This is a genomic window from Aliivibrio sp. A6 (genome assembly GCF_028765505.1).
GTDB classification, from domain to species: domain Bacteria; phylum Pseudomonadota; class Gammaproteobacteria; order Enterobacterales; family Vibrionaceae; genus Aliivibrio; species Aliivibrio finisterrensis_A.
In genome coordinates, this window is the sequence record NZ_JARACR010000020.1 from 1 (window position 1) to 57671 (window position 57671).

53 protein-coding genes, 1 tRNA gene, 1 pseudogene and 2 riboswitches (1 of these 57 running past the window's edge) are annotated in these 57671 nt (G+C 40.7%); of the genes and pseudogenes, 23 read left to right on the plus strand and 32 right to left on the minus strand.

Annotated features, from left to right (window positions below):
- Positions 1 to 54 precede the first annotated feature (54 nt).
- Genes tatC through rmuC form a run of 7 tightly spaced genes read right to left on the minus strand, consistent with a single transcriptional unit; the run spans position 55 to position 6106 of the window.
- Positions 55 to 810 (minus strand): Sec-independent protein translocase subunit TatC, encoded by a 756-nt coding sequence (gene tatC, locus PVK70_RS12410; protein ID WP_130048508.1) that lies wholly within the window; start codon positions 808 to 810, stop codon positions 55 to 57.
- 2 nt (positions 811 to 812) lie between these two features.
- Complete coding sequence (gene tatB, locus PVK70_RS12415) at positions 813 to 1190, minus strand: Sec-independent protein translocase protein TatB (protein WP_130045803.1); 378 nt, start codon at positions 1188 to 1190, stop codon at positions 813 to 815.
- Positions 1191 to 1193: 3 nt separating this feature from the next.
- The gene (gene tatA, locus PVK70_RS12420) at positions 1194 to 1445 is read right to left on the minus strand and encodes a Sec-independent protein translocase subunit TatA (RefSeq protein WP_130048507.1); all 252 of its coding nucleotides are present in this window, start codon (positions 1443 to 1445) and stop codon (positions 1194 to 1196) included.
- A 52-nt stretch (positions 1446 to 1497) separates the two neighbouring features.
- Positions 1498 to 3132, minus strand: a complete 1635-nt coding sequence (ubiB, locus tag PVK70_RS12425; RefSeq protein ID WP_130045801.1) for a ubiquinone biosynthesis regulatory protein kinase UbiB — start codon at positions 3130 to 3132, stop codon at positions 1498 to 1500.
- Positions 3129 to 3752: a ubiquinone biosynthesis accessory factor UbiJ gene (locus PVK70_RS12430; protein ID WP_130048506.1), complete on the minus strand. Its 624-nt coding sequence runs from the start codon at positions 3750 to 3752 to the stop codon at positions 3129 to 3131. Before PVK70_RS12430 ends, ubiB begins: the two co-directional genes overlap by 4 nt.
- Before the next feature lie 12 nt (positions 3753 to 3764).
- Positions 3765 to 4529 carry a bifunctional demethylmenaquinone methyltransferase/2-methoxy-6-polyprenyl-1,4-benzoquinol methylase UbiE gene (gene ubiE, locus PVK70_RS12435; protein ID WP_130045799.1) on the minus strand — a complete coding sequence of 255 codons (765 nt, stop codon included), beginning with the start codon at positions 4527 to 4529 and terminating at the stop codon, positions 3765 to 3767.
- Between the two features lie 56 nt (positions 4530 to 4585).
- Positions 4586 to 6106 carry a DNA recombination protein RmuC gene (gene rmuC / locus PVK70_RS12440; RefSeq protein WP_130048505.1) on the minus strand — a complete coding sequence of 507 codons (1521 nt, stop codon included), beginning with the start codon at positions 6104 to 6106 and terminating at the stop codon, positions 4586 to 4588.
- Positions 6107 to 6233: 127 nt separating this feature from the next.
- On the opposite strand from rmuC, the gene PVK70_RS12445 reads away from it, so the two are divergent.
- Positions 6234 to 7145 (plus strand): DMT family transporter, encoded by a 912-nt coding sequence (locus tag PVK70_RS12445; RefSeq protein ID WP_130048504.1) that lies wholly within the window; start codon positions 6234 to 6236, stop codon positions 7143 to 7145.
- 79 nt (positions 7146 to 7224) lie between these two features.
- On the opposite strand, the gene tsrA is transcribed toward PVK70_RS12445, so the two are convergent.
- Positions 7225 to 7509, minus strand: coding sequence for an H-NS-like global regulator TsrA (gene tsrA, locus PVK70_RS12450; RefSeq protein WP_130045796.1), 285 nt, complete (start codon positions 7507 to 7509; stop codon positions 7225 to 7227).
- Positions 7510 to 7657: 148 nt separating this feature from the next.
- A complete protein-coding gene (locus tag PVK70_RS12455) occupies positions 7658 to 8875 on the minus strand; it encodes a multidrug effflux MFS transporter (RefSeq protein WP_130048503.1) in 1218 nt (405 codons plus the stop codon).
- 97 nt (positions 8876 to 8972) lie between these two features.
- Between PVK70_RS12455 and PVK70_RS12460 the strand changes: the two genes are divergently transcribed.
- Both PVK70_RS12460 and PVK70_RS12465 read left to right on the plus strand, forming a co-directional pair.
- Positions 8973 to 9938, plus strand: coding sequence for a LysR family transcriptional regulator (locus PVK70_RS12460; protein WP_130048502.1), 966 nt, complete (start codon positions 8973 to 8975; stop codon positions 9936 to 9938).
- Positions 9939 to 10020: 82 nt separating this feature from the next.
- A complete protein-coding gene (locus PVK70_RS12465) occupies positions 10021 to 11814 on the plus strand; it encodes an aminopeptidase P family protein (RefSeq protein WP_130048501.1) in 1794 nt (597 codons plus the stop codon).
- 142 nt (positions 11815 to 11956) lie between these two features.
- Here the strand turns inward: PVK70_RS12465 and thiH are convergent, their stop codons facing one another.
- From thiH to PVK70_RS12505, 8 genes and pseudogenes are all read right to left on the minus strand, one after another.
- Complete coding sequence (thiH, locus tag PVK70_RS12470) at positions 11957 to 13069, minus strand: 2-iminoacetate synthase ThiH (protein ID WP_130048500.1); 1113 nt, start codon at positions 13067 to 13069, stop codon at positions 11957 to 11959.
- A 10-nt stretch (positions 13070 to 13079) separates the two neighbouring features.
- Positions 13080 to 13850: a thiazole synthase gene (locus PVK70_RS12475; protein WP_130048499.1), complete on the minus strand. Its 771-nt coding sequence runs from the start codon at positions 13848 to 13850 to the stop codon at positions 13080 to 13082.
- A gap of 1 nt (position 13851) precedes the next feature.
- Positions 13852 to 14064 (minus strand): sulfur carrier protein ThiS, encoded by a 213-nt coding sequence (gene thiS / locus PVK70_RS12480; RefSeq protein ID WP_130048498.1) that lies wholly within the window; start codon positions 14062 to 14064, stop codon positions 13852 to 13854.
- On the minus strand, positions 14057 to 14890 hold the full coding sequence (locus PVK70_RS12485; RefSeq protein ID WP_130048497.1) for a HesA/MoeB/ThiF family protein: 834 nt from the start codon (positions 14888 to 14890) through the stop codon (positions 14057 to 14059). The genes thiS and PVK70_RS12485 overlap by 8 nt, the downstream gene beginning before the upstream one ends.
- A pseudogene (thiE, locus tag PVK70_RS12490) lies at positions 14883 to 15545 on the minus strand (thiamine phosphate synthase); the annotation flags it as partial. The pseudogene thiE and the gene PVK70_RS12485, both read right to left, overlap by 8 nt.
- A gap of 67 nt (positions 15546 to 15612) precedes the next feature.
- On the minus strand, positions 15613 to 17547 hold the full coding sequence (thiC, locus tag PVK70_RS12495) for a phosphomethylpyrimidine synthase ThiC (protein ID WP_130048495.1): 1935 nt from the start codon (positions 17545 to 17547) through the stop codon (positions 15613 to 15615).
- 189 nt (positions 17548 to 17736) lie between these two features.
- A riboswitch (TPP riboswitch) is annotated at positions 17737 to 17849 on the minus strand.
- Positions 17850 to 18262: 413 nt separating this feature from the next.
- Positions 18263 to 19642: a voltage-gated chloride channel family protein gene (locus PVK70_RS12500; protein WP_130048494.1), complete on the minus strand. Its 1380-nt coding sequence runs from the start codon at positions 19640 to 19642 to the stop codon at positions 18263 to 18265.
- 126 nt (positions 19643 to 19768) lie between these two features.
- Positions 19769 to 19835: riboswitch (Fluoride riboswitch) on the minus strand.
- Positions 19836 to 19943: 108 nt separating this feature from the next.
- Positions 19944 to 20138 carry a hypothetical protein gene (locus PVK70_RS12505; RefSeq protein WP_130048493.1) on the minus strand — a complete coding sequence of 65 codons (195 nt, stop codon included), beginning with the start codon at positions 20136 to 20138 and terminating at the stop codon, positions 19944 to 19946.
- A 355-nt stretch (positions 20139 to 20493) separates the two neighbouring features.
- On the opposite strand from PVK70_RS12505, the gene PVK70_RS12510 reads away from it, so the two are divergent.
- On the plus strand, positions 20494 to 20760 hold the full coding sequence (locus tag PVK70_RS12510) for a hypothetical protein (RefSeq protein ID WP_130048492.1): 267 nt from the start codon (positions 20494 to 20496) through the stop codon (positions 20758 to 20760).
- An 819-nt stretch (positions 20761 to 21579) separates the two neighbouring features.
- On the opposite strand, the gene PVK70_RS12515 is transcribed toward PVK70_RS12510, so the two are convergent.
- The 4 genes from PVK70_RS12515 to PVK70_RS12530 form a co-directional block, all read right to left on the minus strand.
- A tRNA-Trp gene (locus tag PVK70_RS12515) sits at positions 21580 to 21656 on the minus strand.
- Between the two features lie 118 nt (positions 21657 to 21774).
- Complete coding sequence (hemG, locus tag PVK70_RS12520; protein WP_130048491.1) at positions 21775 to 22299, minus strand: menaquinone-dependent protoporphyrinogen IX dehydrogenase; 525 nt, start codon at positions 22297 to 22299, stop codon at positions 21775 to 21777.
- Positions 22300 to 22329: 30 nt separating this feature from the next.
- Positions 22330 to 23787, minus strand: a complete 1458-nt coding sequence (locus tag PVK70_RS12525) for a TrkH family potassium uptake protein (RefSeq protein WP_130048490.1) — start codon at positions 23785 to 23787, stop codon at positions 22330 to 22332.
- A 56-nt stretch (positions 23788 to 23843) separates the two neighbouring features.
- A complete protein-coding gene (locus PVK70_RS12530; RefSeq protein ID WP_130045782.1) occupies positions 23844 to 24461 on the minus strand; it encodes a YigZ family protein in 618 nt (205 codons plus the stop codon).
- 243 nt (positions 24462 to 24704) lie between these two features.
- On the opposite strand from PVK70_RS12530, the gene fadB reads away from it, so the two are divergent.
- The 3 genes from fadB to acuI all read left to right on the plus strand — a co-directional run bounded on the left by fadB (position 24705) and on the right by acuI (position 29838).
- A complete protein-coding gene (fadB, locus tag PVK70_RS12535; protein WP_130048489.1) occupies positions 24705 to 26885 on the plus strand; it encodes a fatty acid oxidation complex subunit alpha FadB in 2181 nt (726 codons plus the stop codon).
- A gap of 13 nt (positions 26886 to 26898) precedes the next feature.
- On the plus strand, positions 26899 to 28062 hold the full coding sequence (fadA, locus tag PVK70_RS12540; protein ID WP_130048488.1) for an acetyl-CoA C-acyltransferase FadA: 1164 nt from the start codon (positions 26899 to 26901) through the stop codon (positions 28060 to 28062).
- 795 nt (positions 28063 to 28857) lie between these two features.
- A complete protein-coding gene (acuI, locus tag PVK70_RS12545; protein ID WP_130048487.1) occupies positions 28858 to 29838 on the plus strand; it encodes an acrylyl-CoA reductase (NADPH) in 981 nt (326 codons plus the stop codon).
- Positions 29839 to 29951: 113 nt separating this feature from the next.
- Here the strand turns inward: acuI and PVK70_RS12550 are convergent, their stop codons facing one another.
- Positions 29952 to 30893, minus strand: a complete 942-nt coding sequence (locus PVK70_RS12550) for a LysR family transcriptional regulator (RefSeq protein WP_130045778.1) — start codon at positions 30891 to 30893, stop codon at positions 29952 to 29954.
- A gap of 161 nt (positions 30894 to 31054) precedes the next feature.
- A complete protein-coding gene (locus tag PVK70_RS12555) occupies positions 31055 to 31246 on the minus strand; it encodes a hypothetical protein (protein WP_130045777.1) in 192 nt (63 codons plus the stop codon).
- Between the two features lie 176 nt (positions 31247 to 31422).
- On the opposite strand from PVK70_RS12555, the gene tusA reads away from it, so the two are divergent.
- A complete protein-coding gene (gene tusA, locus PVK70_RS12560) occupies positions 31423 to 31674 on the plus strand; it encodes a sulfurtransferase TusA (protein ID WP_130045776.1) in 252 nt (83 codons plus the stop codon).
- A 50-nt stretch (positions 31675 to 31724) separates the two neighbouring features.
- Here the strand turns inward: tusA and PVK70_RS12565 are convergent, their stop codons facing one another.
- The 4 genes from PVK70_RS12565 to glyQ form a co-directional block, all read right to left on the minus strand.
- A complete protein-coding gene (locus tag PVK70_RS12565; RefSeq protein ID WP_130048486.1) occupies positions 31725 to 31976 on the minus strand; it encodes a hypothetical protein in 252 nt (83 codons plus the stop codon).
- Between the two features lie 148 nt (positions 31977 to 32124).
- The gene (locus PVK70_RS12570; RefSeq protein WP_130048485.1) at positions 32125 to 33753 is read right to left on the minus strand and encodes an alpha-amylase; all 1629 of its coding nucleotides are present in this window, start codon (positions 33751 to 33753) and stop codon (positions 32125 to 32127) included.
- A gap of 143 nt (positions 33754 to 33896) precedes the next feature.
- A complete protein-coding gene (gene glyS / locus PVK70_RS12575; protein WP_130048484.1) occupies positions 33897 to 35978 on the minus strand; it encodes a glycine--tRNA ligase subunit beta in 2082 nt (693 codons plus the stop codon).
- A 2-nt stretch (positions 35979 to 35980) separates the two neighbouring features.
- Complete coding sequence (gene glyQ, locus PVK70_RS12580; RefSeq protein ID WP_130048483.1) at positions 35981 to 36913, minus strand: glycine--tRNA ligase subunit alpha; 933 nt, start codon at positions 36911 to 36913, stop codon at positions 35981 to 35983.
- A gap of 218 nt (positions 36914 to 37131) precedes the next feature.
- Between glyQ and PVK70_RS12585 the strand changes: the two genes are divergently transcribed.
- Positions 37132 to 38379, plus strand: coding sequence for a valine--pyruvate transaminase (locus tag PVK70_RS12585; RefSeq protein WP_130048482.1), 1248 nt, complete (start codon positions 37132 to 37134; stop codon positions 38377 to 38379).
- A 376-nt stretch (positions 38380 to 38755) separates the two neighbouring features.
- Here PVK70_RS12585 and PVK70_RS12590 read toward each other — a convergent pair whose 3' ends face one another.
- The 5 genes from PVK70_RS12590 to dnaA form a co-directional block, all read right to left on the minus strand.
- Positions 38756 to 39190 (minus strand): Hsp20 family protein, encoded by a 435-nt coding sequence (locus PVK70_RS12590; protein WP_130045771.1) that lies wholly within the window; start codon positions 39188 to 39190, stop codon positions 38756 to 38758.
- Positions 39191 to 39616: 426 nt separating this feature from the next.
- Positions 39617 to 42034 carry a DNA topoisomerase (ATP-hydrolyzing) subunit B gene (gene gyrB / locus PVK70_RS12595; protein WP_130048481.1) on the minus strand — a complete coding sequence of 806 codons (2418 nt, stop codon included), beginning with the start codon at positions 42032 to 42034 and terminating at the stop codon, positions 39617 to 39619.
- A gap of 17 nt (positions 42035 to 42051) precedes the next feature.
- The gene (gene recF, locus PVK70_RS12600; protein ID WP_130048480.1) at positions 42052 to 43131 is read right to left on the minus strand and encodes a DNA replication/repair protein RecF; all 1080 of its coding nucleotides are present in this window, start codon (positions 43129 to 43131) and stop codon (positions 42052 to 42054) included.
- 13 nt (positions 43132 to 43144) lie between these two features.
- Entirely contained in the window at positions 43145 to 44245 is a 1101-nt protein-coding gene (gene dnaN / locus PVK70_RS12605) for a DNA polymerase III subunit beta (protein WP_130045768.1), read from the minus strand.
- A gap of 31 nt (positions 44246 to 44276) precedes the next feature.
- Positions 44277 to 45686, minus strand: coding sequence for a chromosomal replication initiator protein DnaA (dnaA, locus tag PVK70_RS12610; RefSeq protein WP_130048479.1), 1410 nt, complete (start codon positions 45684 to 45686; stop codon positions 44277 to 44279).
- A gap of 293 nt (positions 45687 to 45979) precedes the next feature.
- Here dnaA and PVK70_RS12615 point away from each other — a divergent pair, with 293 nt between their 5' ends.
- The 14 genes from PVK70_RS12615 to PVK70_RS12680 all read left to right on the plus strand — a co-directional run.
- On the plus strand, positions 45980 to 46732 hold the full coding sequence (locus PVK70_RS12615) for an amino acid ABC transporter substrate-binding protein (protein WP_130048478.1): 753 nt from the start codon (positions 45980 to 45982) through the stop codon (positions 46730 to 46732).
- Positions 46733 to 46866: 134 nt separating this feature from the next.
- Complete coding sequence (locus tag PVK70_RS12620; protein ID WP_130048477.1) at positions 46867 to 47538, plus strand: amino acid ABC transporter permease; 672 nt, start codon at positions 46867 to 46869, stop codon at positions 47536 to 47538.
- A complete protein-coding gene (locus PVK70_RS12625) occupies positions 47535 to 48272 on the plus strand; it encodes an amino acid ABC transporter ATP-binding protein (protein WP_130048476.1) in 738 nt (245 codons plus the stop codon). Before PVK70_RS12620 ends, PVK70_RS12625 begins: the two co-directional genes overlap by 4 nt.
- A gap of 187 nt (positions 48273 to 48459) precedes the next feature.
- The gene (gene rpmH, locus PVK70_RS12630; RefSeq protein WP_005416778.1) at positions 48460 to 48594 is read left to right on the plus strand and encodes a 50S ribosomal protein L34; all 135 of its coding nucleotides are present in this window, start codon (positions 48460 to 48462) and stop codon (positions 48592 to 48594) included.
- A 15-nt stretch (positions 48595 to 48609) separates the two neighbouring features.
- Entirely contained in the window at positions 48610 to 48963 is a 354-nt protein-coding gene (gene rnpA / locus PVK70_RS12635) for a ribonuclease P protein component (protein WP_130045763.1), read from the plus strand.
- On the plus strand, positions 48930 to 49187 hold the full coding sequence (gene yidD, locus PVK70_RS12640; protein WP_130045762.1) for a membrane protein insertion efficiency factor YidD: 258 nt from the start codon (positions 48930 to 48932) through the stop codon (positions 49185 to 49187). The genes rnpA and yidD overlap by 34 nt, the downstream gene beginning before the upstream one ends.
- Positions 49188 to 49189: 2 nt before the next feature.
- Complete coding sequence (gene yidC / locus PVK70_RS12645; protein WP_130048475.1) at positions 49190 to 50815, plus strand: membrane protein insertase YidC; 1626 nt, start codon at positions 49190 to 49192, stop codon at positions 50813 to 50815.
- A gap of 98 nt (positions 50816 to 50913) precedes the next feature.
- Positions 50914 to 52281, plus strand: coding sequence for a tRNA uridine-5-carboxymethylaminomethyl(34) synthesis GTPase MnmE (gene mnmE, locus PVK70_RS12650; protein ID WP_130048474.1), 1368 nt, complete (start codon positions 50914 to 50916; stop codon positions 52279 to 52281).
- Between the two features lie 59 nt (positions 52282 to 52340).
- The gene (mioC, locus tag PVK70_RS12655) at positions 52341 to 52775 is read left to right on the plus strand and encodes an FMN-binding protein MioC (protein WP_130048473.1); all 435 of its coding nucleotides are present in this window, start codon (positions 52341 to 52343) and stop codon (positions 52773 to 52775) included.
- A 423-nt stretch (positions 52776 to 53198) separates the two neighbouring features.
- Complete coding sequence (mnmG, locus tag PVK70_RS12660; protein ID WP_130048472.1) at positions 53199 to 55088, plus strand: tRNA uridine-5-carboxymethylaminomethyl(34) synthesis enzyme MnmG; 1890 nt, start codon at positions 53199 to 53201, stop codon at positions 55086 to 55088.
- Position 55089: 1 nt separating this feature from the next.
- Positions 55090 to 55722, plus strand: a complete 633-nt coding sequence (gene rsmG, locus PVK70_RS12665; RefSeq protein ID WP_130048471.1) for a 16S rRNA (guanine(527)-N(7))-methyltransferase RsmG — start codon at positions 55090 to 55092, stop codon at positions 55720 to 55722.
- Positions 55723 to 55737: 15 nt separating this feature from the next.
- On the plus strand, positions 55738 to 56535 hold the full coding sequence (locus PVK70_RS12670) for a ParA family protein (protein ID WP_130048470.1): 798 nt from the start codon (positions 55738 to 55740) through the stop codon (positions 56533 to 56535).
- Positions 56528 to 57412, plus strand: coding sequence for a ParB/RepB/Spo0J family partition protein (locus PVK70_RS12675; protein ID WP_130048469.1), 885 nt, complete (start codon positions 56528 to 56530; stop codon positions 57410 to 57412). Before PVK70_RS12670 ends, PVK70_RS12675 begins: the two co-directional genes overlap by 8 nt.
- Before the next feature lie 188 nt (positions 57413 to 57600).
- Positions 57601 to 57671, plus strand: the beginning of a protein-coding gene (locus PVK70_RS12680; RefSeq protein ID WP_130045754.1) for a F0F1 ATP synthase subunit I. 319 nt of this gene lie beyond the right edge of the window; only the first 71 of its 390 coding nucleotides appear in the window; its start codon is at positions 57601 to 57603; its stop codon lies off the right edge, out of view.

The window sequence follows — 57671 nt, forward strand, 5'->3', positions numbered from 1 at the left end:
TAAAAAAAGCGCTGACTTCATATCAGCGCTTTAATATAGATTCTTAATCAAGCATTACGCTTCATCTTTTTCCATATCATCTTCATTCTCTTCTCTTACGTAAAAACGTGAGAAGAACAAACCAATTTCAAACAGAATACACATAGGTACTGCAAGCAAAGTTTGAGAGATAATATCTGGTGGTGTCAGCATCATACCAACAACAAAAGCACCCACTACAATGTATGGTCGCTTTTCTCTGAGTGTTTCAGGCGTTGTTGCTCCTGTCCAGCACAGTAAGATAATGGCAACAGGTACTTCAAATGCAATACCAAAAGCCATAAATAGCGCTAAGACAAAATCAAGATAACTGGCAATATCCGTTGCTACTTGAACCCCTTCAGGTGCAATTGTGGTAAAGAAACCAAACACCAAAGGAAAGACAACAAAGTAAGCAAAAGAAACACCGGCGTAAAACAATAAAGAGCTTGAGAACAGTAATGGCATGACAAGTTTTTTCTCATGCTTATACAGTCCTGGAGCCACAAATGCCCACACCTGATAAAGAATCATAGGTACAGCAACAAATACCGATGCCACCAAAGTCAGCTTTATGGGCGTGAAAAAAGGTGACGCGACATCAGTTGCTATCATCGTTGCGCCCGCTGGTAATCTTTCTACCAAGGGTGCAGATAAGAACTCATAAATGTCGTTAGCAAACCAAACCAGACCTAAAAATACTACTATTACAGCAATTAATGCCTTTAATAGACGATTTCTTAGCTCTAGCAGATGAGTTAACAACGGTTGAGAGTGTTCAGCTGATGACATAATTACTCTGCTTTTGTTTTAGAAGTTGAATCAGATGTCACAGGAGCTGCTGTATCTACCTTTTGAGTATCTACGCTTTCTTCTGGTTTTGCATATGGACGAGTGACATCAGCTGCCGCTTGTTTTAACTCTTCCACTGATTTTTTAAGATCAGGGGCTAAGTCTTCCATATTCATCTGTTCTGCTTTACGCAAATTTTCTTGTAGCTCTTGTATTTTCAACTCTTGAGACAGCTCATCTTTGACGTTATTCGCCATGCTTTTTGCTGCACTCACAAATTGAACAACCGAACGAATCGCCTTTGGCAAACGTTCAGGTCCTAATACAACGAGCCCAACAACAGAGATCAGTATCAGTTCCCAAAAACCGATATCAAACACGTGTTATGCCTGCTCTTTGTCGTTTTGCTTTTGTTTTTCTACTGTTTCTGCTTCTTTTTTCTCTAAGTTTTGAGGAGCAACAAAGTCTGCGTCTTTTTTCGCATCTTTTGCTGTGTCTTCATCGCTTATTGCTTTTTTAAAGCCTTTAACTGCAGAACCCAAATCACTGCCTACACCGCGTAATTTCTTCGTACCAAATAGTAGAATAATGATTACTGCAATAATAAGAAGTTGCCAAATACTAATACCACCCATGCTTATTTCCTCAGCGTGTTAGGGGTTAAAAAATTGCTAAATAGAGTAACGTTTATTGACGATATGCTCGCCAGCTTAATAGCCAAAACGTGACTCCTGTAGCAGCACTAATTGATGCTAACGCAGTAATGTTACTGGTTAATAACACCGCAGAACAAATCAGCAGAGTTGCGCCAACATTAAATAGGAATTTACCTTTTGCTTGTTGTCGCTTACTTTGACGATACCCTGCGTAGAGTTTATCCATTCGCTGATTGAGAACTTTGCCCTGGCGCAAACTGTCATAAACTAAATCAGGTAGCTCAGGTAGTTTTTCTGCCCAGAATGGCGCTTTCTCAGTCAAAGCAGTCACAAAGGCTGCCGGTCCAATCTGTTTTGCCATCCACGTTTCTAAAAACGGTTTGGCGGTTGCCCATAGATCCAGTTGAGGATAAAGCTGTCGTCCTAACCCTTCTATGTACAATAATGTTTTTTGCAATAATACCAGTTGTGGCTGCACTTCCATATTAAAGCGACGTGCGGTATTAAATAAGTTCAATAGCACATGACCAAAAGAGATTTCCCCTAATGGCTTGGCAAAAATTGGCTCACACACCATGCGGATTGCAAACTCAAACTCTTCGACATTCGTGTCTGCCGGAACCCAACCTGAATCAACGTGCAATTGTGCGACTTTACGATAATCACTATTAAAGAAACCCAATAGATTTTCAGCTAAATAGCGCTTATCTTCTTTATTGAGTGTTCCAACAATACCACAGTCCAATCCAATCCATTGTGGATTATCTGGATTATCTGGATTAACGAAAACATTGCCAGGGTGCATATCGGCATGAAAGAAACTGTCACGGAATACTTGAGTAAAGAAGACCGATACACCACGCTCAGCTAATAGCTTCATGTTAGTGCCATTTCTTTCTAACTGGGCAATGTCTGATACTTGAATACCATAAATACGCTCAGACACCATTAAATGTTCAGAGCTTAAATCTAAAATGACTTCTGGTACATACAGCTCTTCGCTACCTTCGAAGTTTCGGCGTAGCTGCATTGCATTGCTAGCCTCTCTTCTTAAGTCTAGTTCATCCACTAGGGTTTTTTCGTATTCCTCAATGACTTCAACCGGCTTTAAACGGCGCGCTTCAGGAATATGTTGTTCAACTAACCTTGCCATGCGATACATTAAACGAATATCGGCTTCTATCACAGGGCGAATATCAGGACGAATTACTTTCAGAACAATCTCACGACCAGATTCTTTAAGTTTGGCAGTATGAACCTGTGCAATCGAAGCAGAAGCCAATGGGATTATATCGAAATCAGTAAACCAATTTTCTAGTGGTCCACCTAATGATATTTCCATTTGGTCTTTTGCTAATTGACCATCAAATGGAGCGACCTGATCTTGTAATAATGCCAACTGATCTGCTAAATGCGGAGGAAAGAGATCACGACGAGTCGACATCATTTGACCGAACTTAATCCAAACAGGACCCAGTTCTTGCAACGCTAAACGTAAGCGTTCCCCCAGTGGTTTTTCTGGATGCTTATTTTTAATCCAAAAAAGACCACGACGTAAACGCTTTGGTAGTTGAGTTAACGCATGATCAGGCAGCAGTTCATCCAAGCCATACTCAAGTTGAACCTTGGTAATATGATATAGGCGTTTTAACTCTGATGGCGTCATGCGCGCTCCATTGGATTATTGGTTAATAATCGCGTTAAACGTTCATCTAACTTTGCGAGTTGATTTTCAACATCAGACACTTGGTCACAGAAGTGTGCAATTTCTAATGGTGCTGGTGCGATTTTCCACTCTTCCGTTAATACTTCTGCTGCATGACGTGTTTGACGAGTAATTTGTTTTTTTACCCAACACGCACTGCCTTTCACGCCACTTACTAACGTATGAGCAACAATATCTCCTGTGTATTGAGATAACTTCTCTTCTACATCAGGTTTTAACTCTTCAAGTAACCCTGAAAATTGCTGAGCCAGTTTTAAATCACCTTCTAATACCAACTTATCTTGTTTGATAAGTTGAGTAATATTGTTTTGGTTACGCAATTGCGGCAAAACAGAAAGATTTAAAGCAAGATAGCAATCAGCTTGGCCTTCAAATTGAGAAAGAATATCAACTTGTAAATGACTAAAGACAAAGAAAAGCTCCTTGTTCACTTCATTTAAATGAACATGAATAATTTTGCCTTTTAAGCGCAATAAAGCAGCTTTACTATCTGGTGACTCTTTTAACAGTGTATTTAACCCTGTTTCCATCACGCCTGTTACAAACGGTTCTAATGGCATTGGTTTTATCCTTTAAAACTTGTAACCGCGGTGCAGAGCAACAATACCACCCGTTAGGTTGTAGTAGTTTGCTTGTTCAAAGCCCGCTTCTTCCATCATGCCCTTCAATGTTTCTTGATCTGGGTGCATACGAATGGATTCAGCAAGATAACGATAGCTGTCTGCATCATTTGCAATCAACTCACCCATTTTTGGTAATAGGTGAAAAGAGTACGCGTCATAAATTTTTGATAATGGCTCAAGAATTGGTTTTGAAAATTCCAGCACGAGTAGACGACCACCCGGCTTAAGCACGCGGAACATCGAACGTAATGCTTTGTCTTTGTCTGTCACATTGCGAAGACCAAAACTAATGGTAATACAATCAAAGTGATCATCTGGGAATGGCAGTTCTTCCGCATTTGCTTGTACGTAATTCACGTTACCAACAATACCCATATCGCGTAATTTGTCGCGACCAACGTTCAACATTGAGTTATTGATATCCGCTAAAATCACTTGGCCTGTATCACCAACAATACGCGAGAATTTAGCAGTAAGATCACCAGTACCACCGGCTAAATCAAGAACTTTATGACCAGGACGTACGCCACTGCAATCAATCGTGAATCGTTTCCAAACACGGTGAACACCACCAGACATAAGGTCATTCATGATGTCGTATTTTGCTGCTACAGAGTGAAATACCTCTGCAACTTTCGCTACTTTTTCGTCTTTCGCGACTGTGGTGAAGCCGAAGTGCGTTGTTTCTTCAGCCATGTTCATCTTGTCCGTCATTTTTCGTCCTCTAGAGATTGTTCGCTGAATCCCTACTCTCTGAATTCAACAGCGCTCTAGTCTACTTTATCCAAGCCATTATCACCAAGTGTTTGCAGTGTATCTGCTTCAAAAGATTGCTCAATAAATTTACGATTTATATCTCGCTTCACTTCAACGCCTAACTCTTTAAAGCTTTCTGCCTGGCGAATAAGATTGCCTCGTCCACTTGCGAGCTTATTCATTGCACCTTGGTAACTTTGGTTGGCTTTATCTAATGAGCCACCCACCGCTTCCATATCATCAACAAATAAACGCATTTTGTCGTATAACTTACTGGCGCGATCGGCAATGATTTTTGCGTTTTGGTTTTGTCTCTCGTTACGCCATAAGTTACTAATGGTTCTTAGTGCCACAAGTAACGTTGTAGGGCTTACAATTATAATGTTCTGTTCCATGGCATCTGATATCAAAGAAGGGTCAGCTTCAATTGCAACTTGGAATGCTGGCTCTACAGGAATGAACATTAAGACATAATCAAGGCTACGTAAGCCATTTAACTTATGGTAATCCTTTTTACTTAATCCGCGTAAATGAGCGCGGATAGCCATCAAGTGTTCATCCAACGCTTGCTCTTTTTGATTAAAGTCATCACTGTTAAAAAATCGCTCATACGCCACCAAGGTCATTTTTGAATCGACCACGACGTCTTTCTCATCAGGTAAGTGAACAATCACATCAGGGTAAAAACGCTTACCGTCTTCGTCATCCATACTGACTTGAGTGTCGTACTCATGGCCTTCTCGCAAACCGGATTCTTGCAATACACGAGCAAGGACCACTTCACCCCAATTGCCTTGCTGTTTGTTATCACCTTTAAGTGCGTTGGTCAGGTTTACCGCCTCTTGTGTCATTCGTTCGTTCAACTGTTGCAAGCTACGAATTTCATGCACTAAGGTGTGACGTTCTTTAGCTTCAAAACCAAAACTGTCGTTAACCTGTCTTTTAAATCCTTCTAACTGTTCTTTTAATGGTGACAACAAGCCTTCTAAACTGACTTTGTTTTGCTCATCTACTGTTTTGGTTTTTTGTTCAAAAAGTTGGTTGGCTAAGTTTTCAAATTGTTGTTTTAAACGCAACTCTGCACGCTCCAGCATCTCAAGCTTTTCTTGGCTCGATTTACGCTCTTCTTCATGACGAGCTTCTTGCTCTCTCAGCTCTGCTTCAACATTCGAATTTGCTTGGCGTGAAAACTCCAATTGCTGGGTTAAATATTCTTTCTCTTTTTGGATCGAATCAAAATAGCGCAACTTTTCCATTGCTGCCATTAGGCGACCATGAGACTGTTTTTGTTCTTGTGCTAACTGATCTCTTTCGCCATCTAATTCATTCAGCGCTATTTGTTGTTTTTCTAACTGCAGATTGAGTTGGCTTAATTGAGTTGAGGCGAGTTTTTTTTCTGACTCTAATTCATGCTCTAATAAGGCTAATTCTTGCTGATTACGACTTTTTGTTAATACATGTGCAACGGCATAAGCAATGCTTGCCCCTGCAAAACCAAACAATAAATGGCCACCAAATTGATTAAAAAATTCCATAACTCACTCAATACAAAAACTTATTCTTATAGGATATTTTGATACTGGATAAATGTCCAGTTAACACTATTTTTCAAGCACAGGTACACTCCTGATCTAAATGGATTTCTAACTGAGAATAATAACAATGAATGAACGTCGTGCTTTAGGATTTGGAATCGCTGCTGTTCTATTATGGTCAACCGTCGCAACCGCTTTTAAAATCACCCTTGAGCATTTTACCCCCACTCAGATGCTAACTATCGCAAGTGCCGTCTCTATTCTTGCATTAGCGGGGGTGGCCGCTTATCAAAAAAACTTATCGAAATTAGTGGATACCTTTCTAGCCAACCCTTTGTACTACATTTTATTAGGCGCAATTAATCCACTGGCTTACTACTTAGTTCTCTTCAAGTCTTACGATTTACTACCCGCTTCTCAAGCGCAACCAATCAATTACAGCTGGGCAATTACTTTGACGTTAATGGCGGCGGTTTTTCTTGGTCAAAAAATACGTAAGCAAGATTGGATAGCCTGTGTCTTGGGCTACGCTGGGGTTATCGTTATTGCCACCAAAGGTGATGTCTTAGGCTTAGAATTTGACAGCCCTTTAGGTGTCGGTCTGGCTCTCGTTTCAACCTTATTGTGGGCAAGTTACTGGATTTTAAATGCGAAAAATAAGGCCGACCCAATTCTTGGTTTACTGCTTGGTTTTTTAGTCGCTTTGCCTGTGGCGATTGGCTTGAGTATTTATGAAGGTGCGCCTTGGGCACAAATCCCAATGAGTGGTTGGCTAGCGGTGTCTTATGTCGGTTTGTTTGAGATGGGCATAACGTTTGTATTGTGGTTATCAGCACTGCGTTTAACTAAAAATACAGCGCGTATCAGTAACCTAATTTTTGCTTCTCCTTTTATTTCGTTACTGCTGTTGGCAAACATTATTGGTGAAGAGATCCATCCATCAACCTTAATTGGTTTAATTATGATTGTGTGCGGATTATTAGTTCAACAATTTTATGGTAAGAAAAAAGAAGAAGAAATTGCAATTGAGAATGAATAGATAGCAGCTTATCAGACACAAAAAAAGCAGCGATCATTCGCTGCTTTTTTATTGTTGTTACTTATTTAGTCAGCACACATTATTTGCTTGCTAAATAAGCTTGAAAATCTTCTAAAGAGACGCCTTCTTTGGCCATTTCTTCGGCTAATTTTTTTGTTGTTTCGCCTTTGCGCTCTTCAATTACCACTTGGAATTGGTAAATAAGATCACGCAATGTTGGTACAGACACTTGTCGTGCCGCACTTCGTACTCGTTCTTGGCTTTGATTACCAAGTTCTGAAAGAAGTCGACCAAACATGAGTTTCTCTGGCGACTCTTCCATTTGCTCTAGAACACGAGCCATTTCAATAATAGACATCGACATTGCGTGTTTTGCCCTGTTTTTATAATCAATCAATAATAATATAAGTGCTGAATATACACCGAAACGAAAACTAACTGAATATATTAAAAGTCAAAAATGCTTTATTTATGTACAAATTATGCGATTAATGGCGATTACACAAATAAAATTATTCCACGATTTTCTCTGAATGCCATACTTTTCCTTTTTTACTCAATAGAATCAGCAAGCCTGGGATAAGAAGCCACATCATTAGCGTTAAAAGCTGTGCAGAAGGGAGTGCTAATCTTTGCATTGTGCCAACAATGACGCCCGCACCACTCATTTGGAATAACCCTAATAATGCAGCAGCAGTGCCCGCTCTATCACCAAAAGGTGCTAATGCTTTACCTGCCGCCGAACCCAGTACCCATGCGAAGCCTACTGACGAGAAGAAAATCGGGATCATAAACGCCCAAGCTTGCTGAATATGTTGGAACCCTAGCATCAACCCACCTGCAGCGATGAGCACACTCAAGCCAAAAAGAAGTGCTTTTCGAGTTCCGAATCTGATCATAAATTTAGGTGCAGCAAAACACGCCGCGATATTTAATACCGCATTTACCGCAAACCAATTAGTAAATTCTTGCATTGTCAGCCCAAGCTTATCAATCAGGAAAACCGGTGCAGAAGTAACGTAAGCTAAGATAACTCCCATCGCTAACATACATAAGGTTGCGTGGAATAAGAATGTTGGATGCTGTAGTACCGACCAATAGCGAGATGGACTAATTAATCGCCCTGTTTGTACTGTCTCTTTCGGTTTTGTTTCTTTGTAATTAATCGCTATCAACGCAAGAGCGACTAGTGCAAAACCAGCCATAAAACTGAAGTTTGAACGCCAACCAAAATGAATGGTTAAGTAACTGCCCAAAATAGGGGCTAATGCCGGTATAAAACAGATAGCTCCGTTAAGGTAACTGATCATTCGGCCACTTTTTTCTGCTCCAAACGAATCACGAACCGAAGCAAAAGCCGCAACTGACGTCGCACACGCACCAAAACCTTGCAGCAATCGAGCAACTAATAGCATTTCCATCTCTTGAGCGGAATACGCAAGAGCCGCACTCAAGCCATAAATGACAATACCCGTTAAAGCAATTGGACGACGCCCATAACGGTCAGCAAGCGGACCTGCGAACAACTGACCAAGGCCCATACTAAACATAAACCAAGTAATCGTATCTTGACCTAACGTTGGCGCTACTTGAAATTCGCTTACCATCATAGGTAAAGCAGGAAGGTATATATCGATAGCTAATGGACTAAATAAAACCAAAATAACCATTAACGTAATAATTTTTTTATCTGATTGTTGTATTGGTAATGCTGAAACTGGCGTGTGCATGTGTAACTCCTAAAATAGTCCGTGGAGTGTACGTAATTAGAGATATGAACAGAAATGGTTTATATTCAGATCTAACATTCTATTTTGGAATATCTCTATGTTTTTTGAAAAACTGAGTAAAGTCGACCTCAATTTATTGCTTACACTTCATCTATTGTTGGAAGAAAAAAGCGTTACACGTGCAGCGCAGCGTCTTTGTTTAAGCCAGTCTGCGGTCAGTAAAAACTTAGCTAAACTGCGGGAACAATTTAATGACCCTCTGTTTACTCGTACTGCTTATGGCCTACTACCCACAGCCAAAGCTCGTAATCTTCAGCGACAACTGCAAACCTTATTAAGTCATTTGGAAAGCATCACAGAATCCGCCACCTTTGAGCCTCAGCGCAGTCATTATCGTTTTCGTGTCGGTTTAGTGGAGAGTACCTATCCATTGCTTTTACCGCACTTCATGTCTTACATTTTAAATGAAGCGCCTAATGTCATGCTGGATACCCACGCCTGGGATACCAATACTCTAAAGAAACTGCAATCAGGCGAAATGGACATTGGTATTACCGGGAAAGATCTCGATCCAAAATACGCAAACATCACGATGCACATGCCTGCTGATATTCGAGGCCAAGAGATTTATCGAGACAGTCAAATGTGCTTGGTTCGCCAAGATCATCCGGTACTCACTCAAGAGTGGACATTAGATACTTATCTTCAACAACGTCACGTTCAAGTGCGTTGTGATGGTAAAGATCAATGGCTGCTTGATTACAAGCTTGCCGATAAAGGACTTGAGCGAAGCATTGGTATTATCGTCCCTGACTTTAATAGCGCAGCCAGTTTATGCACCCATACCGACTTAGTGTTCACCGCGCCAAGTCATTTTATTAAACTTATCGCCAAGCAACTCAATTTGGTTGTATTACCTCTACCAACAGAGCTGCCCCAAATGGCCTACACGCTCTTTTGGCACCAACAAAAAGACAATGATGCTGCCAATTGTTGGCTACGCAATATCATAATCAGCCACTGTAAAGATTTATCAGCATCAACAATTGCAGATACGCAATAAAAGCGCTAGGTTATAGCTCAATCATATAACTATGCTTCTGCCTCGGAACGATACGGACAGAACAATAATAAGGACAATCCAGATGCATCCTCAAACTTCTCAACGCATAGAGCAACTTCGCTCTTGGCTTGCTCAACAAGATTTCGACGCCCTTATCATTCCACATGAAGATGAATTTTTAGGCGAGTACATTCCTGAGCATAACGAACGTCTATTGTGGGCAACAGGGTTTACTGGCTCTGCTGGTGCTGCGGTTATCACCAAAGATAAAGCCGCTATTTTTGTTGATGGCCGTTACACGGTTCAAGTTCGTAAACAAGTACCTGCAGAAGTGTTTGAATATCGTCACCTTCATGAAGAGCCGCTATTAGAGTGGATTAAAGATACGTTAGCTACGAATGCTAAAGTGGCTATTGATCCTCGCATGCACACAGCACTATGGCTTAAGAGTGCAACAAAAACCGTTGAAGGTTTTTTCACACTCGAAACGGTCAGCGAGAATCCAATCGACTTAATTTGGAATGACCGTCCTGAGGTAAAAGTCTCTGATGTTCGTTTAATGGAATTAGCTCTAGTAGGCCAATCAAGCGCCGATAAACGTCAAGAAATAGCCAAAGAAGTAACAAAGAAAAATGCAGATGCGGCACTATTAACGCAATTAGATTCAATTTGTTGGTTACTGAACGTGCGTGGTTTAGACGTATCTCGCCTTCCAGTATTGCTTTCTCATGCGATTATTCACGCAGATGAAACCGTGGATTTCTTCTTAGACCCGAGCCGCCTTCCAGCAGAGTTTAACGCTCATGTAGGTAACGGTGTTCGTGTTCACAAACCAGAAGCACTTCAATCAATTCTACAATCACTTACTGGTAAAAAAGTGTTAGTTGATTCAGCAACCTCAAACGCATGGATGTCATTAGTATTATCTGATGCGGATGCAGAAATCATTGAAGCATCAGATCCATGTTTACTACCAAAAGCCGCTAAAAACGAAACAGAAAAGGCTGGCATGAAAGCGTGTCATATTCGTGATGGCGTTGCGATGGTGAAATTTTTAACTTGGTTTGACGCTGAGATCGAAGCGGGCAATTTACATGACGAAGCGGTACTTGCTGATAAACTTCAAGGTTTCCGAGAGGAAGATGCAACCTTAGCTGATTTAAGTTTTGACACCATTTCAGCAGCAGCCGGCAATGCAGCAATGTGTCACTACAATCATGAAAACCAACCTGAACCAGGTAAGCTACAAATGAACAGCTTATACCTTGTTGATTCAGGCGGTCAGTACCCAGATGGCACAACAGACATTACTCGTACCTTGCCAGTAGGTACACCAAGTGATGACATCAAGCAGCAATTTACTTTAGTTCTTAAAGGCCACATTGGTTTGGCCTCTGCTCGCTTCCCTAAAGGAACTTGCGGTCATCAACTAGATATCCTTGCTCGCCAGCATTTATGGGCTCAAGGCTACGATTACGATCACGGCACGGGTCACGGTGTTGGTCACTTCCTAAGTGTTCACGAAGGACCTCAACGTATTGCTAAAGTAGTTAACAACACCGCTCTTATCCCAGGAATGGTGTTATCTAATGAGCCTGGTTATTATCGTGCAGATGAGTTTGGTATCCGTATTGAGAACTTAGAGCTGGTCGTTGAAATCGAAACTCAAGGTGATTTCTCAGTTCTTGGTTTTGAATCTTTAACTCGTTGTCCTATCGATAAGCGTTTAATCAATGTTGATATGTTGAACCGCCCAGAACTTACTTGGCTAAACAACTATCACCAGAAAGTGTGGGATGATGTTAGTCCTCTTGTTGATGGTGAAGTAAAAGAATGGCTTAAACAAGCGACTGCTGAATTACGCTACGAAAGCTAATCAATTAAAGCACAATAAAGAAAATGCCACGTATCTATTGCATAGAAGAGTAAATGTATAGAAGAGCAAACGTGGCATTTTTATTTAAAAATCTATTAAGGGACAAAGCAATCATTTATCCCTTGATGTTTCACGTGAAACATCAACTTGAATAGCTTCTATCCCAGTCCTTCCAAACCGGTTCAAACCCCCTCGCTTGTACCGCTAAAGACACGGACTCGGCAGATCGCTCATCACTAATAGAAAATTGTTCAAGCTCTTGATCATCATTAGCATAGCCACCAGGTTGAGTTTTCGATGCTGCTGATATTGACGTTATCCCCAAAGGCAACACATTATCTCTAAAGTGTGCCGACTCTCGAGTAGACAGTGATAACTCAACTTCAGGGTTTAGTAACCGGTAAGCACAAATCAATTGAACTAACTGCTTATCACTCATGATCGATTTAGGTTGAAGTGCACCTTCACATGGCCGCAATCTTGGAAAAGAAATAGAATAACGCGTTTGCCAATATCGACGCTCTAAGTAGTCCAAATGCGCCGCCACAAAAAAACAATCCGTTCGCCACTCTTCTAAACCGATAAGCGCACCAATACCTATTTTGTCTATGCCCGCTTTTGCTAATCTATCTGGTGTTTCTAAGCGATATTGAAAGTCCATTTTATTTCCACGAAGATGATGTTCTGCATACGTCGATGGATGATACGTTTCTTGATACACCATTACCGCATCCAACCCTAAGGTTTTTAATTCTGCATACTCTTCTTGTTCAAGAGGCTGAATTTCCATCGCAAGGTAATTAAACGACTGCTTTATCTGTGGTAGTGTTTGACGAAAATAATTCATTCCAACTTTAGTTTCGTGCTCTCCTGTTACCAAAAGAACACTATCAAAATTCATCGCCTTAATCGCCATCACTTCCTGTGCAATCTCATCTTGGTTGAGCGTCTTTCTCTTAATGCGATTCTCCATTGAAAAGCCACAATAAGTACATGCATTCGCGCAAAGGTTAGAAAGATACAAAGGAATATAAAAACCAATCGTATGGCCAAAGCGTTGGCGAGTTAATCGTGCAGACTCTTGAGCCATTTGTTCAAGGTATCTTTCTGCTGCTGGAGAAACTAATGCTTTAAAGTCTTCTAGATCCCGCTTGGGTTTATTCAACGCTCTTTCAACATCATGATGCGTTTTACTATAGATAGAGAGCTTAACCTCATCCCAATGTAACTTTTTCCATTCATCAGTAAATGTCATTTCATTCACCTTAATCAAGAAATGCCGTTAATGGACTAGAAGCAACCGCTTGGGTATTTACGGGCGCTAAGCCATTCTCGTAAGCTAATCGACCAGATTGCACCGCTAACTTAAAGGCGGTCGCCATTGCGATTGGATTTCTTGCAGCTGCAATCGCCGTGTTCACAAGAACAGCATCAGCACCAAGTTCCATCGCAAAAGCCGCATGTGATGGCGCACCAATGCCAGCATCAACCACAACAGGCACTCGTGATTGGTCGATAATAATCTCTAAAAAATCGCGACTGACAATGCCTTTATTTGAACCAATCGGCGCACCTAGTGGCATTACCGCAGCGCAACCTACTTCTTCTAATCGCTTACACAACACCGGATCAGCATGACAATAAGGCAAGACAACAAACCCTTGCCTCACTAGCTCTTCTGCTGCTTTTAGTGTTTCAATTGGGTCTGACATTAAGTACTTAGGATCTGGATGAATTTCTAATTTTAGCCAGTTTGTTCCCAATGCTTCACGCGCCAGTTGTGCGGCAAAGATTGCCTCACGAGCATTTTTAGCACCAGACGTATTGGGTAATAAGTGAATTCCAGCATCTACTATGGGTTTTAAAATATTGTCTGCTGGGTTATTCACCTCAACACGCTTTAACGCCATGGTTGATAATTCAGAACCAGATTCGATGAGTGCTTTTTGCATGATCTCTGAATTAGGAAATTTTCCTGTCCCTGTAAATAAACGCGAACTAAACGTCTTATCTCCGATGGTTAATAAGTCACTCATATTAGCCCCCTGCGATAGCTTGAAATAAAGAGATGGATTCACCCTGCGATAACCCACGCTTTTGCCATTCCGATCTCGGAATTATCTGATTACTGATCGCGATAGCACCCCCTTGTGTATTAATGCCATGGTGTTCCAAAAATGAAGCCATAGTATGAGATGCTTCAACTCGGTAAGTCACACCATTAAGTTCTATTGAAATTAAATCACTCATGACAAGCCTCTCCCGTTGAGTATGTTTCACGTGAAACATCATTGCTTACTGTTGAAGAACAGATTGAACATTGATTGTCTTTTGGAATTTTTATCGATGTCCAACTTAAAGATCGACCATCAAACTGATGAATTGAGTCCCACTTCATGTAACTCGGTTGTGTAAGATATTTAATGGTTTCTAATGCCTGTAGGTTTCCTATCATGCCAACTACCGGACCTACAATTCCGAACGACTGACAGTTTTGTGTTTGGTGGCTTTCGGCAAAAGGAAATAAGCAGTGATAGCAAGAGGTGTTATTTTCCGTAACGTGATTTGAAAACAGCATTAACTGCCCTTGCCAACCAATTGCTGCACCTGAAATAAGAGGAACATTATGCTTCACACACGCCGCGTTAATTTCATGTCGTGTCGGCAAATTATCAGAACAATCCAAAACCACATCCACTTGGTTAATAAAGCGAGATAATTCTGGCTCTGTTAGCTTGTGACTGATCACTTCAATATGAGTGGTACCGTTCAGCCCTTTAAGTTGCTGCGCCATTGCCATCGCTTTATTTTGGTTTAGGTTGTTATCGCGATAGACCACTTGGCGCTGTAAGTTGCTTAACTCAACCTTGTCTCCATCGGCAATAATTAATGTACCGATACCAGAAGCGGATAAATACATTCCAACTGAAGAGCCTAGTCCGCCACAACCGACTATCAGAACCGTACTATTTCTTAATGTGACTTGCCCTTTTTCACCAATGTCCGGCAACATAATTTGACGGCTATAACGCAGAAAATCTTGGTCACTTAATCCTTCCATCAGCAGATTACTCATGAATAACCTCCTGTTGGTTTACTTTTCTTGGTTTCGCAATAATGGCGTTAAATTGAGATACCGCTTGGGGAATATCTTCAGCTTGAGTTATAGCGCGAACCACAGCAATACTGTCTACACCGGTTTGCCAAACATCTTCAGCTACGGATAAATCAATACCGCCAATCGCAACGGTCGGAGTGTCTCCAGCTAATTGTTGATTCTTTGCAAGATTGGTTAAACCTTGTGGTTGTGATGGCATATCTTTCGTTGGTGTCGGGAAAATATGGCCCAGCGCTAAATAGCTTGGATTTAATGCTTTTACTTTTAGTAACTCTCTATCATCGTGTGTGGATAATCCAAGACAAATACTGGCATCAGAAATAGCCTGTAAATCGGCAATTTCTATGTCTTCTTGTCCCAGATGAATACCAAATGCCTTATGCTTAATGGCTAATTGCCAATAGTCATTGATGAACACTTGAGCATCGTATTCTCGTCCAAGTTTAATCGCTTTGATAATCTGTTGCTCTAAATCGGTTTGTTCCGGATTCTTAATTCTCAGTTGGATTGTCTTTACATCAAGTTTTAATAACACCTCAATCCATGACACATCATCAACCACGGGATACAGGCCAAACTTACTTTTATCAATTCTAGGGAACGCAAACATCGCAGTCTCACTTCAATTCCGTACACAAAAGATAAGAGATGTTCCACGTGAAACACCCCTTACTATCTCGTTATTCAGCTTCTACCGCTGGATGATAAAGTTCAGAACCTGACGCTTTAAACTCTTCTGATTTCTGACGCATTCCCTCTAGAGGATCATCAATCATTTTGATCTCAATCGCTTGGTCTAATGCGACTTGATCGATATCTTTAGCGTACTCACGAACCTCTTGTGAGATTTTCATTGAACAGAATTTAGGCCCACACATTGAACAGAAATGAGCGACTTTGCCCGACTCTTGCGGTAAGGTTTCATCGTGATATTCACGTGCAGTGATAGGATCTAATGATAGATTAAACTGGTCTTCCCAGCGGAATTCAAAACGAGCTTTTGATAATGCGTTATCACGAATTTGTGCACCCGGATGGCCTTTGGCTAAGTCACCTGCATGAGCAGCTAACTTATAAGTTATTAATCCCGTTTTAACATCGTCTTTGTTTGGTAATCCTAAATGTTCTTTTGGCGTTACATAACACAACATGGCACAGCCATACCAACCAATCATGGCTGCACCAATACCTGAAGTAATATGATCATACCCAGGTGCAATATCTGTCGTTAATGGACCTAATGTATAGAATGGCGCTTCATGACAATGTTTAAGTTGCTCGTCCATGTTCTCTTTAATCATGTGCATAGGAACATGGCCGGGGCCTTCGATAATAACTTGAACATCGTAATCCCACGCGACTTTGGTTAACTCGCCTAAAGTACGTAATTCAGCAAATTGCGCTTCGTCATTAGCGTCAGCAATAGAGCCCGGACGCAATCCATCACCCAAGGATAAGGCTACATCGTACTTAGCACAGATTTCACAGATCTCGCGAAAGTGCGTATATAAGAAGCTTTCTTGGTGATGAGCCAAGCACCACTTCGCAATGATTGAGCCACCGCGTGAAACAATCCCGGTAACGCGTTTTGCTGTCATTGGTACATAACGAAGCAGTAAACCTGCGTGAATGGTAAAGTAATCAACGCCCTGTTCAGCTTGTTCGATTAAGGTATCTCGCATCACTTCCCAGTTAAGGTTTTCGGCTACACCATTCACTTTTTCTAGCGCTTGGTACATAGGAACCGTGCCAATTGGGACAGGGCTATTACGTAGAATCCACTCACGGGTTTCATGAATATTTCGACCCGTAGATAAATCCATAACCGTATCACCGCCCCAACGCGTTGACCAAACTAGCTTCTCCACTTCTTCTTCAATCGATGAGCTCACTGACGAGTTACCAATATTGGCGTTAACTTTTATTAAGAAATTACGGCCGATAATCATTGGTTCTGCTTCTGGATGGTTTATGTTTGATGGGATAATTGCGCGCCCTTCAGCAACCTCTTTACGCACAAATTCAGGTGTGATTTCTTTTGGTAAGTTAGCTCCAAAACTATGTCCAGGGTGTTGATGGTTTAACTGCTCATCAGCGAATTTCTGGCGACCCATATTTTCACGGATAGCTATATATTCCATTTCAGGTGTGATTATTCCCTGACGCGCATAATGCAGTTGAGTAACACATTGACCTTGTTTAGCGCGACGAATCGTTGGGAGGTTTCCATAACGAAGTTCATCAAGGGTTTCATCCGCTAAACGCTCTTGCGAATAAACGGAACTAACGCCATCAAGCAACTCGGTATCATTTCGCTCTTCAATCCAACGCTCACGAAGTTTTGGTAATCCTTGGTATACATCGATATCGTAGCTTGGATCGGTATACACACCCGAAGTGTCATAAACTTGAATCGGCTCATTCGGTTCAAGAATTGGATTGTCTTTCGTCCCACCGACCAAGCTATCAGCCAATAAAATTTCACGCATAGGTACGCGGATATCTGGGCGAGATCCTTCAATATAAACTTTTTTTGAGTTTGGGTATGGTTGAACCGATAAAGATTCAATATTAGTTTTAGCATCTAAACGTGCTTGTTTGCGACTTGACGACATAGCAAAATTCCTTGATAAAAATAGAATAATTGCTTGTCGGATTTGAGTTGTAGAAAGAGGTTCTTAGTATGAGAGACAACGAGAGTAAGCCTGCGTATTTATATGCGATGAATTAAACAAATAGACTAAAGCTAAAATTCAGCTGCGGTTTATCATTAAATAATTCGATTAGTGGCTAACATACTAAGATAAAAATTATCTCTTGTTCCCTTCGCAGGTATTAGCCTGATCAGGTTCTACGGATCCCGCAATGCGGTCTCAGCTCGTACTTTAAAAAGCACTAAGCACTCCGACAAGTTTCTTTCAGATCTTTGAATCAAAATCTGAACGTGTTCGGAGTATAAAGAAAGTATGCAAGAAATGAAATGGAAGAGAAAAAAGTTATCAAGTGGTTGGCTGAGTTTGTGAGTGAACGCATATTGAGCTTTGTATGTAACAATTCATATTGAATCTTGTGTGCTTCATAGCAAAAAAACCACCTTTGTCATCCGCAGCTCTTACACCACCAAATACAATGTTCTTTTTTTGTGGAGAAGCACATTAGGTTCTAAACACACAATCATTACATATTAAACCTTGTGTGCTTCGTAACAAAAAACCACCTTTGTCATCCGTAGCTCTTACACCAACAAAAACAGTGTTCTTTTCTGTGGAGAAGCACATTAGGTTTAAATACTCTCAACAAGGTTTTAATCTACATTCGTTTCACGTGAAACTATTTGTCATTTTTAGTTAGCTTATTCGCTAAATGTTTTAACCATGAAGAATTATATTCACGATATGATCCAATTTTATTAGAGCCATCATGATCACGTCCATGCACCAATGTTTTAGACACGGCAACGCGTTGTGAAGAATAAATACCCGTATGGCCACTAAAGTAATACGCGGTATAACACGCTAAGGCAAAGTAAGGTAAGTAATCCGCACCAAACAACTCAACCCCCATTATCGTACACGCTAATGGCGTATTGGTTGCCGCAGCAAATACGGCTAAGAAACCTAATGCTGCAAACAAATCAACTGGAGCACCCAAAACCCAAGCAAGGAAATTACCCAAAGTCGCACCAACAAAGAACAGAGGTGTTACCTCACCACCTTTATACCCTGCCGCTAATGTGATCGCCGTTAAGAGTAGTTTTAAAATCCAACTATACCACTCAGCACCACCAGCACTGAATGCCGAAGTAATACTCACTCCACCATCACGGCTTGGATAAACACCAATACCAATGTAATCGTAATTACCAATTAACTGCGTAATGGCAATAACCATTAAGCCACCTACAACTACGATTAAATATGGGTTTTTAAGCGTGGCATTAAATACATCTTTAAAGCCGTGAGTTAATTCACCAAACAGATAACCCGCCAAGCCAAACACAATCGCAGCAATAATCACCTTCGCCATTAATACCAAATCAATATCAACTGCATGACCAAATAAGGTACTGACTTGATCAAAGCTAATTAAGTAATGAGTATGGTGAGCCCCCCACGCAGAGGCCACGACATTTGCTAAAATTGCCGCCAACAAAGCAGGAATGATGGCATTGAATTTAATACGACCTATAAATAACACTTCAAGCGCAAAGATAGCGCCAGTAAATGGGGTGCCAAAGATAGACGCAAAACCCGCTGCAACACCAGCCGTCAGCATCATTCGTCGATCATCTTCAGATAGCTTAAACACTCTAGACAACAAATCTGTCGTTGCTCCACCAATCTGAACCGCCGTACCTTCTCGACCTGCCGAGCCACCAAATAGATGCGTAATAACCGTCGTAATTAACACCAATGGCCCCATTCGAACAGGAACACCCTCTCCCGCTTGATTTATCTCATCCATGATCAAGTTATTACCACCTGCTGAGTTTTTCCCCCAGTTACGGTAACTGTATACGATCACTAAACCTGCCAACGGCAGAAAATAAATTAGCCAAGGATTGGCAATACGAGCTTGAGTCGCTTCGCTTAACAACCAAAGAAAAAAGGCATTAAATGAACCAACTAGTAACGCAACAGGGATAACGAGTAGTGACCAACGGAACATTTGATAAAAGTTTTGCAGATTACGATTTAGAGGATGCGCCATGAATTTCTATCTTTTAATAATGGTTAATCAAAAGGATAGACGATCTTAGAAGAGAAGAGAAATAACAAGCAGCTCTACTATAGACAGATCTATCCCAATACGATCAAAATCACTGATCAGGATAACGCTACAGTAGGAATCATTATCTCTAAATTAGAGCGGTTAAAGGTGGAAATCCATCACCCGTGACTGACATTGGAATCAATCAACAAAACAAATGCTACTCCTATCATTTATAAATGGCAAATAAAAAAGGCACACCAACTTAGGTATGCCTTTTCAAAACTATTCAGTAAATCATTTACCAAGTTAATACCGGAGTGTAACCACTCACCATGTTTACCATTTTTGTATTAACGTTTTCGAATCCTTTCCAAAGTTTTTTTGTTACTGCTTTTTTCTTTGTTCTTGGTTGCTGTCTGCCATACATTTCTTCGTTAAGCATTTTTTTTGCAGCCATTTGACCAAGATAAACAGAACCTAAATCGTAACCCATTTAAACAAAACCCTAGATGATTAATTAAACAACGATTTTACTCTTCATTTCACAAAAAACAAGATATAGATCACACTTTATAACTGGTGTGATAGTTAGATATTGCTTAAGTGAATTAACAAGGGCTCTAAATAATGAAAACAAGAAATGAACTACATAAGACAGAGAAAATACCGATATCAAAACTTTAACGAAACTAATAGTCTTTCAAATGGAAACCATAACATCTTGCAACTATTAATTAGAGCGCATTGAGAATTAAGACACTTCTCCTTAAGCCTCCCCGGTATTGCTCTAAAAGCAGCCCATACAACTGTCGTATGGGCATTTTTTTATATAGATAATAAAGAGAAATATGCTTAAACAACGTAATACTTTTGACTACCTAATTATGTCTCTATTGCAATATCAAGGTTTAATAAAAAAAGAAGCTCAAAAGTTAATAGATACAAATATCTATCAGTTAACTTTTGAAGATGTTGATAGCATCAAATATTACGCAACACACTTTGGAGATACAGCTAAAGATAAACAGATTTCAAATATTCTAAATCGAAAACGAACAGAGTATTTTCTCTATTTACAAAAACAATTGAACAATCCTTTGTTTAAAATAAATTAGTCGTTTTTCAAGAATTGTCCTACAGAAGAACGCACATCCACAAGAGTAAAATAAGTTACAATATGAGATATAAGGCATGCAATACCCTTATATTTTATTTAGAGTCAAAGACTTCCTTGCATAACTTTATAAGCTCTAAAATAAAGCTCATATCGATATTGATATGAGCTTATTTTTTGAAATCAATATTCAAAATACTTCCTACTATTCCTTATGACAAACTCAAACGCCCAACACACGTGTTCTTATGGTGGGGGAATCCGCGGCTCTTTTCTCAAACCGCAGATAGCAAAAAGGCTCATACCTTTCGATATGAGCCTTTTCTAAATATGGCAGGGGTGGAGAGATTCAAACTCCCAACACGCGCGTTCTTATGGTGGGGGAATCCGCGGCTCTTTTCTCAAACCCCAGACAGCAAAAAGGCTCATACCTTTCGATATGAGCCTTTTCTAAATATGGCAGAAGTGAAAGATTAAAACTCCTAACACGCGTGTTCTTATGGCGGGGGAATCCGCTGCTCTTTTCTATGCTCTAGAAACGAAAAAACCCCAGCATTTCTGCTGAGGTCTTAAATATGGCAGGGGTGGAGAGATTCGAACTCCCAACACGCGGTTCTTATGGTGGGGGAATCCGCGGCTCTTTTCTCAAACCGCAGATAGCAAAAAGGCTCATACCTTTCGATATGAGCCTTTTCTAAATATGGCAGAAGTGAAAGATTAAAACTCCTAACACGCGTGTTCTTATGGCGGGGGAATCCGCTGCTCTTTTCTATGCTCTAGAAACGAAAAAACCCCAGCATTTCTGCTGAGGTCTTAAATATGGCAGGGGTGGAGAGATTCGAACTCCCAACACGCGGATTTGGAATCCGCTGCTCTGCCAGTTGGAGCTACACCCCTGTTGTGCGTGCTATTGTAATGACTTCTATAATAAAATCTACACTTTCCACGCTAAAAACATGAATCTAAACTAAAATTTCTACTTCTATCGCACTATTTTACTAAAAACGAATAGAATTTAACCGAGTTTTATCTTATCAACAAACTGATCCACTCGTTGCCAGTTGGTATATTCAACTTCTTTAGTTGGATCAGTCTCTCCACCGGTCATTCTCATGATCAATTGAATCATGAACCGATCAAAAAAGTTATAGCGAGGATAGAACAAAGCACCCGCAAAGGTATCTTGCAAAGCAGGGACCCAGGGTGACTTCAATAAGAACTTTTTAAAATACACGCTCGTTTCTGGCGTATCTTTTCCTTCTTTACGAGCCGTCAAATTAACAATAAAAAAAGCAGCCTTCGCTTTCTCTAATGCGATTTGGTGCTGAGCGATAAATTGATATAACTTTTTATTCAAATGGCCATAGCGAATAGAAGCGCCAATCACAACACGATCATAATCGGCAAGTGATACCGTTAATGGTTGATGCAAATCGACTAACTCACACTGAACATCACTTCCCAACTTAGTCGCAATGTAATCCAATATCTTAATCGTTTGACCTTCACGACTTGAGTGAAGAAGTAATACTCTTTCCACAATATACCCTTTAATTTTTCTAATCTAAAACTAACTACGCCAAAACGTCGGCGTAAATAAAATAAGCAAGGTAAACACTTCCAAACGACCAAATAACATTGAAACAATCAATATCCATTTTGCAGCATCATTCACTTCTCCAAAATGCACCGCTACTTCACCTAAACCTGGACCTAAGTTATTTAATGTCGCCGCCACCGCAGAAAACGCAGTTAACTCATCAAGTCCGGTTGCGATAAGTGCCAACATACAAATGACAAATACCAGAGCATAGGCAGAAAAGAAGCCCCATACGGCATCAACTACTCGTTGTGGTAAGGCTTTACTACCAATTTTAATGGTAAAAATAGCCCTTGGGTGAATGAGACGTTTTAGTTCACGCATCCCTTGCAGTGACAGCAATAAAATACGAATCACCTTCATGCCGCCACCAGTTGACCCAGCACAGCCACCAATAAACGATGAGAAAAGTAACAACACAGGCAAAAACAGGGGCCACTCAGAAAAGCTGGTTGTGGTAAAACCTGCGGTTGTTGATATTGATACCGTTTGAAACAAAGCTTGGTCAACCGCCATTCCTATCGAGTCATACGTACTGTGTTTAAGTAATAACAAGAAGGTGATAAGAAACAACAATATTTGAATAAAGATAAACGCTCGAAATTCGGGATCTTTCCAATAGTACTTAGGGTGTACGCCACCAGAAGCAAACGCGGCGAAATGCAATGAAAAATTACACGCAGAGATAAGTAAAAACACCACAGTTATGCCATTTATCAATGGGCTATTAAAGTAACCCATACTGGCATCGTGTGTAGAAAACCCACCAATGGCTATGGTAGAGAAACTGTGAGAAATAGCATCAAACCAGTCCATACCTGCCGCCCAAAACGCCAAAGCACACGCAATGGTTAACATAAGATAAATATACCAAAGCACCTTTGCGGTTTCTGCAATTCGAGGTGTCATTTTAGAATCTTTAACCGGGCCTGGAATTTCCGCTCGATACAGCTGCATACCACCGATACCTAATACCGGTAAAATAGCTACCGCTAATACGATGATACCCATACCACCAAACCATTGAAGTAATTGGCGATAGAATAAAATCGCTTTTGGCAGATGATCTAACCCTGTAAGAACCGTAGCTCCTGTTGTCGTTAACCCTGAAAATGATTCAAAAAAGGCATTGGTTACCGATACAGCAGGATCTCCTGAAAGCAAAAATGGCAATGCCCCTGCACTGCCGATTACCATCCAGAAAAGAACGACGATGAGAAAACCATCGCGAGATTTTAATTCTTGTTTATGTTGGCGGTTAGGAAACCAAAGTGCACCACCTCCTGCCAATAATAAGAAGAAAGTAATAACAAATGGTACACCCGCACCATCACGATAAATGAATGCGACGAAGGCTGGAGCCAACATAAAAAAGCTAAACACCGCAAGTAAGATACCCACGATTCGAATAATTGAACGAAACTGCATGATTTATTGGACGCTTTGCGTCATTCTCATCCTAAATAATTGATGTTATATGAATTTCATTCTTGCGATGGAAACTCTATTTTTGCGCCACTTTTATTAATCACTGCGGTTTTAAATTCATTAATAACACGCTTTTCTAACTCGACAGTCATGATAACTTTATCACTATAATCCGCCATTACTTGTTGCCCTTCAAATTGAAGTAACAAGGTTTCGACCAGACTCACTAAGTTATAATCACAATGTAAAACAAGCGTCTCTGTAATGCGTTTCTCTTCTGTTTCAATGAGCTTTAATGCTTGTTGAACACCGCCACCATAAGCTTTAACTAATCCGCCTGTTCCTAATTTAATCCCACCAGAATAACGAGTGACTACCGCGGTAATTTCACCAATGCCACTCCCGCTCAATTGAGCAAGAATTGGTTTTCCAGCGGTACCTGAAGGTTCGCCATCATCACTAAAGCCCCATTTCATTGAATCTTCGGGTCGACCAGCAACAAAGCCCCAACAGTTGTGCCGAGCATCAGAGTGTTTTGTTTTTATTTCAGCGACAAACGCTTTGGCTTCATCAATCGATGAGGTTCTCGCAAGGTAGGTAATAAAAACACTTTTTTTAATCTCTTCTTCAAATACCGCCATCGCTTTTGGCACTTGATATGGCTGATCGTTCATAGATTACACTGATAGTAAAAACGGAACCTTAAAGTGTATCACTTCTAATGAAATTTACTCTTTATTCACAAACTTTTATTCACAGTTAAAAGAGAGGAAATTTGTGATCAACCAAGATAAACGTAAACAAATTGTTAAATTTAATTTGAAATCTGTTTAAAATAACACCACCATTAACTGGTCAAACCAGATTATCATAATAACGAATACTCTTATCTGGTTATCATTTCATGGAGATAGAAAATGATTTATCAAGGTGAAAACCTCTCTGTAGACTACATCGAACCTGGCGTTGCTCACCTCGTATTTAATGCGACTGGCAGCGTAAACAAGCTCAACCTTGCAACCCTACACTCGCTGGGTGAAGCCATTGATGCACTCTACCAACAAAAGGACTTACAAGGCCTCTTACTATCATCAGGTAAAAGTGCCTTTATCGTTGGTGCAGACATCACTGAATTTCTTGGTCTGTTCGATACTCCTCCAGAAGAGCTCAGTGAATGGCTACATCAAGCCAATATCATCTTTAATAAGCTAGAAGACCTTCCGGTTCCTACCTTAACAGCCATCACAGGGTTTGCACTTGGTGGCGGTTGCGAATGTGTCTTAGCGACTGATTTCCGTTTAGCTGATGAGACCGCTTCTATCGGGTTACCAGAAACTCAATTAGGTATCATGCCGGGCTGGGGAGGCTCAGTTCGTCTTCCTCGTTTGATTGGTGCAGACCCTGCAATGGAAGTGATTACCACAGGTAAACCTAAACGAGCAAAAGAGGCCTTAACACTAGGAATGGTTGATGGTGTTGTTCCACGTGAAACCTTGATAGATGCGTCAGTCTCTATGCTAAAACAAGCGATTGATGGCCAACTCAATTGGCAACAACGCCGTGAACAAAAGAAAGCGCCATTACAACTCTCGCCTCTAGAAGCTGCCATGTCATTTAATGTCGCTAAAGGCATGATAATGAAAATGGCAGGCAAACATTACCCAGCACCAATAACGGCGGTTAAATCGATTGAACAAAGTGCAGGAATGAGCCGTGATGAAGCGCTAGCAATTGAGAATAAACACTTTGTTGCCCTAACCCGTACCGAAGTGGCTAAGTCGTTAGTTGGTATTTTCTTAAACGACCAACTAGTGAAAAGCAAAGCAAAGCAAGCAGTGAAAAACAGTGAACCTGTCGCAAATGCAGCCGTGCTTGGCGCGGGCATCATGGGTGGCGGCATCGCTTATCAGTCAGCATCTAAAGGCGTACCAGTCTTAATGAAAGACATTGCTCAAGCATCATTAGATCTTGGGATGAATGAAGCCTCTAAACTGCTTAATAAACAGTTAGAGCGCGGGCGCTTATCTGGATTAAAAATGGCGCAAGTACTTTCATCCATTACACCGTCTTTAAATTATGGTGGTATTGATAGCAAAGACGTCATTGTTGAAGCGGTCGTTGAAAACCCAAAAATTAAAGCCGTTGTTTTAGCAGAAGTAGAAAATGAAGTTAACGAAAATGCGATCTTAGCGTCGAATACTTCAACCATCCCCATTTCGTTATTAGCAAAATCACTCAAGCGTCCTGAAAATTTCTGTGGCATGCACTTCTTCAACCCTGTTCATCGTATGCCATTGGTTGAAGTTATCCGTGGTGAGAAAACCTCACAACAAACCATTGATCGCGTTGTTGCTTACGCCTCTCAAATGGGTAAGACCCCAATTGTTGTGAATGACTGTCCTGGCTTCTTTGTAAACCGTGTCCTTTTCCCCTATTTTGCAGGCTTTAGCTTATTGCTGCGTGATGGGGGTGATTATCAACAAATAGATAAAGTGATGGAAAAAGAGTTTGGTTGGCCAATGGGACCGGCTTACTTACTTGATGTGGTAGGTATTGATACCGCTCACCATGCACAAGCTGTCATGGCTCAGGGATTCCCAGAACGTATGGCAAAAGACGGTCGTGATGTGATTGATGCGATGTTTGAAGCTAATCGCTATGGCCAGAAAAATGGCACTGGGTTTTATGCTTATACGGTAGATAGAAAGGGTAAACCGAAGAAAAATGTGGATGATGGCACCGGTGCGATCATTGCAACGGTAACCAACACAACTCAACCTTATACCTCAGAGCAAATTAGTGCTCGTATGATGATACCTATGATTAACGAAGTGATCCGATGCTTGGACGAAGGCATTATTGCTTCTCCTGCAGAAGCTGACATGGCGTTAGTGTATGGTTTAGGTTTCCCTCCATTTAAAGGCGGTGTTTTCCGCTACCTTGATGCGATTGGATTACCTACTTACCTAGAGATGGCGAAAGAGTTTGAGCAACTTGGTGCAGTTTACCAAGTACCTGAAAGTATCAAGCAGAAAGCGGCGGCAGGCGAATGTTATTACCCAGCCCCTAAAGCACCCTCTGTATCGGCATCACTCTAAGGAAGGATTTATCATGAAAAATGTAGTTATTGTTGATTGTATCCGTACTCCGATGGGTCGATCTAAAAATGGCGTATTTCGTCATACTCGCGCCGAAGATTTATCAGCGCACTTAATGAAAGGCTTAATCGAACGAAACCCAAAAGTCGACCCCAATCAAATCGAAGATATCTATTGGGGTTGTGTTCAACAAACCTTAGAACAAGGCTTTAATATTGCACGTAATGCCTCGTTATTAGCAGGCTTACCAAAATCTATCGCAGCCACCACAGTGAACCGTTTGTGTGGTTCATCTATGCAAGCCCTGCATGATGCCTCTCGCGCGATCATGGTTGGGGATGCTGATATTTGTATTATTGGTGGTGTTGAGCATATGGGCCACGTACCAATGAACCACGGTGTTGATTTCCATTCAGGTTTATCAAAAAGTGTGGCTAAAGCCTCTGGAATGATGGGGTTAACGGCAGAAATGTTAGGTAAGATGCACGGCATTACTCGTGAACAACAAGACGCTTTTGCACTGGCCTCTCACCAAAAAGCACATAGAGCGACGATTGAGGGTCATTTTGATTCTGAAATATTGCCAATTGAAGGCCACGATGAAAATGGCGCACTCACCTTAGTAAAACATGATGAAGTCATTCGCCCAGAAACCACACTTGAAGGGTTAGCTGCGCTTCGACCGGCCTTTGATCCTGCGAATGGAACCGTAACAGCAGGTAGTTCATCCGCTCTTTCTGATGGCGCTTCAGCAATGTTAATCATGAGTGAAGAAAAAGCCAATGAGCTTGGTTTACCCATTCGCGCTAAAGTTCGTTCAATGGCAGTCTCTGGCTGCGATCCATCTATCATGGGTTATGGACCTGTTCCCGCAACTCAAAAAGCCCTTAAACGAGCAGGTTTGTCGATTAATGAGATTGATTTGTTCGAGTTGAATGAAGCGTTTGCAGCTCAATCCCTACCATGCATTAAAGATTTAGGTTTATTGGATGTAATGGAAGAGAAGATTAACTTAAATGGAGGAGCTATTGCGCTAGGGCACCCATTAGGTTGTTCGGGATCCCGTATTGCCACCACATTAATCAATAACATGGAACGCACTGGCGCTAAACTTGGTGTCGCGACTATGTGTATTGGCCTCGGTCAAGGTATCGCAACGGTATTCGAACGCCCTTAGTGTTTTGAAATACAAACCATAAAAACTAAAAAAGTCGCCTTCTTGGGCGACTTTTTTCGAGTTGATACCTAATTTGGTATCGCTTTTGTTATCTTATTTCTTTGAGATAACTTTCGTATCACGCGCTTGGTGGAACCAAAAACGCTTTCTGCCTGTTGATTTAGACATGAGATATCCTTCTTAACTTAGTATAAACATGCATCAATACGATGCGCTTGTTCAGCCTGAGAAGAGATATTTATCTTATGTAATTTATACATAGGGAAGTTGTACGTTCTTTATCTTATCAATCTAGCTATTTTTAAGAAGAGCGGTTGTTTAAAAACTGCTTTTCAAAAATAAAGTAGATAGCCTAATTAACGGTATTAGGTATAAAGCCAACGCATTTTCACAACTTCGATAGCACACGGTCACATTACATTATAAATAGATCCAGTTAGGCTTATTCGTTGCTAACGATCTGCTGAAATGTTCAATTATTAATGATTGGAAAAGTGAAATGAAACACGGAGATAATAGCTTTTTCGAAGATATTTCTGAGGGTTTTACTTGTACTTACTACTTGTATTAATAACTCTATACATTAGAGCAAGGGTGCAAAATAACACGATCCAATAAAAAGTAAAGATCTTATTTACTCTTTTTTGAAAAATAATATCGCAGAGGATCTATGCAGAAAACGCATATTACTAATGTTTAAGTATCATTTTTTTTATTTGATTAACTCACCTACACTTATCTCATTGGTCAAACGCACTGTTTGATAATCGTTATTTATTCTTATTGGAGTTCGTTATGTTTAAAGCACTAGTTCTGAATCAAGAAGAGAGAAATACCATTGCTGCTGTTACTGAGATCGACGAGTTTCAACTGCCTGAAGGTAATGTGAAAATCGATGTAAATTACTCTTCTTTAAACTATAAAGATGGCTTAGCGATTACAGGTAAAGGGCGCATTGTTCGTAATTTCCCTATGGTTCCTGGTATTGATTTAGCGGGTGTTGTTTCTCAGTCAGACGATGCTCGTTATAAAGCAGGTGATGAAGTGGTTCTTACTGGCTGGGGCGTTGGTGAAGGTCACTGGGGTGGCATGGCTGAAAAAGCAAGCCTAAACGGTGACTGGTTAGTCCCTATGCCAAAAGGCCTAGACGCTAAAAAAGTAATGGCTATCGGAACAGCTGGTTTTACCGCAATGCTATGTGTTCAAGCGATTGTTGATGCGGGCATTAAACCAGAAGATGGTGAGATCTTAGTAACAGGTGCAAGTGGCGGTGTAGGCAGTGTGTCTATCACGCTTCTTAACCAACTTGGTTATAAAGTTGCCGCTGTAACAGGCCGAGCTTCTTCAAATGGCGACCTACTTAAATCATTAGGCGCATCACGCATTGTTGAGCGCAGTGAACTAGAAGAACCAGCGAAACCATTAGAAAAACAACTATGGGCCGGCGCTATTGATACGGTTGGTAGCAAAGTACTAGCAAAAGTATTAGCGCAAATTGATTACAACGGTGCAGTGGCTATTTGTGGCCTTGCGGGTGGGTTTGATTTACCAACAACGGTAATGCCGTTCATTCTACGTAATGTTCGTTTACAAGGCGTCGATTCTGTTATGTGCCCTCGTGAGAAACGCATTAAAGCGTGGGAACAATTAGCTGAATTACTTCCTGCATCATTCTTTGAGCAAGCAACGAAAGAAGTGTCTCTTGATGACGCAATTCAAGCCGCAGAAGACATTACCAACGGTCAAATCACGGGCCGTGTTGTTATCAAAATTTAATCGATAATAGTAAAAGAGTTAAGACTAAGCCCTACCTAGCTTAGTTTTAATGTGAAACATCAGTAAACCAGGCAGCTTAATCGCTGCCTTTTTCTTATCTAAAGAATAATAAGCTATACAAATCCAATGTCTTCAATTCGTTTTTCAATTAACTTACCGCACTCTTCTTTTACTACGCGTCGAAGCCAAGTTTGAGCCGGTGATGAATCACAACGAGAATGCCAAATTAAAGAGTAATCAAACGGCGTAAATTCAAACGGCAATGGTTTAATAACCAGATCATATCTTTCAGCAACCAAGTATGCGAGATCCGCGGGTACCGTGATCACTAATGGCATTTTATCAACAATGGCCAACGCCGCTTCTAAATGATATGCCCTAAGTACCTGTCTTCTTTCTCTTTGACCCAATAACGCAGTATCCAATAACGCCTTTACTCCATCACTGATGGCAATCATGGCGTGAGGTAGTGATAAATAATCATCCAGGGTTAATACTGAGCCTGCGAGTGGGTGGTTCTGAGATAACAGGCATAACACCCCAACCTGCCCTAACACATCCTGCTTAAGCGGAGAAACAGAACCAATTGGTCGACATATCGCCATGTCCACTTTTTCAGTGCTCAGTTGTTTAAACAAGTTCTCATGATTAAGTGAGGTAAACTCTAATGAGATGCTCGGCGCTTGCTCATAAATTTTAGGAAGCGCATAAGGTAAAATGGTTTGCATTGCATAGTCAGTGGTCGCAATTAAGAAATGCTGATCACAATGCATCGGCGTAAAATCGCTAGGGGTAAGTAACTGGCGTAAAGACTCTAATGGCTGATTTATTTGCGCATTAATTTCTAAAGCTTTTTGTGTAGGAACTAAATGCTGGCCTTGACGAGTAAAGAGCGGATCACCAAGGAGATCTCGCAATCGCCCCAACACTCGACTCATCGCTGATTGACTTAAATTGAGCCGAACAGCCGCTTGGCTCACGCTGTTTTCTTCTAATAATACTCGAAGTGCAATGAGTAAATTTAAATCACGGCGATAAACTTCTTCTAGTTCCATTACCTACACCTATGTTTGATATACCTTAATGGTAATTACGTAGTTTAACGGTTTTAAAAATAAAAAAAATCCCGCAATTCATTCATTTCTTGTTGGAATCAAGAACGATAAAAAGGCGGGAAAGTTAGAGTGTGGTGTAATTTTTAATTGTTAAGGTGTTTCTAGTAATCTTTTTCTTCTGCGGTTTCACTTTCTGACCAGGTTTTTAACTCAATCGTCAGCGCGATCATAACGGAGGCAAGACTAATTAAAGGAAGTAAGCTGATATTCTCAGGGGTACGTAATACTAATGAGCAAATGGTAACGAAACAAAGAACACAATAAATGGTTAAGCGATCTATTTGAGTAAGCATATGACGATCCTTCTATTGCTTTCATATCTATAGCTAAAACAACGAAATAACCGTCCAATGTTAATTTGTTGTTAACAAATAATTTACGCTCTTTTCAGTTCTTTGCCAATGTGTATTGATTATTTTTTTTACAGCAGTATGATCTTGGTCGCCTTTAACTGTAATGAGATACAACAATGACCATCAACTTTGATACCGCCAACCAAACCTTAGAAGCGGAAGGATTACGCTGCCCAGAGCCTGTAATGATGGTTAGAAAAACAATTCGACAGATGCAAGATGGTGAAACGCTATTGATCAAAGCAGACGACCCATCGACCACGCGTGACATTCCAAGTTTCTGTCGTTTTATGGATCATGAGCTTATTGCGGAAGATACTGATTCGCTGCCTTACCGATTTCTTATCCGTAAAGGGCTTTCAGCTTAAGAAATGATAAAGGCGACCACGAGGTCGCCTTTATACTGTTTAGGAATGGTTTATGTATTGATATCTCGCACTTGTTTTTGAATGCTTTCAATCTCATGTTGCAAGTTACGCATCTCTTTTTTCATTGGTAATACATAATGAACGCGAACCCAAGCATCCACAGATAATGCGGTCGTGACAATTGCCCCAACGACCATAGGTATCCACATATCGGTCAATACCATACCTAATAAATTAAGCGCCAAAGCGACGGTAAATAAATAACACTGGCTTTGTGGTGAGATAGCTAAAAAACGAGTCATGATAAGCTCCTTTCCTTTAAGAAACATCTACCAATACAACTAATTCTAGCTATAGATTATCATCTCTATCGTAAAACCTATGTGGTTAGTATCACACTCTCACTCAGATTTTATGAAACTTTGATGACACTCGTTATATCACCAAAAATTACTCCCCCGTATAAACGATCATTACCTTATCGGATTCATTTTTACGTATGACAGCATAGTAAGGTTCTTGCTTAACCACTTGGTAATTCCCTTGTGATATCGCAGTATGATTTGATCTAAAAGAGAGTAGTTTCTTCCAATGAGAACGCAATGACCAATTAAGTCCTGTCGCATCCTCCCAATTCATCATGCTATATAGATCACCTGGTTTTGCACTTTCATCCCCATACCAAATCGAAACACTGTCGTGAGATAACAATAAAGCGGAGGCCGCATCTCTGTATTGAGCATAATTATCAGCCGTTAACGCTTGTTGCTTATCTTTATCAAACCAGGTTAACGCATTCATGGCGACTTTATTTTCAGTCGTTTTTTGAGCACTTAGTTGTGTTTCACATTGAGATTCAATTGACTGCTTTTGAGGGATAAAATGGTTATTATTTTCTAAATCGACCACAATAAAAGAAGACCCTTCAAGCGCTTTATATTGATTGTCTTTCTTCCATGCTTCAAATGCCTTACTGCCTTGTTCTTCGAATTGTTTTGTTAACTTAGGCGTTGATTGAGCTAAAACAATGCCATCAATACCAAACTTGGTTACCCATTCAGTCACCCATTGCGTTAATAATGCGTGTTTATCCTGACTGACTTGGCTCACTGCAGTTGTCGGTTTATTGGTAAAGAAGGTTGGCGTTGACACTACCCCTTCATAATTTGGATTAAACCAATCTGAAGACCACCATTGTGGGACTTGACCATCTTCACCTTTAAATGCATCTAAATAATGCGTTAGATTCTGACCTTCTTTTGGATGCCAATCATTCCAGTAACTTGGCAGTTCACTGCTGTCTTTAGGTTGAATAGAAAATTGCTGCAAATCGGCAAGGCTTGGTTGAGAAGGAGCAGTATCAATACTCCACACTACTCTCATTCCTAATTGATGAGCAAGATCGACAAACGCTCTCATCTCTTGCTCTGAACCCATATTGGTATCAAGCTGTGTCCAATCTAATGTGGCACCACCTGCGTATGGATATTCTGGTGTATTGCCATTTTTTCCAGGAAGCCAGCCATGAACTTGCTCTAGTGGTGTCGAAATCCAAAGTACATCAACACCTAGCTCAGCTAAGTAATCCAGTTTTTGCGTTAACCCTGCAATATCACCACCTTTAAAACCTTGTGATGAGGTTTGACGACCATAGCTGTGGTCATTCCAACTGTTTCCATTATAAAAACGATCGGTTGCGATATGATAAAACGTGGCACTCTGCCATTGGAAATCACGCTTCTCTGCTTCTGCTTCCTGTACTGAACTTGATTCTAATAACAGTAACCCACCACTATGACGACTTGGTGTTAGCGTTATTTTACCATTCTTCACTTGAGCAATATTGCCAGAGTAAGCATCTGTGACGACTGCACCTTCAGACCACAGTTCTGAAACGGTAACCGTCACAGGCTGAATGCCTAATGAAGGACATACACTGACTTGATTCGTCGAATCACTTGAGACTACAGGAGTATTCTGTGAAGAAGAATTTGCATTATCCGTGGTTGGTAATGAAGTACTTTGACACCCGACCATAAGAGAAAGGGAGATAAGAGTTGTACACACAGATAATTTCATCGAAATCAGCAGCCTAATAAAAGAGAGAACATCAATTGTAGTCATTGTTAAGTATATTATTAACCTCTAATTTTCGAAAATACGATATCTAGACAAAAAAATACCCCGCAAAGGCGAGGCATTTCATGAAATTTGGCTATTTCTTATTTTTGAAGAAGAGAAATATCCGCAATATCTAAGAACAGATTACGAAGCTTGTTAAGCAGCGTTAAGCGGTTAATCTTAAGCGCTTCATCATCAGCCATAACCATTACACCATCAAAGAAGGCATCAACAGGTTCACGTAACTCAGCTAAACGACTTAGTGCTTCTTGATAGTTACCTGCAGCAAATACAGGCTCTAGTGCTTCAGCTAGGATCTCTACTTTCTCAGCCAATACTTTCTCTGCATCTTCTTGTAGAAGAGCCAGATCGATTTCTTGAGCCAGTTCACCATCGAATTTCGCCAGGATATTACCTACACGCTTATTCGCAGCCGCTAGTGATTCAGCAGCGTCTAGTTCACGGAAGTGAGATACCGCTTTCACACGCTTATCAAAATCAGCAGGTTTCGTTGGACGACGAGCAAGTACCGCTTGGATGATGTCTACGCTGAAACCTTCATCTTGGTACCATGCGCGGAAACGACCTAGCATGAAATCAATCACGTCTGTCGCTACGTTTGCATTCGTTAGCTTGCTTGAGCCATCTTCAAGTGCAAATAGAGATTGCGCTTTAGCTACTAGGTCAACTAAGTCTAAGTTGTAATCTTTTTCAACGATAATACGTAGAATACCCAGCGCAGCACGGCGAAGTGCAAATGGATCAGAACCTTTAGGTGCTTGACCAATACCGAAGATACCAACCAATGTATCTAGTTTGTCCGCCATTGCTACTGATGCAGAAATATCTGTGCTTGGTAGTTCATCACCCGCAAAACGTGGCATGTATTGCTCATAAAGAGCGAGAGCTACTTGCTCATCTTCACCATCGTGAGTTGCGTAGTGCATGCCCATCACACCTTGTGTATCTGTAAATTCAAATACCATAGATGTCATTAAGTCACACTTAGCTAGAAGGCCCGCACGTTGAGATTTCTCAACATCCGCACCAATTTGCTCAGCAATGTAACCTGCAAGCTCAGTAATACGGTCAGTTTTGTCTTTGATCGTACCTAATTGCTTTTGGAAGATAGCTTGTTCTAACTCAGGTAGACGGTCGATAAGCGGACGCTTACGGTCTGTGTTGAAAAAGAATTCTGCATCAGCAAGGCGTGGGCGAACCACTTTCTCGTTACCTTCGATAACGTGACGAGGCTCTTTAGATTCGATATTAGAAACGAAAATGAAGTTAGGAAGTAGGTTCTTCGCTTCGTCATACACAGGGAAGTATTTTTGGTCACCCTTCATTGTGTAAACTAACGCTTCTGAAGGCACTTCTAAGAACTCTTGTTCAAATTTAGCCGTTAATACTACTGGCCATTCAACAAGAGAAGTCACTTCTTCTACTAAGTCATCTTCTAGATCCGCTGTACCGCCTACTGCTGTCGCTGCTTTTTGAGCATCAGCAAGGATGATCGCTTTACGCGCATCGTAGTCAGCCATTACTTTACCGCGCTCTTCTAAGATCGCAGGGTATTGATCAGCAGAGTCAATCGTAAACTCGCTTTCACCCATGAAACGGTGACCACGAAGTGTACGAGTAGAAGCAACGCCTAAGATAGAACCTTCAATCAGCTCGTCACCCAATAGGATAGTCAGTGTTTTTACTGGACGAATAAATTGAATGTCTGAGTTACCCCAACGCATTGCTTTAGGAATTGGTAAACCTGCTAATGCTTTTGCTGCTAATTCAACAACAAGCTCTTGTACAGGTTGGCCTTTCACTGCTTCTTTATGAAGTAGCCATTCGCCTTTGTCTGTTTTTAGACGCTCAGCTTGTTCAACCGTAATACCGTTACCACGAGCCCAACCTTGAGCCGCTTTGGTTGGATTACCATCCGCATCAAATGCAGATGCGATAGCTGGACCACGTTTTTCAACGATTTTATCTGCTTGACCTTCATCTAATTCAGCCACTTTAAGCGCTAAACGACGAGGTGTTGCATACCATTTAACACCTTGGTGTGCTAAATCAGCCGCTTTAAGACCCGCTTCAAAGTTAGAAGCAAATGCTTCAGCTAATGAACGAAGCGCTGTTGGTGGAAGCTCTTCAGTGCCTAATTCGATTAGAAAATTCTTCGCCATGATTACTTCTCCTCAGTTGCTGTCGGCTTATTAGAACGACACATAGGGAAGCCTAATGCTTCACGTGATGCATAGTATGCTTCTGCAACCGATTTAGTTAAGTTACGAATACGAAGAATATAACGCTGACGCTCTGTTACAGAGATTGCTTTACGTGCATCTAGCAAGTTGAATGCGTGACCTGCTTTTAGAATGCGCTCGTACGCTGGAAGAGGTAGAGGCTTTTCAAGTTCAAGCAACTCTTTACACTCTTTTTCACACTGGTCGAAGAAACCAAATAGGAAATCAACATCCGCGTGTTCAAAGTTGTAAGTCGATTGCTCAACTTCGTTTTGGTGGAAAATGTCACCGTAAGTAACCACACCTTGAGGACCATGGTTCCACACAAGATCGTAAACTGAGTCTACTTCTTGAATGTACATAGCAAGACGCTCAATACCGTAAGTGATTTCACCCGTTACAGGTTTACACTCAAGGCCACCTACTTGTTGGAAGTAAGTAAATTGCGTTACTTCCATGCCATTTAGCCAGATTTCCCAACCTAGACCCCAAGCACCCAATGTAGGGTTTTCCCAGTTGTCTTCTACGAAACGAATATCATGAACAAGTGGATCGATACCAAGCACTTCTAAAGAACCTAGGTACAGCTCTTGAATGTTATCTGGAGAAGGCTTTAACGCTACCTGAAATTGATAGTAGTGCTGCAGACGGTTCGGGTTTTCACCATAACGGCCATCCGTAGGACGACGAGATGGTTGAACATAAGCGGTAGCCATTGGCTCTGGGCCAAGTGCACGTAGACATGTCATTGGGTGAGATGTACCAGCACCTACTTCCATATCTAGAGGCTGTACAATCGTACAACCGTTTTGTGCCCAATAATCCTGCAGCGCGAGGATCATTCCCTGGAAGGTTTTGATATCGTATTTTTGCATAATTTAATTCGCGCGATGGTTGATAAATATAACCAAGAAGTATACCTCGCTGCCCTCTTTGGGAGTAGCAAAAATAAGCACTTTCTTAAAATTCACAGTGAGTTTACGGCTTAATCAATAAAATCAGGGCTTATCTTGGCTCTTTATCTCTGTTTGGTGTTGAGGTATGTTGTTAAAACAATCAATACTCAGACTCAACAAATAGCGCGGTAGTCGTAATGAAGTTTACTCAATTTGGCGAAAAATTTACTCGTTACAGTGGGATCACCCAATTAATGGATGATCTAAATGATGGCTTACGTACCCCTGGAGCAATCATGCTCGGTGGTGGTAACCCTGCTGGCATTCCCGCCATGCTCGACTACTTTAAAAGCGCCTCACAAGAAATGCTCGATTCTGGTGAGCTGGTTGCTGCAATGGCCAATTATGATGGGCCACAAGGTAAAGACTCTTTTGTTAAAGCATTAGCAAAACTATTAAAAGAGACTTACGGTTGGGATATTTCAGAGAAAAATATCTCTCTAACCAATGGATCTCAAAGTGCTTTCTTCAGTCTATTTAACCTTTTAGCAGGCACTTATGCGGATGGTTCAAAAAAGAGAATTTTACTGCCTCTTGCTCCGGAATATATTGGCTATGCGGACTCTGAACTAGAAGTCGATAGTTTTATTTCTTACCGTCCTGAGATTGAATTACTCGATAACGGTTTGTTTAAATACCACGTTGATTTTAGCCAGTTAACTGTCGACGATTCTGTGGGAGCAATTTGTGTTTCTCGTCCTACCAATCCAACGGGGAATGTCATTACGGATGAAGAAGTGGCCAAACTCGACACATTAGCTCGTGAACATAATATTCCGTTAATTCTTGATAATGCTTATGGCACCCCTTTCCCGAATATTATCTTTGAAGAAGTCACGCCATTTTGGAATGAAAACACCATTCTTTGCATGAGCCTTTCTAAGCTTGGTTTACCTGGGTTACGTTGTGGCATTGTGATTGCCAATGAAGAAATGACAGCAGCCATCACTAACCTAAATGGCATTATCAATCTTGCACCGGGAAGTATGGGCCCTGCAATTGGTTTGCACATGATTGAATCAGGTGACTTATTGCGTTTAAGTGAGGAGGTTATCCAGCCTTTCTATCGCCATAAATCTCAAGCTGCAGTTAAGATGTTACAAACGGCGATTACCGATCCTCGTTTTCGCATTCATAAACCTGAGGGCGCTATTTTCTTGTGGCTATGGTTTGATGAATTACCTATCACGACAATGGAATTGTATAAACGCTTGAAAGCGCGTGGCGTATTAATTGTCCCGGGTGAGTACTTCTTTATTGGACAAGATGACAGTTGGGAGCACGCTCATCAATGCTTACGTATGAACTACGTTCAAGATGAAGATATGATGCAAAAAGGCATTAATATTATTGCAGAAGAAGTGCTGAAAGCGTATTCAGAGTAAATAAAAAGCGGTGAGTTGTGGTACTCATGACTCATTGCTTTTCCATCACCAACAAATGGCAATATCAAGTGTTGAATGATCATCAATGACAAACAGCATTGGTGATTCCAAAGCAATAAGTCATCACGATTTCTAATACCACTCTGGATAAGTCGTTGTTCAGATAATTGCGTAGGAAAAATCGATTAGAGCAAGGCATAAATTGCAGTAACTAGTGGATCTAATTACAAAATTTATAACGCAGATATAATCGATTTTAACAAGCAAGAATGATCAAATACTTATGTAGATTGGTATAATACCCGCTGTAATAAAATACAGACACAAAAAAGGCGCTATCACAGCGCCTTCATTTCAAATTTTTACCAATCTACGATTAGCTTTCCAGTAAGTTATTACCGTTAATTGCAATCTTACGAGGCTGCATCGCTTCTGGAATTTCACGTTCTAAATCAACATGCAGTAAACCATTTTCCATGGTTGCGCCCACCACTTTCACATAATCCGCTAATTGGAATTTACGCTCAAAGTTACGCTCTGCAATACCTTGGTATAGGTACGTTTTCGCTTCATCCGATTCAGGACGCTCACCGCGTACAATCAGCATATTCTCGTGTTGAGTTAAATCGATTTGTTCATCAGCAAAACCCGCCACCGCCATGGTTATACGGTAGTTATGTTCTGATTTTTGCTCGATGTTATAGGGAGGGTAACCACCATTAGTTTTCGCTGAGTGGCTTTCCATTTGATTGAAAAGACGATCAAAACCAATTGCTGAACGGTACAGTGGAGTGAAATCTACATTACGCATAATACTATCCTTTACTTTAAGCAATAGTGAGTACAACTACCCCAAACTTGGGTCCTTAGTTGCCTCTATCAAATTATAAGACTTTCCGTTTTGGACAAGTCATGTTCAGAAGACCCTTTCGGCATCCTCTTCATAACTAGATATGCGGCTCAGTAATTTTATTTTCAAGAGATATAGCCAAAAATATTTTCCATTCCCATTCAAAACTAATACTAAACAACTGAACTACAAACGAAAACAAACACCAAATTCCAGAAAAAAAAAAGCACCGCCAACAGCAGTGCTTCTTAATTTTCAACTTAGCATTTATGATTCTAGATGAAGTCAGTTCGTTCTAATTCAAGAAGAAGGCGCGGAGCTTATGAACATAAGTGAGCACCTTCGACGCAGAAGTAGGACTAACTGGCAAAATATAGGATTAAAAATTTAGACGTCTAAGTTAGCTACACGTAATGCGTTCTCTTCAATGAAGTTACGACGCGGTTCAACTTGGTCACCCATTAGCGTAGTAAACAATTCATCCGCACTTACTGCATCGTTGATTGTTACTTGCATCATACGGCGAGAATCAGGATCCATTGTTGTTTCCCAAAGCTGCTCAGGGTTCATCTCACCCAGACCTTTATAGCGTTGTAAGTAAACACCACGACGAGATTCTTTAATTAACCATGCAATCGCTTCATCCAGTGTTTCTACTGGTTGTTTGCGCTCACCACGTTGTGCATAAGCACCTTCTTCAATCAAACCATTAAGCGCTTCTGATAGCTCAGCGATACGGCCGTACTCTTTTGAGTTAAGCAGATCAGCACTTAATACGTATTCATGTTGAACACCGTGAGTACGAACAACAAGCTTAGGCTGGTGAATGTTTAATTCTTCATTAAAATCCAATGCTGCTGTGTACTGACTTGCACCTGTTTCATGCTCATTAAGATCAGTAACTAACGCCTCAGTCCACGCTTTAACTTCAGCTTCGTTTTCACACGCTTCCTGAGTTAATCGAGAGGTATAAACTAAACGATTTAATAGCGCTAATGGGTAACGACGGCTCATACGCTCAATCAGTTTCATTACACCATTAAACTGCTCAATTAAATTAGCCAGCTCTTGACCAAAGATTGATTCATTTGGATTAACAAATAACGATGCGTTATCTAACGCTTGCGTGATTTGGTATTCACCCATTGCTTCTTCATCTTTAATGTACTGCTCTTGTTTGCCTTTCTTCACTTTGTACAGTGGTGGCTGAGCAATGTATACATAACCACGCTCAATCAGCTCAGGCATTTGACGGTAGAAGAACGTCAGTAAAAGAGTACGGATGTGAGAACCATCGACATCGGCATCGGTCATGATGATGATATTGTGGTAACGCAGTTTGTCAGGGTTGTATTCGTCACGACCAATACCACAACCAAGTGCAGTAATTAGTGTGCCAACCTCTTGAGAAGACAGCATTTTATCAAAACGTGCTTTTTCAACGTTTAGGATTTTACCTTTAAGAGGCAGAATCGCTTGGTTTTTACGGTTACGTCCCTGCTTGGCTGAACCGCCAGCAGAGTCCCCTTCCACAATATATAGTTCAGATTGTGAAGGATCTTTTTCCTGACAATCCGCAAGCTTACCTGGAAGACCTGCAATATCTAACGCGCCTTTACGACGAGTCATTTCACGCGCTTTACGAGCGGCTTCACGTGCGCGAGCTGCATCGATGATTTTAGAACAAACCATTTTCGCTTCACCTGGGTTCTCAGCTAAGAACTCAGACAGTTTCTCACCCATTGCAGATTCAACCGCAGACTTCACTTCAGAAGAAACCAGTTTATCTTTAGTTTGGCTTGAGAACTTAGGATCAGGCACTTTAACCGAAACAACCGCTGTTAGGCCTTCACGCGCATCATCACCAGAAGTAGATGCTTTCGCTTTCTTAGAAAAGCCTTCCTTATCCATGAAAGTGTTTAATGTACGAGTTAGCGCAGAACGGAAACCGGCTAAGTGCGTACCACCATCACGTTGTGGGATGTTGTTGGTATAACAGAAAATATTTTCTTGGAAAGAATCATTCCATTGCATTGCCACTTCAACAGCAATGCCATCTTCTTCACGCGTGAAATCAAAATGGAATATTTTTTGATGAATAGGTGTCTTATTGCGATTTAGGTGATTAACGAACGCTTGAATACCACCTTCAAACATGAAGTGATCAGATTTATCTTCTTCACGCATGTCTTGTAAAATAATAGACACACCAGAGTTTAAGAAAGACAACTCACGCAGACGTTTCGCTAGAATTTCATAAACAAACTCAATGTTTGCGAACGTTTGGTCACTTGGCCAGAAACGGATTTTAGTACCTGTAGTATCTGTTTTACCAGTCACTGTTAGAGGGGCTTGAGGTACACCGTGACAATACGTTTGTTGGAAAATCTCACCTTTACGATTAATCGTAAGTTCAACTTTCTCTGATAATGCGTTTACTACTGAAACACCAACACCGTGAAGACCGCCTGATACTTTATAAGAGTTATCGTCGAACTTACCGCCTGCGTGAAGTACCGTCATGATAACTTCTGCAGCAGATACGCCTTCTTCTTCGTGAATTTCAGTGGGAATACCACGACCATCATCGCTTACAGATACCGAGTTATCTTCGTGTATCGTTACAATAATATCTTTACAGTGACCAGCAAGAGCTTCATCGATTGAGTTATCGACAACCTCAAACACCATGTGGTGAAGACCTGTACCGTCGTCGGTGTCGCCGATATACATACCCGGACGCTTACGTACTGCATCTAGGCCTTTTAGTACTTTAATACTCGATGAATCATAATTTTCTGACATGAGTTACTCTCGCGTTTTTATCCTTGGGCTATTTTGCCATGTTCTATCTCGAACATCTTGCTTTCTTCATCATGCATATCTGCAATCTGTTCAGCAGTAATCGAACTAATAAACACCTGCGCCTTTGTCTGTTTCAAATATTGAGCCAGCAATTGACGGCGATGACTATCCAGTTCAGAAGCAAAATCGTCTATTAAATAGATGCACTGCTTTCCTGTTGCTTCTGTTAAATGTTGCCCCTGCGCTAATCGTAGCGCACATACCATCAACTTTAGTTGACCACGAGACAACACATCTTCAACAGGAGTGCCTGCAACTTTAATTCGTAAGTCGGCTTTATTTGGGCCGCCGACGGTATAACCCAGCTGTTTATCTCGCTCAAAGTTCTTCTTGAGCAAGTCTGCGTATGGGGTTTCTCTATCCCAACCGCGATAGTATGACAGCTTTATGTCATATTCTGGTAAGAATGCCTGACATATTTGTTGAGTTGCTTCAGATATGTGATTGATGTAATCCACTCGCCACTGATCTATTTTTTCAGCCAGTTGTGCGAGTTCCAAATCCCAGTAGCTTAGCTCTCTATAACTCTGTGCCGTTTTTAATAATGCATTACGTTGCTTGGTTAATCGCTTCACTCGGCTCCATGCTTCATAAAAAGCAGGTTCCACGTGAAACACTCCCCAATCGATAAATGCTCGGCGAAATTTAGGGCCATCAGTAACTAATTCAAACCCTTCAGGGTGAATTAATTGAAGCGGTAAAACCTTAGCTAATTGTGCCAGTTTTTGCCCACTTTCTCCGCCTATTTTAACCTCTGTTGTGCCATCGCGCTGCTTATTTATACCAATGGGCAGTTCAAAGTTTTCTGGTGTGGTGAAACGACCATGAATAAAAAGCTCGTTACAGTCATTTCTAATAATCCGACCGGTTAACGAGCTCTTAAATGAACGGCCATGTCCGAGCAAATAGATCGCTTCTAGGACACTGGTTTTGCCACTGCCATTGGCACCCGTAACAAAATTAAAGCCTGATGATAATTGAATATCACACGTCTTTATATTACGAAAATCATTAATGATTAGGCGTGATAATGGCATTGATAGTTAAAATCTACAGACGGATTGGCATAACAACATATTGCGCTTCATCATTAGCGCAATCTTCAACTAACGCACTCGCATTAGCCGTTGTCATCGAAATACGTACACGTTCGCATTTTAAAGTATTCAGCACATCTAATACATAGCTAACGTTAAAACCGATTTCGATATCATCGCCTTGGAAATCCACATCAAGGATCTCTTCCGCTTCTTCTTGCTCTGGGTTATTCGCGGTAATACGCATTTGATTATTGGCTAAATTAACGCGAACACCACGGAATTTTTCATTAGATAAAATTGCGGCACGAGCGAATGCTTGGCGCAGTTCATCACAATCGGCTTCTAGCGTCTTGTTACTGCTTTGCGGCATTACACGGCGATAATCAGGAAAGCGACCATCAACCAGTTTTGACGTAAATACAAAGTTATTCACTTCTGCACGTACATTTGAATTACCAAACTGTAAAGTAACACTCTGATCGGGTGAGTCAAGTAAGCGAACTAGCTCTTGAATACCTTTGCGTGGCATGATCACTTGTTGTTCTGGAAGTTCTGACTCTACAGGCATATTACATACTGCCATTCGGTGACCATCCGTTGCTACAGAACGGAAAATAGCACCTTGAGTTTCAAACATCATACCATTGAGGTAATAACGAACATCTTGGTTCGCCATAGAGAATTGAGTACTTTCTATCAGCTTACGCAATTGTGCTTGAGATAAGGTGATTTCAACCTCACTCTCCCAACCTTCAATGTTTGGAAAATCATTAGCAGGCAGAGTCGCTAGAGTGAATCGACTGCGTCCAGAACGCACTAAAACTCGATCGCCTTCCAATACGATAGTGATAGTTGCGCTGTCAGGTAAACCACGACAAATATCTAAAAATTTACGAGAAGGAACGGTAATAGCGCCCGCTTCAAAATCACCTTCTAACGTAATCTTACTGATCAACTCTACTTCTAAATCGGTTGCGGTCATTGATAATTGACCATTTTCTACCTGAAGTAAGATGTTACCTAAAATAGGTAATGATGGACGGCCACCAAGGGCACCAGATACTTGTTGCAGTGGTTTTAATAACAGACTGCGTTCAATAGAAAATTTCATAATACTCGTTTATTTAAAAGTAGATAATAACTTACGATGACAACGTACGAATGAGGTTAGAGTAGTCTTCTTTTATATCATGACTCTCTTCACGCAATTGCGCTATTTTACGACAAGCATGAAGTACAGTGGTATGGTCTCGACCGCCAAATGCGTCACCGATCTCAGGTAAGCTGTGATTGGTTAACTCTTTAGACAATGCCATCGCTAATTGACGTGGACGCGCAACAGAACGAGAACGGCGTTTAGACAACAAGTCTGCCATTTTTATCTTGTAGTACTCAGCAACGGTTTTTTGAATATTATCAATCGTTACTAACTTCTCTTGAAGCGCTAATAAGTCACGTAATGCTTCGCGTACAAAATCAATCGTAATTGCACGGCCAGTAAAGTTAGCATTTGCAATCACACGGTTAAGCGCCCCTTCTAATTCACGTACATTCGAACGTAAACGTTTTGCAATAAAGAAGGCCACTTCATCGGCAAGATGAATTTGATGATCTTCTGCTTTCTTCATTAAGATAGCAACGCGAGTTTCTAATTCTGGCGGTTCAATCGCAACAGTAAGACCCCAACCAAAGCGAGATTTCAAACGCTCTTCTACCCCATTAATCTCTCTTGGGTATTTATCTGACGTTAGGATAATTTGCTGATTGCCTTCCAATAACGCATTAAAGGTATGAAAGAATTCTTCTTGTGAACGCTCTTTATTCGCAAAAAATTGAATATCATCGATAAGCAAGGCATCAACACTACGGTAATAACGTTTGAACTCTTCAATGGCGTTATTTTGTAGTGCTTTAACCATGTCTTGAACAAAGCGTTCTGAATGCATATACACAACTTTAGCGTCAGGCTTGCGCTCAAGAATCGCATTACCCACTGCTTGCAACAGGTGTGTTTTACCTAAACCAGTACCACCATATAAGAATAGTGGGTTATACGCCGTTCCCGGGTTATCAGATACTTGGCGAGCTGCAGCTAAGCCAAGTTGGTTTGATTTACCTTCAACGAAGTTAGTAAATTTATGTTTAGGATTTACATTCGAGCGATGATTCAGATCAGCAGGAGTAGGCTCTGAACTCTGAGATTCCCATGGCTTATTCGCTGACTGTAAGGCTTGAAGTTGTGCAGGAGCTGAGGTTGAAGCAGCAACATCTGCTGCCGTTCTCTTTGGTACAGGTGCTGATGCCGTAGGTTTGCTACCCACTTCAAAGCGTAATGTAGGAACATCACTACCACAGAACTCATTTAATAATGAGTTAATGCTATTTAAGTACTTATCTCGAACCCAATCCAACACGAAACGGTTCGGCGCAAATAGCGTAAGGGTATTGTCATTTAATTCAGCTTGCAGGGGTTTAACCCACATACTAAATTCTGCGGAAGGTAATTCTTCTTGAAGGCGCTGTAAACACTGCAGCCAAAGCGATGAAGACACGGACAACCCCACTCATAATTATTTTTAAAAGGTTGTCGATTTTATACTGTGGATAACTTTTGTGCCAGTGTTAGATCGATGATCCAGTGAATAAGATCGAAGTTATTCACACTGATCACGCTTTTTTGCTTAGATCGACACACTTTTTACCTGACTTATACCCAAAACCATCAACAAGCGGAAATAATAACCTTTATTTTACGGTTTAGTTATTACACATAACCAGAGGGTATTTAGAGCTCAATCGCAAAAAAAGTATTATCTCAATACTGATGAATTACGGAGTATCAATCATGAAATGGACAAAGAACATTCTTACTGGATTAACACTGACACTAGCAGCCACTCAATTTGCTCAAGCAGCCACTGACGTTAAAGTAGGGATGTCGGGCCGTTATTTCCCATTTACCTTCGTTAAACAGGATCAACTGCAAGGCTTTGAGGTTGATTTATGGGATGAGATTGGTCGCCGTAACGACTATAACGTTGAATATGTAACTGCGAGTTTTTCTGGTTTATTTGGGCTATTAGAAACAGGCCGAATTGATACGATTTCAAATCAAATTACCAAAACCAAAGAACGTGAAGCTAAATACCTATTTGCCGACCCTTATGTTGTTGACGGTGCGCAAATTACCGTTCGTAAAGGCAATGACAGCATCAAAAGTATTGAAGATTTGGAAGGAAAAACCGTTGCCGTTAACTTAGGTTCTAATTTTGAAAAATTACTGCGAGATAACGATAAATCAGGCCAAATAAACATTAAAACCTACGATACTGGTATTGAGCACGATGTCGCTTTAGGCCGTTCAGATGCGTTTGTGATGGACCGTCTATCAGCAGCTCAACTGATTAAAAAATCAGGATTACCACTGCAACTTGCAGGCGAACCATTTGAAACCATTGAAAATGCATGGCCGTTTGTAAAAAATGAAAAAGGTCAAAAGCTACAAAAAGAAGTTAATAAGGCATTAGCTGAAATGCGAGCAGATGGTACATTAGCAAAAATATCACAAAAGTGGTTTGATGCTGACGTAACACAATAAATCAAACTAACTCGGTAAGTACCTACTTCTATTTACAATAAACCCACTATCTGTAACGTAGTGGGTTTTGTGTTTATTACTTATATAAACTCAGTACAACTCACCACTTTTGAAACTAATTATAGAGAGACATCATGGGATTTGATTTTGCGTATATGATTGAACTCTTACCAATACTGTTTAAGTATTTAGGTACGACATTAGAAATGGCGATATGGGGATTGTTCTTTGCTTTGGCTCTGGCGTTAGTACTCGCTAACTTAAGAGTCTTTAAAGTGCCCGTATTGGATCAACTCAGCCAGCTTTACATCAGCTTTTTCCGTGGTACACCACTGCTGGTTCAATTATTTCTTCTTTATTATGGCTTACCGCAAGTATTCCCTATTTTTATTGGATTAGATGCGTTTAGTGCCGCTGTTATTGGTTTAACACTCCATTTCGCTGCTTATATGGCAGAGAGTATTCGAGCAGCTATTATTGGTATTGATCGTAGCCAAATGGAAGCCAGTCTTTCTATTGGTATGACAACATCTCAAGCAATGCGTCGTATTATCCTTCCTCAAGCGACTCGAGTAGCTTTACCTTCATTAATGAACTATTTCATCGATATGATTAAATCCACGTCATTAGCCTTTACACTTGGAGTGTCTGAAATAATGGCAAAAGCGCAAATGGAAGCCTCTTCAAGCTTTAAGTTCTTTGAAGCATTTTTAGCCGTAGCCCTGATTTATTGGGGTGTTGTTGTCATTCTTACTCGAGTACAAACTTGGGCTGAAGTGAAATTAAATAAGGCATATGTTCGATGATAAAAATTACCAACCTACATAAAAGCTTTGGGGACACAAACGTACTATCAGGCATTGACCTCACCATTAATAAAGGAGAGATAATTGCCATTATAGGATCAAGCGGTACAGGCAAGTCTACGTTACTTAGATGCGTCAATTTTCTCGAAACGGCCGACAAAGGCACCATTACGATTGATGATATTAGCGTCAACAGTGAAAAAAATACCAAAGCAGAAATCATTGCATTGCGACGAAAAACAGGGTTTATCTTCCAAAACTATGCTCTTTTTGCACATTTAACCGCTCGACAGAATATTGCTGAAGGCCTAATAACTGTCCACAAGTGGAATAAGGCAGATGCCCTTAAAAGAGCACAACAAATTTTAGATGATATTGGGCTTGGTGATAAAGGGGATAACTACCCTTCAGCGCTTTCTGGAGGCCAACAACAGCGCGTTGGTATTGGACGAGCAATGGCCTTAGAAGCAGAACTGCTATTATTTGATGAACCCACGTCAGCACTTGATCCTGAATGGGTTAATGAAGTACTGACGTTAATGAAAAAACTGGCCACTCAACATCAAACCATGCTGGTTGTAACTCATGAAATGCAATTTGCAAAAGAAGTCGCCGATAAAGTTATCTATATGGCAGATGGAAAGATCGTGGAACAAGGAACCCCAGAGCAAATTTTTGGTTATCCACAGGATCCTAAATTAAAAAAATTCTTGAATCAGGTCGGGATCGCATAAAGATCCTTGCGCTCTGGCTCACAAAACGTATAATTCACCGTCCGGAAAAATCGTGGAACCTCTTATTGACTATTTTTCTGTCAATGATTACAATTCCGCCTCTTTGTTGAGAGGCGTCGGAATGTACGTCCCACGCCGGGTTTATACAAAAAACCTAAACACTACTGATCAGTAAAAGGTAATACCAATGAAACGCACTTTCCAACCTTCAGTTCTTAAGCGTAAACGCTCTCACGGTTTCCGTGCACGTATGGCTACTAAGAACGGTCGTAACGTAATTAACGCTCGTCGCGCTAAAGGCCGTAAGCGTCTATCTAAGTAATCCTAGATTATTTTGATGAATTACGACTTCTCTCGGGAGTTACGCTTGTTAACTCCCGAAGATTACAAATCTGTTTTCAAGCAAGCTCACCGAGCCGGCTCACCTCACTTCACCATTCTTGCCAGAGAAAATTCACTATCGCACCCTCGTTTAGGCCTTGCTGTTCCTAAAAAGCAAATTAAAACTGCTGTAGGTCGCAATAAGTTCAAACGTATTACGCGTGAAAGTTTCCGCAATAAGCAACATTCATTACCTGCGAAAGACTTTGTGGTTATCGCTAAAAAGAGTGCTCAAGATCTGAGTAACGAAGACTTCAACAAGCTATTAGACAAATTATGGCATCGCCTGTCTCGCCCTTCTCGTGGATAGCAATCGGTCTAATCCGTTTTTATCAACTCGTCATCAGTCCATTGATTGGACCTCGCTGTCGATTTACTCCAACGTGTTCACATTATGCAATTGACGCACTAAAGTCACACGGTTTAGTAAAAGGGTGTTGGCTATCTGGCAAACGTCTATTAAAATGTCATCCTTTGAATGATGGGGGCTATGACCCCGTCCCACCCAAGCAGCATAAAGACAGAGAACAATAACGATGGATACCCAACGTAATATTCTGTTGCTCGCACTGGCTTTAGTTTCTTTTTTACTTTTCCAACAATGGCAAGTAGAAACTAATCCGCAGCAACCAGCTACAGTTAGTACCGTTCAACAAACACAAACGGATGGTGATGTTCCAACTTCTTCAACAGCACACAGTGATACGCCTGCTGATTCAGCGCAATCTGATAAGCTAATCACTATCACAACAGATGTACTTACTTTAAAAGTAGATACATTGGGTGGTGACATCATTGAATCAATTCTTAATAAATACGACGCTGAATTAGACTCTAAAGCAAAGTTCGTTCTTCTTAAGAACGATGCTACGCACAGTTACATAGCTCAAAGTGGTCTTATCGGTCCTCAAGGTATCGATTCAAATACCGGCCGTGCACAATTCACTACGCAAAAAACAGATTATGTTTTAGCTGACGGTCAAAACGAATTACGCGTTCCGCTAACATTAGTGAAAGACGGTATTACTTATACTAAAACACTAATTCTTAAACGTGACAGCTACGCTATCAATGTTGATTATACGGTTGATAACCAATCTTCAGCACCAGCAACAGTAGAAATGTACGCGAACTTAAAGCAAAACTTAATGGACGACGGCGGCAGCTTAACGATGCCTACGTACCGTGGTGGTGCTTACTCTACAGAAGATACTCGTTACAAAAAATACAGCTTTGACGACATGGAAGATAAGAACTTATCTATCGACATGACAAACGGTCAAGGTTGGGCGGGTATGCTACAACATTACTTTGCTTCAGCTTGGATCCCTCGCAACGTAAATGACGCAACACTGACGTCACGCGTAGCGGGCGATTACGGTTACATTGGCGTACGTATGCCTGCTGTAACAATTCCTACAGGTCAAGAAGCAACGCTTTCTGCAACACTTTGGACTGGTCCAAAGCTGCAGAAAGAAATGGCAGCGACTCAACAATACCTAGACTTAACGGTTGATTACGGTTGGTTGTGGTTTATCGCTTCACCACTTCATAAACTACTGTCTTTCATCCAAGGCATTGTTGTGAACTGGGGTCTAGCTATCATCATCTTAACCTTTATTGTTCGTGGCGCTATGTACCCACTAACAAAAGCACAATACACATCAATGGCTAAAATGCGCATGCTTCAACCTAAGTTGACTGCTATGCGTGAGCGTATTGGCGATGACCGTCAACGCATGAGCCAAGAAATGATGGAGCTTTATAAGAAAGAAAAAGTAAACCCACTAGGTGGTTGTTTACCAATTCTTCTTCAAATGCCAATCTTCATTTCGTTGTACTGGGCACTAATGGAATCTGTTGAGCTTCGTCATGCACCATTCTTTGGTTGGATCACGGATTTATCAGCACAAGACCCATACTACATCCTGCCATTATTAATGGGTGCAAGTATGTTCTTAATCCAGAAGATGAGCCCAACAACAGTAACGGATCCAATGCAACAGAAGATCATGACGTTCATGCCTGTTATGTTCACCGTGTTCTTCTTATGGTTCCCTGCTGGCCTAGTTCTTTACTGGTTAGTATCAAACATCGTAACGTTAATTCAGCAGACTCTGATTTATCGTGCACTAGAGAAAAAAGGCTTACACTCTAAGTAAGTTGAATTTCTAAAGAAATAAACAAAAGGCGGCCATTGGTCGCCTTTTTTGTTTTATCGGCTTACAATATGCTCAAGCAATAGACATTAAGAATAATCATGACATTACATACAGACACCATAGTTGCACAAGCAACAGCGCCAGGCCGAGGCGGCGTAGGCATCATTCGAGTATCAGGCCCTAAAGCAAAAGAAGTGGCTTTAGAGGTTATTGGTAAAGAACTGAAACCACGTTACGCCGAATATGCACCATTCAAAGATGAGAATGGTTTAGAGCTTGATCAAGGCATTGCACTCTATTTTCCTAACCCACATTCATTTACGGGTGAAGACGTTTTAGAACTTCAGGGGCATGGTGGCCCTGTTGTCATGGATATGCTAATCAAACGCATCCTAAAAATAGACGGTATCCGTACTGCTCGTCCAGGTGAATTCTCAGAAAGAGCCTTCCTAAACGATAAAATGGATTTAGCACAAGCAGAAGCTATCGCTGATTTAATTGATGCAAGCTCTGAAGAAGCAGCTAAATCAGCCTTAAATTCACTGCAAGGTGTTTTCTCAAATAAGATTAACACCTTGGTTGAATCACTTATTTACCTTCGAATTTACGTTGAAGCTGCCATTGATTTTCCAGAAGAAGAGATCGACTTTCTTGCCGATGGCAAAGTAAGTGGTGATTTACAAGGGATCATTGATAACTTAAATGCGGTTCGCCAAGAAGCGAATCAAGGTGCGATCATGCGTGAAGGCATGAAAGTTGTTATCGCCGGCCGCCCAAATGCAGGCAAGTCTAGCCTTCTTAATGCACTATCAGGTAAAGATACTGCAATTGTCACCGATATTGCAGGGACCACTCGTGACGTCCTTAGAGAGCATATTCATATTGATGGTATGCCTTTACATATCATTGATACTGCAGGCCTTCGCGAAGCCTCTGATGAGGTAGAACGCATTGGTATTGAACGAGCTTGGGACGAAATAGCTCAAGCTGACCGCGTTTTATTTATGGTTGATGGCACAACAACGGATGCAACAGACCCCAAAATAATCTGGCCAGAATTTCTTGATCGCTTACCTAAAAACATGGGCATGACAGTGATACGAAATAAAGCCGATCAAACCGGTGAAGATCTTGGTATTTGTCATGTGAATGATCCTACCTTGATTCGTCTATCAGCAAAAACGGGTGAAGGGGTTGATGCTCTGCGTACCCACTTAAAAGAATGCATGGGCTTCTCTGGCAACCAAGAAGGTGGTTTTATGGCTCGTCGTCGCCATCTAGAGGCACTAGAAAAGGCAGCTCAGCACCTCGATATAGGTCAACAACAACTTGAAGGCTATATGGCTGGTGAAATCCTTGCTGAAGAATTGAGAATAGCGCAACAACACCTCAGTGAAATAACAGGTGAATTTACTTCTGACGACTTACTAGGCCGCATCTTTACTTCTTTTTGTATTGGTAAATAAACTAATAACAAATTACACAATAATGGGCTATTACAGCCCATTTTTTATAGGAAAAATTCATGAAAAATGCATCAATCATTACTGGTAGCACCCTTGGTGGTGCAGAGTACGTTGGCGATCATCTTGCTGATTTATTAGAAGATATGGAGTTCACAACAGATATACATAATCAACCTAATTTAGATGAAATAGACAGTAATAGTCTTTGGCTTTTCGTCGTTTCGACTCATGGAGCAGGAGATTATCCAGACAATATCAAACCATTCATTGAACAATTACAAAATAATCCCAACGCTTTATCTACGATAAATTTTGCCATCGTTGCGATTGGTGATTCAAGCTACGATACTTTCTGTGCAGCAGGTAAATCACTACAAAGTACATTGATTAAACTTGGTGCCACTGAAAAATATCCATTACTAGAAATAGATGTGACTCAAAATAGTATTCCAGAAGAGCCTGCTGAATTGTGGTTAAAACAACACTTTTGTTAATAAAAAGTGTTAACCGATCAAAAAAGTTATTAAATAGCTGACACCTACTATGTGGATAACTATAGAAAGATCCAGTGATCAAGTTATAGTTATCCATTGAATAAGATCTAACACCCTCCCCCCTTGTGGATAAGTAGTAATTTTATCCTCAAGCAGTCCGATCGAAGATCAAAGATTCATCACAACTTAGGATCTTACTAAAGTACATGATCCTATTGATCATTTGCCACTTATCCACAGAGATCGACGTTCTATATAATAGATCTAATAAGAGATCTCTTTAAAAGATCTTATATATATTAAGTGATCTTTAATTTTTGAACTTCGTCACTTTTTCATTTCTTTCCAAGCTAGAAAAAGGGTAAAATAGATCTCTTAAAATTAAATTCTTCTCACTATTTTCATAACACCTAAGGTCAACTCATGTTTTACCAAGAAAACTTTGATGTCATTGTTATTGGCGGTGGTCATGCTGGAACTGAAGCAGCATTAGCAGCTGCAAGAACAGGACAAAAGACACTTCTACTCACACATAACATCGACACATTAGGTCAAATGTCATGTAATCCTGCTATCGGTGGGATCGGCAAAGGCCATTTGGTAAAAGAAGTGGATGCTTTAGGTGGATTAATGGCACAAGCCACTGATCATGCCGGTATTCAATTTAGAACATTAAATGCGTCCAAAGGCCCAGCAGTTCGAGCGACTCGTGCTCAAGCAGATAGAGCACTATACAAAGCATTTGTTCGTTCAGTATTAGAAAACCAACCAAACTTAACGTTATTTCAACAAGCAGTAGATGATCTGATTATTGAAAACGATAAAGTTATCGGTGCTATTACTCAAATGGGCCTTAAATTCCGTGCTAAATCCGTTGTATTAACGGCTGGAACCTTTTTAGGGGGTCAGATACACATTGGCATGGAAAACTTCTCTGGAGGTCGCGCAGGAGATCCTTCTTCGATCACTCTTGCTCAACGTTTACGAGATCGTCCATTTAGGATCGATCGCCTTAAAACCGGTACTCCACCACGTATTGATGCTCGTAGCGTTGATTTTTCAAATTTAGAAGCACAACCGGGTGATAATCCAACGCCTGTTTTCTCATTTATGGGTAATCGTGAACAGCAGCCTAAACAAATTAACTGCTTCATCACTCATACTAATGAAAAAACACATGATGTAATTCGTAAGAACCTTGATCGTAGCCCTATGTACGCTGGTGTTATCGAAGGTATTGGTCCTCGTTACTGCCCTTCAATTGAAGATAAAGTAATGCGTTTTGCTGATAAAGACAGCCACCAAATCTTTATTGAACCAGAAGGCTTAACAACACACGAATTATACCCAAATGGTATTTCAACAAGTTTGCCATTTGACGTACAACTGCAAATCGTTCGTTCAATGAAAGGCTTTGAAAATGCACACATTGTTCGTCCAGGTTATGCGATTGAGTATGATTTCTTTGATCCTCGTGATTTAAAATCAACGTATGAAACTAAGTTTATTGAAGGCTTATTCTTTGCTGGTCAAATTAACGGTACTACTGGATATGAAGAAGCGGCTGCACAAGGGTTAATGGCCGGTCTTAATGCAAGTTTGTTTGCTCAAGGCAAAGAAGGTTGGAGTCCACGCCGTGATGAAGCATACATGGGCGTGCTTATTGATGATTTATCAACGCTTGGAACCAAAGAACCATACCGTATGTTTACGTCTCGTGCCGAATATCGTTTATCACTTCGTGAAGATAACGCCGATTTACGCTTAACAGAACAAGGCCGTGAACTTGGTTTAGTTGATGATGCTCGTTGGGCTCGCTTTAACGAGAAAGTAGAAAATATTGAAAAAGAACGTCAACGTTTAAAAGACATTTGGGTGAATCCTAAATCAGAAAATATTGATCAAGTTAATTCGATCTTAAAAACGCCGATCGTTCGTGAAGCAAGTGGTGAAGATCTTCTTCGTCGTCCTGAAGTGAATTATGAGTCATTGATCTCTATTGATGGTTTTGGTCCTGCTATTGAGGATCAACAAGCGTCTGAACAAGTTGAAATTCAAGTAAAATACGCCGGATACATTCAGCGTCAGCGTGATGAAATTGAAAAATCATTACGTCATGAAAATACAAAATTGCCTTTAGATCTTAATTATAAAGAAGTTAAAGGTCTTTCAAATGAAGTGGTTGCGAAACTCACAGACGCTAAGCCTGAAACGATTGGCATAGCATCACGTATTTCTGGTATTACACCAGCTGCAGTTTCTATTCTATTAGTGCATTTAAAGAAACACGGTTTATTAAAAAAAGGTGAGTAACGTGACCGATTTATCTCAGCAATTCGATCGTTTGATTGCTCAAACTGATTTAACTGTCTCTGAATTGCAAAAAGAGCAGTTACTTGGTTATGTAGCGCTACTTCATAAGTGGAATAAAGCGTATAACCTAACGTCAGTTAGAAATCCGAGTGAAATGGTCATTAAGCATATTCTGGATAGCATTGTTGTTAGTCCAAAGTTGTCAGGTGAGCGTTTTATTGATGTTGGTACAGGTCCTGGCTTACCAGGTATCCCATTAGCTATCATGAACCCTGGAAAATCGTTTACTCTATTAGACAGCTTAGGTAAGAGAATCCGCTTTATCAAACAGGTGATTCATGAGTTAAAAATTACCAATGTCACTCCAATCCAAAGCCGTGTTGAAGAGTTTCAGCCTGAAGAAAAGTTTGATGCAGTCCTAAGTCGTGCATTTGCATCAATGACAGACATGGTTAATTGGTGTCATCATCTACCAAAAGAAGAAGATGGTGTGTTTTTGGCGTTAAAAGGGATCTATTCAGAAGATGAAGCTAATGATCTTCCAGAATGGTGCTCAGTCAAAGATGTAGCGACATTGATCGTTCCGGAGTTAGAGGGTGAAAGACATTTAGTCACCTTAACCGGAAAAAAATAATGGAATGAGGTTAGTGTGGGAAAAGTTATCTCTATTGCGAACCAGAAAGGTGGCGTAGGTAAAACAACGACAGCGGTGAATCTTGCCGCTTCAATGGCAGCAACTCATCGAAAAGTATTACTTATCGATTTAGATGCTCAAGGCAATGCGACCATGGCCAGTGGCGTTGATAAATACGATGTCGATGCCACAGCTTATGAACTTCTGGTTGATGAAGTGCCTTTTGAAAAAGTTGTAATAGAGGAAACTTCCGGGGGTTACGATCTTATTGCTGCTAATGGTGATGTTACCGCCGCTGAAATCAAATTGATGGAAGTGTTTGCGCGTGAAGTTCGCTTACGCAATATGATTGCTTCGGTTCGTGGTAACTATGATTTCATCTTTATTGATTGCCCTCCCGCTCTAAATCTCCTTACAATTAACGCCATGGCAGCATCGGATTCTGTATTGGTCCCTATGCAGTGTGAATATTACGCACTAGAGGGATTAACGGCTTTAATTGATACCATCAGTAAATTAGCCGCTGTAGTGAATGCTGATTTAAAGATCGAAGGGTTATTAAGAACCATGTACGATCCTCGTAATCGCTTAGCTAATGATGTATCAGATCAATTAAAAAAACATTTTGGGGAAAAAGTGTACCGCACTGTTATTCCTCGAAATGTACGTTTAGCAGAAGCGCCAAGTCATGGTAAACCTGCAATGTATTATGATAAATACTCTAATGGTGCAAAGGCTTACTTAGCCCTTGCCGGAGAGATAATTCGCCGTGACGAAATGGAAAAAGAAAGGGAAACAGAAATTCATGGGTAATAAACGTGGTTTAGGCAAAGGATTAGATGCCCTATTAGCAACAAGCTCTATTGCTCGTGAAAAGCAATCAGCAGCCGAACAAAGTGAATCTATCTCAAAAGATGCTCAATTAATTGAATTGGGTATTCATCAACTAAGTGCCGGCCAATACCAGCCTCGTAAAACAATGGAAGAAGAAGCCTTAGAAGAGCTTTCTGCTTCTATTCGTTCTCAAGGTATCATCCAACCGATTGTTGTTCGTCAAGTTGCTCCTCAGCAATATGAAATTATTGCGGGTGAGCGACGTTTCCGTGCTGCTAAAAAAGCAGGTCTAAAGCATGTACCCTGTGTGGTTAAATCGGTTGAAGATAAAGCCGTGATTGCAATGGCTTTAATTGAGAACATTCAACGTGAAGATCTGAATGCTATCGAAGAAGCACAAGCATTAGAGCGCTTACAGCAAGAATTTGAATTAACTCATCAACAAATTTCAGATGTTATCGGTAAATCTCGAACTACAGTAACAAACTTACTGCGTTTAAACGCATTGACTGATGAAGTTAAAGGTTTCGTTGAGAAGAAAGAACTTGAGATGGGACACGCTCGTGCATTACTAGCATTAGAGAGTAAGCAGCAAATTGAATTAGCTCATCTTGTGATTAAAAAGAGGCTGACGGTTCGTCAAACTGAACAACAAGTGAAAGCCTTATTATCTCCTAAAGCAGAGAAAGAACCAGTAAAGCAAGATTCAGAGATGATCGAGATATCGAATAAACTTACTTCTGCTCTTGGGTCTAAAGTTGTTATAAATAGAAACTCATCAGGTTCAGGTAAGGTAACGATTACCTTTGACGAGGCTCACAAATTAGAACAACTTATCGCAAAGCTAGAAAGTTAAATGTGATATAAAACGGTATTAGAAAGTAAAATTGTCTTTTACGTCGTAAAAGTTACTGCATTGTTCTCATAAATGTAACTTTTTAATGCTATTTGATTGCATTCATATGGGTGCAACGTATAATTTTTGCAAAATCTTCGCCTTGGGTTGATTTATATCAAGGCAAAGATGCTAAAAAGGAAGAATACATGGTAGTTACGCTAGCTAAACCAGGGCGTTTGCTTGCAAAGCGATTGTTATTGATTCAGCTTAGTGTCAC

Excerpts from the sequence above, each read along its gene's own strand:
- PVK70_RS12430 (WP_130048506.1), bottom strand. The coding sequence starts at position 3,752 with ATGCCATTAGAACCGTTTGTAACAGGCGTGATGGAAACAGGGTTAAAT.
- tatC (WP_130048508.1), bottom strand. The coding sequence starts at position 810 with ATGTCATCAGCTGAACACTCTCAACCGTTGTTAACTCATCTGCTAGAG.
- ubiE (WP_130045799.1), bottom strand. The coding sequence starts at position 4,529 with ATGACGGACAAGATGAACATGGCTGAAGAAACAACGCACTTCGGCTTC.
- PVK70_RS12565 (WP_130048486.1), bottom strand. The coding sequence starts at position 31,976 with ATGACTCGTTTTTTAGCTATCTCACCACAAAGCCAGTGTTATTTATTT.
- PVK70_RS12570 (WP_130048485.1), bottom strand. The coding sequence starts at position 33,753 with ATGAAATTATCTGTGTGTACAACTCTTATCTCCCTTTCTCTTATGGTC.
- thiH (WP_130048500.1), bottom strand. The coding sequence starts at position 13,069 with ATGACATTTACTGATGAATGGAAAAAGTTACATTGGGATGAGGTTAAG.
- PVK70_RS12585 (WP_130048482.1), top strand. The coding sequence starts at position 37,132 with ATGAAGTTTACTCAATTTGGCGAAAAATTTACTCGTTACAGTGGGATC.
- tatA (WP_130048507.1), bottom strand. The coding sequence starts at position 1,445 with ATGGGTGGTATTAGTATTTGGCAACTTCTTATTATTGCAGTAATCATT.
- PVK70_RS12550 (WP_130045778.1), bottom strand. The coding sequence starts at position 30,893 with ATGGAACTAGAAGAAGTTTATCGCCGTGATTTAAATTTACTCATTGCA.
- PVK70_RS12460 (WP_130048502.1), top strand. The coding sequence starts at position 8,973 with ATGTTTTTTGAAAAACTGAGTAAAGTCGACCTCAATTTATTGCTTACA.
- PVK70_RS12620 (WP_130048477.1), top strand. The coding sequence starts at position 46,867 with ATGGGATTTGATTTTGCGTATATGATTGAACTCTTACCAATACTGTTT.
- PVK70_RS12510 (WP_130048492.1), top strand. The coding sequence starts at position 20,494 with ATGCTTAAACAACGTAATACTTTTGACTACCTAATTATGTCTCTATTG.
- rmuC (WP_130048505.1), bottom strand. The coding sequence starts at position 6,106 with ATGGAATTTTTTAATCAATTTGGTGGCCATTTATTGTTTGGTTTTGCA.
- PVK70_RS12445 (WP_130048504.1), top strand. The coding sequence starts at position 6,234 with ATGAATGAACGTCGTGCTTTAGGATTTGGAATCGCTGCTGTTCTATTA.
- glyS (WP_130048484.1), bottom strand. The coding sequence starts at position 35,978 with ATGGCGAAGAATTTTCTAATCGAATTAGGCACTGAAGAGCTTCCACCA.
- ubiB (WP_130045801.1), bottom strand. The coding sequence starts at position 3,132 with ATGACGCCATCAGAGTTAAAACGCCTATATCATATTACCAAGGTTCAA.
- PVK70_RS12465 (WP_130048501.1), top strand. The coding sequence starts at position 10,021 with ATGCATCCTCAAACTTCTCAACGCATAGAGCAACTTCGCTCTTGGCTT.
- recF (WP_130048480.1), bottom strand. The coding sequence starts at position 43,131 with ATGCCATTATCACGCCTAATCATTAATGATTTTCGTAATATAAAGACG.
- PVK70_RS12555 (WP_130045777.1), bottom strand. The coding sequence starts at position 31,246 with ATGCTTACTCAAATAGATCGCTTAACCATTTATTGTGTTCTTTGTTTC.
- acuI (WP_130048487.1), top strand. The coding sequence starts at position 28,858 with ATGTTTAAAGCACTAGTTCTGAATCAAGAAGAGAGAAATACCATTGCT.
- PVK70_RS12475 (WP_130048499.1), bottom strand. The coding sequence starts at position 13,850 with ATGAGTGACTTATTAACCATCGGAGATAAGACGTTTAGTTCGCGTTTA.
- mioC (WP_130048473.1), top strand. The coding sequence starts at position 52,341 with ATGAAAAATGCATCAATCATTACTGGTAGCACCCTTGGTGGTGCAGAG.
- PVK70_RS12505 (WP_130048493.1), bottom strand. The coding sequence starts at position 20,138 with ATGGGTTACGATTTAGGTTCTGTTTATCTTGGTCAAATGGCTGCAAAA.
- yidD (WP_130045762.1), top strand. The coding sequence starts at position 48,930 with ATGGCATCGCCTGTCTCGCCCTTCTCGTGGATAGCAATCGGTCTAATC.
- PVK70_RS12500 (WP_130048494.1), bottom strand. The coding sequence starts at position 19,642 with ATGGCGCATCCTCTAAATCGTAATCTGCAAAACTTTTATCAAATGTTC.
- mnmE (WP_130048474.1), top strand. The coding sequence starts at position 50,914 with ATGACATTACATACAGACACCATAGTTGCACAAGCAACAGCGCCAGGC.
- PVK70_RS12625 (WP_130048476.1), top strand. The coding sequence starts at position 47,535 with ATGATAAAAATTACCAACCTACATAAAAGCTTTGGGGACACAAACGTA.
- fadA (WP_130048488.1), top strand. The coding sequence starts at position 26,899 with ATGAAAAATGTAGTTATTGTTGATTGTATCCGTACTCCGATGGGTCGA.
- PVK70_RS12590 (WP_130045771.1), bottom strand. The coding sequence starts at position 39,190 with ATGCGTAATGTAGATTTCACTCCACTGTACCGTTCAGCAATTGGTTTT.
- PVK70_RS12485 (WP_130048497.1), bottom strand. The coding sequence starts at position 14,890 with ATGAGTAATCTGCTGATGGAAGGATTAAGTGACCAAGATTTTCTGCGT.
- glyQ (WP_130048483.1), bottom strand. The coding sequence starts at position 36,913 with ATGCAAAAATACGATATCAAAACCTTCCAGGGAATGATCCTCGCGCTG.
- tsrA (WP_130045796.1), bottom strand. The coding sequence starts at position 7,509 with ATGTCGATGTCTATTATTGAAATGGCTCGTGTTCTAGAGCAAATGGAA.
- thiS (WP_130048498.1), bottom strand. The coding sequence starts at position 14,064 with ATGAGTGATTTAATTTCAATAGAACTTAATGGTGTGACTTACCGAGTT.
- gyrB (WP_130048481.1), bottom strand. The coding sequence starts at position 42,034 with ATGTCAGAAAATTATGATTCATCGAGTATTAAAGTACTAAAAGGCCTA.
- PVK70_RS12525 (WP_130048490.1), bottom strand. The coding sequence starts at position 23,787 with ATGCAGTTTCGTTCAATTATTCGAATCGTGGGTATCTTACTTGCGGTG.
- dnaN (WP_130045768.1), bottom strand. The coding sequence starts at position 44,245 with ATGAAATTTTCTATTGAACGCAGTCTGTTATTAAAACCACTGCAACAA.
- tusA (WP_130045776.1), top strand. The coding sequence starts at position 31,423 with ATGACCATCAACTTTGATACCGCCAACCAAACCTTAGAAGCGGAAGGA.
- thiC (WP_130048495.1), bottom strand. The coding sequence starts at position 17,547 with ATGTCGTCAAGTCGCAAACAAGCACGTTTAGATGCTAAAACTAATATT.
- rpmH (WP_005416778.1), top strand. The coding sequence starts at position 48,460 with ATGAAACGCACTTTCCAACCTTCAGTTCTTAAGCGTAAACGCTCTCAC.
- PVK70_RS12530 (WP_130045782.1), bottom strand. The coding sequence starts at position 24,461 with ATGAACGATCAGCCATATCAAGTGCCAAAAGCGATGGCGGTATTTGAA.
- mnmG (WP_130048472.1), top strand. The coding sequence starts at position 53,199 with ATGTTTTACCAAGAAAACTTTGATGTCATTGTTATTGGCGGTGGTCAT.
- PVK70_RS12615 (WP_130048478.1), top strand. The coding sequence starts at position 45,980 with ATGAAATGGACAAAGAACATTCTTACTGGATTAACACTGACACTAGCA.
- rnpA (WP_130045763.1), top strand. The coding sequence starts at position 48,610 with ATGAATTACGACTTCTCTCGGGAGTTACGCTTGTTAACTCCCGAAGAT.
- yidC (WP_130048475.1), top strand. The coding sequence starts at position 49,190 with ATGGATACCCAACGTAATATTCTGTTGCTCGCACTGGCTTTAGTTTCT.
- fadB (WP_130048489.1), top strand. The coding sequence starts at position 24,705 with ATGATTTATCAAGGTGAAAACCTCTCTGTAGACTACATCGAACCTGGC.
- PVK70_RS12675 (WP_130048469.1), top strand. The coding sequence starts at position 56,528 with ATGGGTAATAAACGTGGTTTAGGCAAAGGATTAGATGCCCTATTAGCA.
- PVK70_RS12455 (WP_130048503.1), bottom strand. The coding sequence starts at position 8,875 with ATGCACACGCCAGTTTCAGCATTACCAATACAACAATCAGATAAAAAA.